At 48.7% G+C, this 57,671-nt stretch carries 50 protein-coding genes, 1 tRNA gene and 2 pseudogenes (2 of these 53 cut by a window edge); 24 read left to right on the top strand and 29 right to left on the bottom strand.

Features of this window, described 5'->3' with window-relative positions; translation table 11 throughout:
- The 9 genes from gltB to MK185_11915 all read right to left on the bottom strand — a co-directional run.
- Positions 1-1,227 carry the start of a glutamate synthase large subunit gene (gltB, locus tag MK185_11955; protein ID MCH2041338.1) on the bottom strand. 3,222 nt of this gene lie to the left of the window's left edge, so 1,227 of the gene's 4,449 nt are visible here — the first part of the coding sequence; the start codon lies at positions 1,225-1,227; its stop codon lies off the left edge, out of view.
- A gap of 165 nt (positions 1,228-1,392) precedes the next feature.
- Complete coding sequence (locus tag MK185_11950; GenBank protein ID MCH2041337.1) at positions 1,393-2,835, bottom strand: AAA family ATPase; 1,443 nt, start codon at positions 2,833-2,835, stop codon at positions 1,393-1,395.
- Positions 2,836-2,859: 24 nt separating this feature from the next.
- On the bottom strand, positions 2,860-3,951 hold the full coding sequence (aroB, locus tag MK185_11945) for a 3-dehydroquinate synthase (protein MCH2041336.1): 1,092 nt from the start codon (positions 3,949-3,951) through the stop codon (positions 2,860-2,862).
- Position 3,952: 1 nt separating this feature from the next.
- Positions 3,953-4,462 (bottom strand): shikimate kinase AroK, encoded by a 510-nt coding sequence (gene aroK / locus MK185_11940; GenBank protein MCH2041335.1) that lies wholly within the window; start codon positions 4,460-4,462, stop codon positions 3,953-3,955.
- An 11-nt stretch (positions 4,463-4,473) separates the two neighbouring features.
- Positions 4,474-6,564: a type IV pilus secretin PilQ gene (locus MK185_11935; protein MCH2041334.1), complete on the bottom strand. Its 2,091-nt coding sequence runs from the start codon at positions 6,562-6,564 to the stop codon at positions 4,474-4,476.
- Between the two features lie 3 nt (positions 6,565-6,567).
- Positions 6,568-7,101, bottom strand: coding sequence for a pilus assembly protein PilP (locus MK185_11930; protein ID MCH2041333.1), 534 nt, complete (start codon positions 7,099-7,101; stop codon positions 6,568-6,570).
- A complete protein-coding gene (gene pilO, locus MK185_11925) occupies positions 7,098-7,739 on the bottom strand; it encodes a type 4a pilus biogenesis protein PilO (protein MCH2041332.1) in 642 nt (213 codons plus the stop codon). The genes MK185_11930 and pilO overlap by 4 nt, the downstream gene beginning before the upstream one ends.
- A gap of 1 nt (position 7,740) precedes the next feature.
- Complete coding sequence (locus MK185_11920) at positions 7,741-8,301, bottom strand: PilN domain-containing protein (GenBank protein ID MCH2041331.1); 561 nt, start codon at positions 8,299-8,301, stop codon at positions 7,741-7,743.
- The gene (locus MK185_11915) at positions 8,301-9,362 is read right to left on the bottom strand and encodes a pilus assembly protein PilM (protein MCH2041330.1); all 1,062 of its coding nucleotides are present in this window, start codon (positions 9,360-9,362) and stop codon (positions 8,301-8,303) included. Before MK185_11915 ends, MK185_11920 begins: the two co-directional genes overlap by 1 nt.
- A gap of 166 nt (positions 9,363-9,528) precedes the next feature.
- On the opposite strand from MK185_11915, the gene MK185_11910 reads away from it, so the two are divergent.
- Positions 9,529-12,093, top strand: a complete 2,565-nt coding sequence (locus MK185_11910) for a penicillin-binding protein 1A (GenBank protein ID MCH2041329.1) — start codon at positions 9,529-9,531, stop codon at positions 12,091-12,093.
- A 29-nt stretch (positions 12,094-12,122) separates the two neighbouring features.
- Here the strand turns inward: MK185_11910 and MK185_11905 are convergent, their stop codons facing one another.
- Together MK185_11905 and MK185_11900 are read right to left on the bottom strand one after the other, a co-directional pair.
- A complete protein-coding gene (locus MK185_11905) occupies positions 12,123-13,262 on the bottom strand; it encodes a PilT/PilU family type 4a pilus ATPase (GenBank protein MCH2041328.1) in 1,140 nt (379 codons plus the stop codon).
- A 107-nt stretch (positions 13,263-13,369) separates the two neighbouring features.
- Positions 13,370-14,773, bottom strand: a complete 1,404-nt coding sequence (locus tag MK185_11900; GenBank protein MCH2041327.1) for an FAD-binding oxidoreductase — start codon at positions 14,771-14,773, stop codon at positions 13,370-13,372.
- A gap of 281 nt (positions 14,774-15,054) precedes the next feature.
- Here MK185_11900 and serA point away from each other — a divergent pair, with 281 nt between their 5' ends.
- A complete protein-coding gene (gene serA / locus MK185_11895; GenBank protein MCH2041326.1) occupies positions 15,055-16,284 on the top strand; it encodes a phosphoglycerate dehydrogenase in 1,230 nt (409 codons plus the stop codon).
- A 90-nt stretch (positions 16,285-16,374) separates the two neighbouring features.
- Here serA and MK185_11890 read toward each other — a convergent pair whose 3' ends face one another.
- The 4 genes from MK185_11890 to hisB all read right to left on the bottom strand — a co-directional run bounded on the left by MK185_11890 (position 16,375) and on the right by hisB (position 20,743).
- A complete protein-coding gene (locus MK185_11890; GenBank protein ID MCH2041325.1) occupies positions 16,375-18,624 on the bottom strand; it encodes a TonB-dependent receptor in 2,250 nt (749 codons plus the stop codon).
- Between the two features lie 64 nt (positions 18,625-18,688).
- Complete coding sequence (hisF, locus tag MK185_11885; GenBank protein ID MCH2041324.1) at positions 18,689-19,477, bottom strand: imidazole glycerol phosphate synthase subunit HisF; 789 nt, start codon at positions 19,475-19,477, stop codon at positions 18,689-18,691.
- Positions 19,478-19,483: 6 nt separating this feature from the next.
- Complete coding sequence (gene hisH / locus MK185_11880; GenBank protein ID MCH2041323.1) at positions 19,484-20,131, bottom strand: imidazole glycerol phosphate synthase subunit HisH; 648 nt, start codon at positions 20,129-20,131, stop codon at positions 19,484-19,486.
- 3 nt (positions 20,132-20,134) lie between these two features.
- A complete protein-coding gene (gene hisB / locus MK185_11875; protein MCH2041322.1) occupies positions 20,135-20,743 on the bottom strand; it encodes an imidazoleglycerol-phosphate dehydratase HisB in 609 nt (202 codons plus the stop codon).
- Positions 20,744-20,840: 97 nt separating this feature from the next.
- On the opposite strand from hisB, the gene MK185_11870 reads away from it, so the two are divergent.
- The 6 genes from MK185_11870 (at position 20,841) to MK185_11845 (ending at position 26,240) form a co-directional block, all read left to right on the top strand.
- Positions 20,841-21,242: a PanM family protein gene (locus MK185_11870; protein MCH2041321.1), complete on the top strand. Its 402-nt coding sequence runs from the start codon at positions 20,841-20,843 to the stop codon at positions 21,240-21,242.
- A gap of 123 nt (positions 21,243-21,365) precedes the next feature.
- The gene (locus MK185_11865) at positions 21,366-21,986 is read left to right on the top strand and encodes an ABC transporter substrate-binding protein (protein ID MCH2041320.1); all 621 of its coding nucleotides are present in this window, start codon (positions 21,366-21,368) and stop codon (positions 21,984-21,986) included.
- Between the two features lie 272 nt (positions 21,987-22,258).
- On the top strand, positions 22,259-24,670 hold the full coding sequence (locus MK185_11860; GenBank protein ID MCH2041319.1) for an EAL domain-containing protein: 2,412 nt from the start codon (positions 22,259-22,261) through the stop codon (positions 24,668-24,670).
- Between the two features lie 72 nt (positions 24,671-24,742).
- Positions 24,743-25,789: an A/G-specific adenine glycosylase gene (gene mutY, locus MK185_11855; GenBank protein MCH2041318.1), complete on the top strand. Its 1,047-nt coding sequence runs from the start codon at positions 24,743-24,745 to the stop codon at positions 25,787-25,789.
- A 12-nt stretch (positions 25,790-25,801) separates the two neighbouring features.
- The gene (locus MK185_11850; protein ID MCH2041317.1) at positions 25,802-26,080 is read left to right on the top strand and encodes an oxidative damage protection protein; all 279 of its coding nucleotides are present in this window, start codon (positions 25,802-25,804) and stop codon (positions 26,078-26,080) included.
- An 84-nt stretch (positions 26,081-26,164) separates the two neighbouring features.
- Positions 26,165-26,240 (top strand) — tRNA-Phe (locus MK185_11845).
- Between the two features lie 69 nt (positions 26,241-26,309).
- On the opposite strand, the gene MK185_11840 is transcribed toward MK185_11845, so the two are convergent.
- The 3 genes from MK185_11840 to MK185_11830 all read right to left on the bottom strand — a co-directional run bounded on the left by MK185_11840 (position 26,310) and on the right by MK185_11830 (position 29,585).
- Positions 26,310-26,477 (bottom strand): hypothetical protein, encoded by a 168-nt coding sequence (locus tag MK185_11840; GenBank protein ID MCH2041316.1) that lies wholly within the window; start codon positions 26,475-26,477, stop codon positions 26,310-26,312.
- 192 nt (positions 26,478-26,669) lie between these two features.
- A complete protein-coding gene (locus MK185_11835; GenBank protein ID MCH2041315.1) occupies positions 26,670-27,542 on the bottom strand; it encodes an alpha/beta hydrolase in 873 nt (290 codons plus the stop codon).
- A 36-nt stretch (positions 27,543-27,578) separates the two neighbouring features.
- Positions 27,579-29,585, bottom strand: a complete 2,007-nt coding sequence (locus MK185_11830) for an ATP-dependent DNA helicase (protein ID MCH2041314.1) — start codon at positions 29,583-29,585, stop codon at positions 27,579-27,581.
- A gap of 189 nt (positions 29,586-29,774) precedes the next feature.
- Between MK185_11830 and MK185_11825 the strand changes: the two genes are divergently transcribed.
- A complete protein-coding gene (locus tag MK185_11825) occupies positions 29,775-30,707 on the top strand; it encodes a hypothetical protein (protein ID MCH2041313.1) in 933 nt (310 codons plus the stop codon).
- Positions 30,708-30,754: 47 nt separating this feature from the next.
- On the opposite strand, the gene MK185_11820 is transcribed toward MK185_11825, so the two are convergent.
- The 4 genes from MK185_11820 to pyrE form a co-directional block, all read right to left on the bottom strand.
- On the bottom strand, positions 30,755-31,291 hold the full coding sequence (locus MK185_11820) for an SPOR domain-containing protein (protein ID MCH2041312.1): 537 nt from the start codon (positions 31,289-31,291) through the stop codon (positions 30,755-30,757).
- A 121-nt stretch (positions 31,292-31,412) separates the two neighbouring features.
- Positions 31,413-33,098 (bottom strand): arginine--tRNA ligase, encoded by a 1,686-nt coding sequence (argS, locus tag MK185_11815; protein MCH2041311.1) that lies wholly within the window; start codon positions 33,096-33,098, stop codon positions 31,413-31,415.
- Between the two features lie 177 nt (positions 33,099-33,275).
- Entirely contained in the window at positions 33,276-33,947 is a 672-nt protein-coding gene (locus MK185_11810) for a hypothetical protein (GenBank protein MCH2041310.1), read from the bottom strand.
- 3 nt (positions 33,948-33,950) lie between these two features.
- Positions 33,951-34,595, bottom strand: coding sequence for an orotate phosphoribosyltransferase (gene pyrE, locus MK185_11805; GenBank protein MCH2041309.1), 645 nt, complete (start codon positions 34,593-34,595; stop codon positions 33,951-33,953).
- 71 nt (positions 34,596-34,666) lie between these two features.
- Here pyrE and MK185_11800 point away from each other — a divergent pair, with 71 nt between their 5' ends.
- The gene (locus tag MK185_11800; GenBank protein ID MCH2041308.1) at positions 34,667-35,440 is read left to right on the top strand and encodes an exodeoxyribonuclease III; all 774 of its coding nucleotides are present in this window, start codon (positions 34,667-34,669) and stop codon (positions 35,438-35,440) included.
- A 117-nt stretch (positions 35,441-35,557) separates the two neighbouring features.
- On the opposite strand, the gene rph is transcribed toward MK185_11800, so the two are convergent.
- Positions 35,558-36,274 carry a ribonuclease PH gene (rph, locus tag MK185_11795; GenBank protein ID MCH2041307.1) on the bottom strand — a complete coding sequence of 239 codons (717 nt, stop codon included), beginning with the start codon at positions 36,272-36,274 and terminating at the stop codon, positions 35,558-35,560.
- 167 nt (positions 36,275-36,441) lie between these two features.
- On the opposite strand from rph, the gene MK185_11790 reads away from it, so the two are divergent.
- The 3 genes from MK185_11790 (at position 36,442) to MK185_11780 (ending at position 38,468) form a co-directional block, all read left to right on the top strand.
- Positions 36,442-37,320 (top strand): YicC family protein, encoded by an 879-nt coding sequence (locus tag MK185_11790; protein MCH2041306.1) that lies wholly within the window; start codon positions 36,442-36,444, stop codon positions 37,318-37,320.
- A 105-nt stretch (positions 37,321-37,425) separates the two neighbouring features.
- Positions 37,426-38,145: an AzlC family ABC transporter permease gene (locus MK185_11785; protein MCH2041305.1), complete on the top strand. Its 720-nt coding sequence runs from the start codon at positions 37,426-37,428 to the stop codon at positions 38,143-38,145.
- Positions 38,142-38,468 carry an AzlD domain-containing protein gene (locus MK185_11780; GenBank protein MCH2041304.1) on the top strand — a complete coding sequence of 109 codons (327 nt, stop codon included), beginning with the start codon at positions 38,142-38,144 and terminating at the stop codon, positions 38,466-38,468. Before MK185_11785 ends, MK185_11780 begins: the two co-directional genes overlap by 4 nt.
- Before the next feature lie 19 nt (positions 38,469-38,487).
- Here MK185_11780 and MK185_11775 read toward each other — a convergent pair.
- From MK185_11775 to MK185_11765, 3 genes and pseudogenes are all read right to left on the bottom strand, one after another.
- Positions 38,488-38,785 (bottom strand): annotated as a pseudogene (locus tag MK185_11775) (helix-turn-helix domain-containing protein).
- A 229-nt stretch (positions 38,786-39,014) separates the two neighbouring features.
- The gene (locus MK185_11770; GenBank protein MCH2041303.1) at positions 39,015-39,947 is read right to left on the bottom strand and encodes a hypothetical protein; all 933 of its coding nucleotides are present in this window, start codon (positions 39,945-39,947) and stop codon (positions 39,015-39,017) included.
- Positions 39,948-40,234: 287 nt separating this feature from the next.
- Positions 40,235-43,153: pseudogene (locus MK185_11765) on the bottom strand (DUF3427 domain-containing protein).
- Positions 43,154-44,038: 885 nt separating this feature from the next.
- On the opposite strand from MK185_11765, the gene ilvD reads away from it, so the two are divergent.
- The 6 genes from ilvD (at position 44,039) to MK185_11735 (ending at position 51,803) form a co-directional block, all read left to right on the top strand.
- Positions 44,039-45,874, top strand: a complete 1,836-nt coding sequence (gene ilvD, locus MK185_11760) for a dihydroxy-acid dehydratase (protein MCH2041302.1) — start codon at positions 44,039-44,041, stop codon at positions 45,872-45,874.
- A gap of 127 nt (positions 45,875-46,001) precedes the next feature.
- Positions 46,002-47,609, top strand: a complete 1,608-nt coding sequence (locus MK185_11755) for a hypothetical protein (protein MCH2041301.1) — start codon at positions 46,002-46,004, stop codon at positions 47,607-47,609.
- A 278-nt stretch (positions 47,610-47,887) separates the two neighbouring features.
- Entirely contained in the window at positions 47,888-49,120 is a 1,233-nt protein-coding gene (locus MK185_11750) for a phosphatidylinositol-specific phospholipase C domain-containing protein (protein MCH2041300.1), read from the top strand.
- Between the two features lie 146 nt (positions 49,121-49,266).
- Entirely contained in the window at positions 49,267-49,512 is a 246-nt protein-coding gene (locus tag MK185_11745) for a TIGR02647 family protein (GenBank protein ID MCH2041299.1), read from the top strand.
- Between the two features lie 168 nt (positions 49,513-49,680).
- Positions 49,681-50,139, top strand: coding sequence for a hypothetical protein (locus MK185_11740; protein MCH2041298.1), 459 nt, complete (start codon positions 49,681-49,683; stop codon positions 50,137-50,139).
- An 8-nt stretch (positions 50,140-50,147) separates the two neighbouring features.
- Positions 50,148-51,803 (top strand): LruC domain-containing protein, encoded by a 1,656-nt coding sequence (locus tag MK185_11735; GenBank protein ID MCH2041297.1) that lies wholly within the window; start codon positions 50,148-50,150, stop codon positions 51,801-51,803.
- Between the two features lie 193 nt (positions 51,804-51,996).
- On the opposite strand, the gene MK185_11730 is transcribed toward MK185_11735, so the two are convergent.
- A complete protein-coding gene (locus MK185_11730; protein MCH2041296.1) occupies positions 51,997-52,932 on the bottom strand; it encodes a metal-dependent hydrolase in 936 nt (311 codons plus the stop codon).
- A 172-nt stretch (positions 52,933-53,104) separates the two neighbouring features.
- On the opposite strand from MK185_11730, the gene MK185_11725 reads away from it, so the two are divergent.
- Entirely contained in the window at positions 53,105-53,554 is a 450-nt protein-coding gene (locus tag MK185_11725) for a YaiI/YqxD family protein (protein MCH2041295.1), read from the top strand.
- A 72-nt stretch (positions 53,555-53,626) separates the two neighbouring features.
- Here MK185_11725 and MK185_11720 read toward each other — a convergent pair whose 3' ends face one another.
- Positions 53,627-54,463, bottom strand: coding sequence for a GGDEF domain-containing protein (locus MK185_11720; GenBank protein ID MCH2041294.1), 837 nt, complete (start codon positions 54,461-54,463; stop codon positions 53,627-53,629).
- A 188-nt stretch (positions 54,464-54,651) separates the two neighbouring features.
- Here MK185_11720 and MK185_11715 point away from each other — a divergent pair, with 188 nt between their 5' ends.
- The 4 genes from MK185_11715 (at position 54,652) to MK185_11700 (ending at position 56,686) form a co-directional block, all read left to right on the top strand.
- Entirely contained in the window at positions 54,652-55,446 is a 795-nt protein-coding gene (locus MK185_11715) for a methyltransferase domain-containing protein (GenBank protein MCH2041293.1), read from the top strand.
- Positions 55,443-55,943, top strand: a complete 501-nt coding sequence (locus tag MK185_11710) for a DUF523 domain-containing protein (protein MCH2041292.1) — start codon at positions 55,443-55,445, stop codon at positions 55,941-55,943. The genes MK185_11715 and MK185_11710 overlap by 4 nt, the downstream gene beginning before the upstream one ends.
- Positions 55,940-56,350, top strand: a complete 411-nt coding sequence (locus tag MK185_11705) for a hypothetical protein (protein ID MCH2041291.1) — start codon at positions 55,940-55,942, stop codon at positions 56,348-56,350. The genes MK185_11710 and MK185_11705 overlap by 4 nt, the downstream gene beginning before the upstream one ends.
- 111 nt (positions 56,351-56,461) lie before the next feature.
- Complete coding sequence (locus tag MK185_11700) at positions 56,462-56,686, top strand: hypothetical protein (GenBank protein ID MCH2041290.1); 225 nt, start codon at positions 56,462-56,464, stop codon at positions 56,684-56,686.
- A gap of 154 nt (positions 56,687-56,840) precedes the next feature.
- Here the strand turns inward: MK185_11700 and pbpC are convergent, their stop codons facing one another.
- Positions 56,841-57,671: the 3' end of a penicillin-binding protein 1C gene (gene pbpC, locus MK185_11695; GenBank protein ID MCH2041289.1), read on the bottom strand. The gene runs 1,575 nt beyond the window's last position; the window shows 831 of its 2,406 coding nt (coding positions 1,576-2,406); its start codon lies off the right edge, out of view; it ends in the stop codon at positions 56,841-56,843.

Genomic DNA, 57,671 nt, shown 5'->3' with positions numbered 1-57,671 from the left:
CAGTTTGCCTTCCTGGGTGTCGATGGCGAGCATCTGCCCTGGACCTACACGGCCTTTAGCAACGACATCTTCAGGCTTGTAATCGTAGGTCCCAATTTCCGAAGCAACTGTAATAAAGTTGTTCTTGGTGATCACCCACCGAGAAGGACGCAGACCGTTACGATCAAGACCACATACGGCGTATCGACCATCGGTTATTACCAGACCAGCCGGACCATCCCACGGCTCCATATGCATGGAGTTGTACTCGTAGAAAGCACGCAAATCGGCATCCATGGTTTCCACATTCTGCCACGCAGGTGGAATCATCATGCGAACCGCACGGAACAGGTTCATACCACCGGTTGCCAGTAACTCCAGCATGTTATCCATGGAAGAAGAATCGGAACCGGTTGTGTTCACGATTGGCGCCAGATCCTGAAGGTTCGGCAGCAGTTCACTGTTGAACTGGCTGGCACGCGCATTGGCCCAGTTACGGTTGCCTTTAATGGTGTTGATTTCACCATTGTGAGCCAACATACGGAATGGCTGAGCAAGCGGCCAGCGTGGCATCGTATTGGTGGAGAAACGTTGGTGGAAAACACAAATCGCGGTTTCCAAACGCTGATCGCCTAAATCCAGATAAAAATTAGGCAGGTCGACAGGCATGGTCAGACCTTTATACGACAGCACTTTATCGGACAGGCTGGCGATATAGAAATCCGGATATTCGCTCAGCGACTTCTCGGCAAAACGACGGGCATAGAACAGTTTAACGGACAGTTCCTGGTCGCTCAGGTCATCACTCGGAGCAACAAAAATCTGTTCAAAACGCGGCAGGCAATCAATCGCCATTGGGCCCAGGCAGTCGTTGCTGGTTGGCACAGTTCGCCAGCCCAGAACATTTAACCCCTGACCTTCAATAGCTTTTTCTACAGCTGCTTTCTGTTTCTCGAAAATGGTCTGATCCAGATCCATAAACAACATACCAACGGCATATTGTGCTGGTAGAGCGATACCCGCTTCCAGGGTCACCGCTCGCAGAAATGAATCCGGTTTTTGCAGCAATAAGCCACAACCATCACCGGTTTTACCGTCGGCAGCGATACCGCCACGGTGTGTCATGCACGTTAAGGATTCAATTGCTGTCGTCAGCAGCTCGTGACTCGGTTGACCTTCTAAATGGGCCAGTAATCCGAATCCGCAGTTGTCCTTAAAGTCGCCTGGGTTATACAGACCAGTTCTCATAGAACAAGCTCTCATCAGTAAAAAAACGATTTAAATCAAGGGCTTAAAAGCCTAGGCGCTCAAAAAATAAGCAACATCGAGATAAAAGGACGCTCATTTTACACATCTCAGCGTCCTCCCACAAATTTGGCTGGTAACAGATCAGAGTTTGACCAGGTAGAACTACTAGCGATCCTTAAGTAGTTTTTGCACGGTTTGGACGTCTTTAATCCAGGGCGTTTGGCTGCGTAACGACTTTGGCATCGCTGCAACCGCTTGATCGGCGGCAGCGCGATTCGGGTATATTCCGGCAACAACCACATGCCAGTCTTTCCCTTTATGCTGCGATTTGTACAGGAATAAATCAGAACCGATCTTCCCTCGCCAGCGTGCGATAAAGCTTTCAGCACCGGCTATATTGTAAAAGCCAGATAACTGAGCAACAAAACCAGTAGCATTCAGCAAGACCTGCTCATTCGCCGAATACTGTACCGATGAATTTTCTGATACCTGAGTTATTTCTGGCTGTTGCGCAAGAATGGCAGGTACCTGCGTTGATTCGGCAGCCTCCGTGACAACATTTTGAGACGGCTGATAGTTGAAATCAGGCTCTTTCTCTGGCGTAACTTCTACAACAGTTGCTGTTGCTAAAGGCGGCTCTGACTCTGAATTAGTCGTGGTACCAATAACGCTGTCGTCGACCACCGTTTCCTCAAAGAAAACAGGCTCCGTTTCAACTTGCGAAGATTCAAGAGTCGCAAGCAAAGCCTCTTCCGCTGACAACTCAGGTTCGGCCTCGCCTTGATACAGAAATGACATCATTAACGCTGCGGCAACCCCACACACAGCAATAATGTGGGTGACAGGGAAGCGTGACTTCGCCTCACCGGAAGCAGCCTCAGTTAACGGGTCTGCATCCAACAATACATCCTCGAGCTCGCGTAAAAACAGTAATGGCAGACCATCGGAGCGCTCATGTGCAGTGCGAATCTGATCATCAGCAAGCGCGTCCGTACCAAAAACCTGAGCAGACAAAAGCTGTGCGTCTTGCTCTGAAAGTGGCTCGAGCTTTACGACGTGAACAGGCGCCAGAGTTGGCGATTCTCTCAGATTATTTTCAAAACCACGCGTACCAAACAAGGCAAAAGACAATGCCTGTGGTGACAGCAGTGCCAGATGAGCAATATCGTTAAGAGTTTCTGAGTCCAGCTGCTCTGCCTGATCAATTACAACCAATGTGGAGCGACCATCTGCATGGCGCCTGTCAGCCGCTTGCTTTACCGCATCTTTGGCTTCGGCGAGGTTGTCTGATAACTGAGGCAGATCCCAGTGACCTGCGAGTGCAGTGAGAATTCCGATCTGGCTCGTCATTAAATCGGCGTTCAGGCTGAGCGTATCTTCCGGTTCTTCCCGCTGAGCAGACAGGGCAGTAGCCAGCGTGGTTTTGCCAATACCTGCAGAGCCAGATACGACCACTAATAACTCACTGTAGGAAGCTAGATGGGAGAGCAGCTCCAGTGTCACCTGTTGTTCTGGTAATAGTTGCACAACGGGTTGGGAGAAGCTTTGCCCAATAACAGAACCACTCAGGGTTACCTCATCCTTCTCAAGATACAGATCGGTTTCCATAACTCTCCCCAATATTATATAGCGTCAGCAGCAGCCTAAGCTCTCTCCTGCAACCAGAGTCTCTGTTAACAGGTCTTTATCGATATCCGAAGTAATATAGGCTTCTCCGATACGCTTCAGCAATACCAGGCGAATACGGCCATCCAAGACTTTTTTATCAACCTGCATACGTGAAGTGTAATCTTCAACGGACATATCATCTGGCCCCACCACAGGCAAACCAGCATCAATCAGCAATTTTCTCAGTGCCAGCACTTGTTCAGCAGTAATATCACCCATGCGACAACCCAGATCAGCGGCCATTAGCATACCGGTACCTACCGCTTCGCCATGCAACCAATTGCCATACCCCTGATGCGTTTCAATCGCATGGCCAAAAGTATGCCCGAGATTAAGTATTGCCCGAATACCCACTTCGGTTTCATCCTGAGCCACAACATCGGCTTTATCCTGGCAAGAACGTTCGATCGCATAAGCCAAAGCTTTGCCATCTTTAGCCATCAAGGCTGCCGTGTTCTGTTCAAGCCACTCATAAAATTCACAATCACAAATCAAGCCGTATTTGATCACTTCTGCAATACCGGCTGATAACTCACGCTCAGGCAAGGTATTTAATGTAGCGGTATCGGCAATAACACATTGCGGCTGGTGAAAGGCACCAATCATGTTTTTGCCCAATGGATGATTCACTGCCGTTTTACCGCCGACCGATGAATCCACCTGTGCCAGCAATGTGGTCGGCACCTGAATAAAGTTCACACCACGTTGGTAGGACGCCGCAGCAAAACCGGTCATATCACCGACAACACCGCCGCCCAGGGCTATCAATGTGGTGGTGCGATTATGCTGCTTTTCTAATAAGGTATCGTAAATACGGTTCAGTATTTCAAGATTTTTGTATTCTTCACCGTCTGGAAGGATGACTTCATCAACTCTGTAATTGGTCAGCGCACTTTTGACTTTATCCAGATAAAGGGGTGCGACTGTTTCGTTGGTGACGATCAGTACCTGATTCCCCTTAATGTAGGGAGTATACAAAGACTCGTCAGTAATCAGATCAGTACCAATAAAAATCGGGTAGCTACGCTCGCCCAGGTCGACAGTCAATGTGTTCATATTACTTCAGACGTTTCTTCAGTTCATGGACAACCCACTTGGGGTTGCGTTGGTCGGTTTCTATAATGACATCTGCTACTTCACGATACAGAGGATCACGCACAGCAAACAGGTCTCGTAAAATCTGTTCCGGATTGTCTTGTTGCAACAGCGGCCGGTTCTTATCTTTAGCGGTGCGTGCCAGCTGCTGCTCAACCGAAGTACAGAGATAAACAACGGTTCCCCTCGCAGCCAGGTGCTGCCGATTCGTATCGCGCATTACAGCACCACCACCGGTTGCCAGCACGATTCCACCCATTTGAGTCAGTTCGTCGATAGCATGCTCTTCACGCTCGCGAAACCCTGCTTCCCCTTCCATATCAAAGATCCAGGGAATATTGGCGCCACAACGTTCTTCAATTACCTTGTCGGAGTCGAAAAATTCAGTATGCAGCTCTGAGGAAAGCAGACGGCCAATGGTGCTTTTACCCGCGCCCATTGGCCCTACAAGAAAGACAGAATGACGTTTCATAAATTACCGGATTACAGGCTCTCATCTACCAGCTTCGGGGTAATAAAAACTAACAACTCTGTTTTCGTGTCACTGATATTGGTATTACGGAACAATGCGCCAATCAATGGCAGGTCCCCAAGGAATGGTGTTTTCGTGATGGTGTTCACCTGCTCCGAACGGAATATCCCGCCTAACACGACGGTATCACCATTATCCACCAAAACCTGAGTATCGACTTCGTTTGTGTTAATTGCAGGGCCAGCGGGGGTGTCACGACCGACAGAGTCCTGATTCACCACCAGATCCATAATAATCCGGTCATCGGGGGTAATCTGAGGGGTAACCTCAAGCCTCAGAACAGCCTTACGGAATTCAATACTGGTGGCACCACTGGAAGCGGCTTTCAGATACGGTAATTCAGTACCAGACTCGATGGCAGCGGTCTGACCATCAGCGGTAATTACGCGAGGCTGAGAAACAATTTCGGCCTTCCCGTCAGTTTCGATGGCTGATAATTCAAGGTTAAGTAAATAGTCTGTCGTCTGATAACCAACGGCAAAAGAAGTGGCTGCAGCATTTGACACCCCCAGGTCCACGATATTAGCAGCGCCCAGGCTGATACCATCGGAGCGGGATTCATCACCGAACAAAATCTGAGTACTTTCGGCAATTGTCTGCTGGCTACCACCAAATGTTTGCAGGTTTGCGCCGTTATTTTTAAAACCAGCACCGCCCCATTTGATACCCATTTCCTCACCGACGTTGGTTTGTGCAACCACAATACGGGCTTCAATTAATACCTGACGCACCGGAACATCCAACATGGTGACGGCCTCACGAACACGCTCCAGATTAATCGCGGTATCTTTCATCAACAGAGTATTTGTGCGCTCGTCAACGACCGCACTACCTCGTGCTGACATCAGCCCTTCTTCATCATTCAAAAGCTTCGCAAGATCTACCGCTTTGGCATACTTCAACTGCACGTATTCGGTCACAAGAGGCGCCAGTTCTTCAACTTGCTTAACCGCTTCCAATTCTATTTTTTCTCGTGCAGCAATTTCTTCAGCAGGAGCGATCAGTAAGACTGACCCCATCTGACGTTTGCCTAAAGCTTTGGTTTTTAACACCAGATCAAGCGCCTGATCCCAGGGTACGTTTTGCAGGCGTAATGTAATACTGCCCTGCACGGTGTCAGAAGCCACCAGATTCAAGCCGGTAAAATCTGCAATCAACTGCAGTACGGCGCGAACTTCGATATTCTGAAAGTTAAGAGACAGTTTTTCGCCGGTAAACGGGAATTTTTGTCTGCGTTCTTCGACTTCTTCCTCTGGCAACTTAGAAACGTTGATCGATAACAGTTTATCGGTCTGATAAGCCAGGTAGTCAAAGTCATCACCCAAAGGCTCGATGATCACACGCGCAGAACCATCTTCCACTTTAGAGTCGATAAATTTAACTTCGGTTGCAAAATCGGTTACATCCAGGCGACGACTCAAAGATGCAGGCAACTTAACACCTTCTAAATCGGCAATAATCTTACGGCCCTCACGACGAATATTGGCCGCTGCCTGGTCGCTATTGAACATAATCTGGACCTGACCATCGCCCAACTCACCGCGACGGAAATCGATGTTAACAACCTGCATAACCGATGAATCAGCACCCAGATCAACCGGAGTATTAGCATCAGGAGTCGGCTGGAACTTCTCATTTCCGCCTTTAGAACCGCCGACCAGCACCACCAGTTTGCGATTGTCAGCACTGGTCGAATAATCAACCAGTCGAGTCATATTAATCACCAGGCGCGTACGGTCTTTGGTTGCCAACACCATCGCGGTACGCGCGTTACCAGAGCCAATAATGTGCTTTTTACTTTTCAGAGTACTCTTGACGCCCATCAGATCGAGAGAGATACGAGCGGGCTTTTCAATGGTATAGCCCTTAATCTGTTCAGGTGCGGGTCCGTCGAATTCCAACTCAATTTCAGTAACGTCGCCCGGCAAGGATGAGAAGCGAATATCATTTAACGTCAGAGCCATCACAGAGCTCGTCAGAGAACTGATGAGGACAACCAGAAAAATCCGCATTATTGAGATACCTTTATTTATATTCTTCATTTATCAGCCCTCTCCCAGCCCTTCAAGCGCCAATGTTCTCGGGCGCTCGAGCCAGCCACCCAATCCGTTTGGAACAATCTCAACCACACTGATGCGGGTGTCAGAAATAGAAACTACTTTACCGTGATTCTGGCCCATAAACTGACCTTCACTGATACGCACAACGCTGCTATTACCGTCTTTAACTAATGCCCACAAAGCGCCATCGCCGCCCTGCATGGTACCCACCATCGATAATTCGCCAAAATTAAACTGCTCCAGGTGCTCTTTTGGTCGGTCGAAGTCAGGTGTTACGTCATCGGCAGTTTCAATTTTCACTTCCGTGTCAACGATCACCGGCAATTCAAACGGAGAGCGCAAACCTGCAGCGCTGTAATTAAATGCCTCGTAAGGCTTGAACACAGGAATGGGCTTAATACGCCCACGCGGCTGGCTTAATACATCATCAACAAATACTTTAAGATCGGAGGTGTCAGACCCCGAACTACACCCTACCGTAAGAGCTGTGACAATGATCAGCAAAATTCTCATACTCATCGATCCTCATCACCGCTGTACTGATAGGTTTTGGCACGAATTGTCATCAACAGCTTACCCGGCTTATCGTCTTTTTTGATATTAAAATCATGCAAAGTAACAATACGTGGCAAAGAAGCGACAGCCGAAACAAAACCACCCATTTCGTGATATCCACCGGATACTTCAATATCAATCGGGAGTTCGTTATAGAACTCCGTTTTATTAATGCTACCAGGATTGATTGCACTCAATGTCAGTCCGGCACCCAATGCCGCCGAGCTGATGTCATCGACTAAGCCGGGTACTTCCGTGTCGCGCGGTAATTGCTGTAACAGAGAGCCAAACGCCTCCTCCATTTCCAGCATCTGATCTTTATACTCTTCCAGGTTGGCACCGCGGAATGCTTTTTTCTCAAAGTCCTGCTTCAGTGTCTGCTCTTTCTGCTCAGCCTGAGCAAGGGAAGCACGCACTGAGTCGATCATTAAAAAGTAACCACCAACCAGCACACCGATAAAACACAGTATCAGGAAGAATACCTTACCAGCCTGCGGCCAGGACCCCATATTCTCCCAATCAATATTATTAATATCATCAGGTTCAAAGTTCTTAACTTTTTCCAGCAGCTCCTGCCAATTAACCTCTTTCAGACTTGCCATGTTATGGCGCCTCCTTATCTGCATCAGCCTTTGGCTCGATGCGTTTCATCGCCACTTCGAATTCATTAACACCCGTATCGGTAGCTTTGACGCGTTTCAATTCCGGTTCATCGAACCATTCTGAGCCATCAAAGTTACGCATCAAAGCAGCAACCCGGTTATTGGATTTTGCAATCCCTTCAATAGTGACCTGATCGCCAACGATGGTAAGTGTTGTCAGGAATAGATCGTCCGGCATCGAACGCGCCACATCATCAAATACCCGGACAATAACCGGGCGGTTACCCTGTAGTTTCTGGATAACCTCCATGCGGTCAATGAGTTCTTTGCGTGTATCTTGCAGCTCGCGAATTTCCGCAATCTTCTCATCAAGAACCTGAGTCTCGCGAGTGACAAAGTTATTGCGATAATTCTGTGCTTGCAGTGCACCCTCGTAGTGGTTGGCGATCAGATAGGTCAGAGCCGCCGCTATAAAAACTACGATACCAATCGCAACATAGAATTCCTGATTGCGTTGTACCCGGAGTTCCTCACGCCACGGCAGTAAATTGATTTTTGCCATTAGTCAAAACTCCTCATTGCCAGACCACATGCAATCATCAGGGCCGGGGCATCGTTCGCCAGCAAATTAGCATTTACCTTTTGCGACAGCGTCATGTTCACAAACGGGTTGGCAATGGCAGTGGCAATACCGAGGTCTTCCTCAACATGCTCTGCAAGCTGCGTAATAGACGAAGTGCCACCAGCGAGAACAATGTAATCGACGTCATTAAACTGACTGGAAGAATAGAAAAATTGCAAAGAACGGCTGACCTGTTGAACTACAGCTTTACGGAAAGGCTCAAGCACCTCACTTTCGTAGTCATCCGGCAATCCGCCTTCTAACTTAGAGCGGGTTGCTTCCTCTTCAGTCAGACCATAACGACGCATAATATCTTCGGTTAATTGGCGCCCACCAAATAACTGCTCGCGGGTGTAAATTGACTTGCCTTCATGCAGCACACTGAGAGTGGTCATGGTTGCACCAATATCCAATACAGCAACCGTTTCAACATCATCGCTGTCCAACTGCGGGCTTAACAATTCAAACGCGCGCTCGGTGCAGAATGCTTCAACGTCAACCACACCCGCTTCAAGATTTGCGTACTCAACAGCATCTTTACGCCGCTCAACGGTTTCAGAACGACAGGCTGCTAACATAACGTCGACCAGTTCCAGGCCCTGTTCAGACCCACCCTGGATTTCCCAGTCCAGTGCAACCTCTTCCAGAGGATAAGGAATATACTGATCGGCTTCAGCGCGTATCTGCATATCCATTTCATCATCGTTAAGCTTGCCGCTCATCTGAACAGTTTTGGTAATTACTGCAGAGCCCGCAACGGCTAACGCAGCGCGCTTTGCTGATGAACGGGAACGACCCAACGCCTTGCGAATGGCTTCTCCAACCGCTTCATCATTACTGATTGCCTGCTCGACAATGGCGTTAGGGGGTAATGGCTCAGTCGCATAGGCTTCGACCTGATATCGGTCGTTATTGCGACTAAGCTCCAGTACTTTGACTGAAGTGGAACTGATATCCACCCCGACCAAAGCCTTGCTTTTCTTATTAAACAGGCTAGCCAGCACGACAAAATCCCCGCAATTTCGCGAACTTGCAGACGCAAGCTCACTCAGATCCTATAGAGTTGGGGTCATTATAAGCACAATCCTATTAAAAGAACAAAAAACCCTTATAATGCTCCAGCCCGCATAATAGCTGGCTTTTTCACGGATTTGGCTTTCATTTTCTATGCGTACGTCACACCCTGCACTAAAAGTTTTATTTTGGCTGATTATGTCCGGTATTTCCGGTACAGGCATCGTCGTTCTCGGGGTCTATCTCTACCTTGCTCCGACCTTACCCAACGCTGACCAGTTAAAAGATATCGATCTGCAGACGCCACTGCGGGTTTATTCCGAAGATGGTCTTCTTATCAGTGAATTCGGTGAAAAGCGCCGCGCGCCAATTGCTTACAATCAAGTACCGCAGCAGTTTATTGATGCCCTACTGTCGTCAGAAGACGATGCTTACTTTCAGCATATCGGTGTCGACTTCAAAGGTCTTGCGCGAGCGGTTGTCGAACTGATCAAAACCGGCCGGAAGAAATCGGGTGGTTCAACCATTACCATGCAGGTTGCCAAAAACTACTACCTCAGCAGTGAAAAGACCTTTACCCGCAAATTCACGGAGATCCTGCTGGCACTGAAAATCGAACAAGCACTCAGCAAAGAAGAAATTCTTGAGCTTTATATCAATAAAATCTACCTTGGCAAGCGTGCTTACGGTATCGAGGCGGCGGCTCAAGTGTACTATGGCAAATCGATTAACGAGCTGAACTTACCTCAGCTTGCAATGGTCGCCGGCTTACCTCAGGCACCCTCAGCTGCCAACCCGATCAACAACCCAAATCGTGCCCGTGACCGCCGTAACTATGTACTGGCCCGCATGAGAACGCTGGGGAAAATTACTCAGGAACAGTTCAACTGGGCAGCACGCGAACCGATTACTGCAAGCTACCATGGTCCGATAAGCGAAATCAGTGCACCTTATGTTGCTGAGATGGTTCGCCTGGAGATGGTAAAACAATACGGTTCCAGCGCTTACACTGCTGGCTACCGGGTAACCACCACCATTAACGCAACCCGACAGCAAGCAGCGAATGATTCATTACAACGTGGCGTACTGAAGTACGACCGAGATCATGGCTGGCGCCAGCTTCCGGAAACGGTCAAAGTCCACACGGTGCAAATGCTGCAGTTAAATACCGAAGAGCTGGTGCTTTTTGATTGGCTACAGCAGGCCGATAACGCTCTGGATATTAACTGGCCAGAAACCCTCGAACAATGGAAACATCAGCTCAAACAACGTAACAGCAATGGTATTATTTTTCCTGCGATTGTCACTGACGTTACTGATAAAGATGCCTGGGTCCTTACGATTGATGGTGAGCAATACCTGCCATTCGCCGGAATAGAGTGGGCGAAGGCCTATAAAGACGTTAATACCATTGGTAATCCCATCAAATCTGCCAAAGACGTGTTACAACGAGGCCAGGAGATCTGGATCGAGCGCAGTCGCTCTGGCTTGAGATTGGCACAACAACCGGAGGTAGAAGGATCATTAGTTTCCCTGCGTCCGACAGATGGGGCCATTCAGGCACTGGTCGGAGGCTTCTCAGCAGGCAGCAATGCGTTCAACCGTGCGATTCAGGCCGATCGTCAACCCGGCTCTGCGTTCAAACCGTTTGTTTACAGCTCAGCGCTGAACTATGGCTTTACCCCAGCCAGCATCATTAATGATGCACCTGTCGTTTTTGAGGATGCCAGTCTCGAGAATACCTGGCGGCCACAAAACCACAGCGGGAAGTTTTACGGCCCGACACGATTGCGTGAAGCACTTTATAAGTCACAGAATCTGGTGTCGATCCGAATCCTGAAGCAGGTCGGACCGCGCAAGGCAGTCCGTTACATCGCGCCATTCGGTTTCCCTCCAAATAAACTGAACCAGGATTTGTCGCTGGCACTGGGTGCATCAGCGGTGACACCTCTGGAACTGGCAACAGGCTATGCCGTGCTGGCCAACGGTGGCTTTGCAGTCAAACCTTATCTGATCAACCGGATCGAAGATAACAATGGTAATACGTTGTTTGAAGCCGATCCCGCCGTCGCTTGCCGGGAATGCCTGGAAATAAAAAAACGCGAAGCCAGTCAACAAGAGTCTGAAGAATCGGAACTGGAACGCCAACTGCAGGCTTCTCTGGGACTGAATCTTGGTGTCGATACCACACAAAATGAGCAGCCTGAGAATCTCGCCACGGAAGTAATGGATGCAAGAACCCACTACCTGATGGTCAGCATGCTTCAGGACGTAGTGCGTCGTGGCACCGGCAAGCGCGCACTGGCGCTGAAGCGCAATGACCTGGCTGGCAAAACCGGCACCACCAACGATCAGAAGGATGCCTGGTTTTCAGGCTTCAGTCCGGATCTGGTCACCACCGTCTGGGTTGGCTTTGATCAACCAAAAACCATGGGCCGCTGGGCCTATGGCAGCAACACCGCTCTGCCAATCTGGGTCGATTATATGAAGATCGCCTTACAAGGTGTGCCCGAACAACCCTTCAATCAACCGGAGGGGGTGGTTAGCGTGAGAATTGATGCTGAGACCGGTCTGCTGGCCGCACCAGGACAAAACAACACCTTGTTTGAGTATTTCCGTGAAGAAAATGTGCCGAAGCAATTGGTCAAAGCAGCTCCGGCCGTCGATGAGTTTGGTGCAGAAGACGATGAAGAGATCACACCGGAACAGATGTTCTGATCCGGTTGCCCCGCAGCGCTGAGGACGTGTTACTCCGGTAGCTCCTCCTCACCGTCCTCTTTGTCATTCTCCAGTTCCAGCACCATACCCGCAGCATCATTGCTTGTCTTATTCTCGCCACCCAGCTTAATCCGCAGGCGCAGATTATTCTCCGAGTCGGCATTACGTAATGCCTCGTCCATTGAAATCCGACCGGCCTGCTGCAACTTGAATAACGCCGCATCGAATGTCTGCATTCCGAGATTTTCTGACTTGGCCATGATCTCTTTTATACCAGCGGTATCACCTTTAAGAATCATCTCAGCAATGGTCTTATTGCCCAGCAATACTTCAACCGCAGCTACACGCTTATTGTCGATGGTTGGCACCAAGCGTTGAGAAACAATTGCCTGTAAGTTCAAACCCAGATCCTGGCGCAATTGTGGACGACGTTCTTCCGGAAAGAAGTTCATAATCCGATCCAGCGCCTGATTCGCACTATTGGCATGAAGGGTTGAAATCGCCAGATGGCCGGTCTCAGCAAACGCCAGTGCATGCTCCATCGTTTCACGATCGCGAATCTCGCCAATCAGAATCACGTCAGGGGCCTGGCGCAACGTGTTTTTTAACGCGGCATGAAATGACTTGGTATCGGTTCCGACCTCGCGCTGATTAACAATCGATTTTTTATGTGGGTGAACGTACTCAACCGGATCCTCGATAGTAATAATATGACCAGCCGAGTTGCTGTTACGATAATCAATCAGCGACGCCAGCGAAGTCGATTTACCAGACCCTGTGCCGCCCACAAAAAGAACCAGACCGCGCTTAGCCATGATCACTTTTTTCAGAATGTCCGGAAGGCCAAGATCTTCAAATCTAGGAATCTCAGCGACAATGTTACGCGCTACTACAGAGACTTCATGTCGCTGGCGAAAGATATTGAGACGGAAACGACCGCCCGGAATGCTAATTGCCAGGTTTAATTCATGCTCTTGCTCAAATTCCTGCTGTTGCTCGGCATCGAGTACCTCATAAACCATGCTCTCAACCTGGCCCGGCTTCAGCACATCCTTAGTCAGGGGTTTCAGCGTTCCCTGAAACTTGGCACTGGGGGCTGCGCCTGTACTCAGATATAAATCCGAACCACCGTGTTTTGCCAGAACCTGTAGTAATTTTGTGATTGTCATGAAGAAGAAATTTCCTGATTTAGCGACGTCCGAGTCCGTATTGTATTTATTTCAGGACAAAAAAAAGGCCACTAATTCTCATTAATGGCCTTACGTTGCGTTACTTTTTATACATCAAGTAACTTGCCCGGGTTCATAACGTTATTCGGGTCAAATGCTAACTTCACCGCTCTCATGTACGCCATTTCCGCAGCAGAGCGAGTGTATTCCAGATACGGCTTTTTGGTCATACCAACACCGTGTTCGGCGGATACCGACCCCTGATATTTTTCAACAATTTCAAACACCCAAGTGGAAACCTTGGCGCATTTTTCGAAGAACTCTTCTTTTGCCAGACCTTCTGGTTTCAGAATGTTCAGGTGCAGGTTACCGTCACCGATATGGCCAAACCAGATAATCTCGAAGTCTGGGTATTCACGGGTAACGACTTCATCGATATCGCGCAGAAATGGAGGCACTTTTGATACCACGACCGAGATGTCATTTTTATAAGGCGTCCATTCAGCAATGGTTTCTGAAATGTCTTCACGCAAGCGCCACAAGTTCGCTGCCTGAGTTTCAGATTGACTGATCACACCATCAACCACCCACCCCTGCTCAACGCATTGTTCGAACATGGTCATTGCCTGATCCAAATCGGCATCCGTCAGAGATTCGAATTCAATTAATGCATAAAAATCCGTGCTGGTCTCAAAAGGAGCCGGGACATCACCTCGCGCCAGCACCTTCTGCATGGCTTTATCAGAGAAGAATTCGAACGCCGTCAGGTCCATACTTGACTGGAACTGACTGAGCACATTCATCACGTTATCCAGCTCAGGAATACCCAACACCAATACCGTCAGATTCTTTGGCTGACGGGTCAGGCGCATGGTCGCCTCGGTTACAAAACCCAGTGTACCTTCGCCACCGATAAACAGCTGACGCATGTCATAACCGGTGTTGTTCTTCATCAGATCTTTGTTCAGCTCAAGGATGTCACCTTGACCGGTGACAACCGTCAGGCCCGCCACCCAATCGCGGGTCATACCCCACTTAATAACTTTAATACCACCGGCATTAGTAGATATATTACCGCCAATCTGACTGGAACCTGCGGAGGCAAAATCCACCGGGTAAAACAGATCATTGTCTTCGGCGAAGGTTTGTAATTGCTCGGTGATCACACCCGCGCCGCACTTCACAGTGCGGTCGGTCGCATTGAAGTGACTGATCTGATTCATATAGTCGAAAGCCACGACTATCTCGCCGTTAGCCGCAACAGCACCAGCACTTAAACCGGTACGACCACCAGACGGAACCAGCGCGAGCTGATGCTCATTGGCCAACTTAACAACTTGTTGAACCTGCTCTGTGGTTTTCGGAAACACAATGGCAGTCGGTTTCGGCGGATAAATCTTGGTCCAGTCTTTACCAAAGGTCTCGAGCGAATCGGCGTCGATACGCACTTTGTCATCACCAACGATGGCAGATAATTGTTCTATCAGGGCTTCCTGGGTCAGAGTGGTCATGATTTCGTCCGGCTAAATGAATCAAATTCACCTCAAATTGAAGAATCTTCGCGACTATTTCGCCGCCAGCAACGACTTTGAGGCTCACTTTATGAGCAGCATATGCTAGCATACGCGCCTTATTTTTCAGAGTGATTTCCACTTTGAAGCCTGAAGCAAAACTGACCAGTTAGACAATTTTAACTGATTGCTTCCGACCACTGGTGTGACGTCGTTATCCGAATTTCCACACCAGGCAAACGACTGAATTCGTTTATTACTGACTGTAAGTAGGTACCACCATGACTCAAACGTCTCTCGACAAAAGCAAGATCAAGCTTCTCTTGTTAGAAGGTGTTCACCAGTCCGCGTTAGATACCCTGAACGCTGCCGGTTACACCAACATCGAGTACCTGAAAACCTCGCTGCCGGACGATGAACTGAAAGAGCGCATCAAAGACGCACACTTCATCGGTATTCGCTCCCGCACCCAGCTGACCGAGGAAATCTTTGCGGCTGCTGAGAAGCTGATTGCGGTGGGTTGTTTCTGTATTGGCACCAATCAGGTTGACCTGAAAGCTGCGACCAAACGTGGTATCGCGGTATTTAACGCACCATATTCCAATACTCGTTCCGTTGCGGAACTGTCTATCGCTGAAATCATCATGCTGATGCGCGGTGTACCAGCGAAGAATGCCGAGTGTCACCGCGGCGGCTGGAGCAAGTCTGCTGTTAACTCTTACGAAATCCGTGGTAAAAAACTGGGCATCGTAGGTTACGGCAGCATTGGTACTCAGCTGTCTGTGATGGCAGAAAGCATGGGTATGGAAGTGTACTTCTACGACGTTGTCACCAAACTGCCAATCGGCAACGCCACCCAGGTAGGTAGCCTGAACGAACTGCTGAACATTGCTGATGTTGTATCTCTGCACGTGCCTGAAACCGAAGCCACTAAGTGGATGATAGGCCCGGAACAGTTCGAACAAATGAAACAAGGCTCTATCCTGCTGAATGCGTCTCGCGGAACCGTGGTTGATATCGACGCTCTGGCCGATGCGGTCCGCAGCAAAAAATTACTGGGAGCCGCTATCGACGTATTCCCGGTTGAACCTCGCTCTAACGATGAAGAGTTCGTTTCACCATTGCGCGAGTTTGATAATGTTATCCTGACACCTCATGTTGGTGGCTCCACCATGGAAGCTCAGGAAAACATCGGCAAAGAAGTGGGTGAGAAGCTGGCTCAGTACAGCGACAACGGTACAACAACATCTTCTGTGAACTTCCCGGAGGTGGCTCTGCCATCAAACCGCGACGTTCACCGTATCCTGCACATCCATAAAAACGTGCCTGGCGTAATGAATGCGATTAACAGCATCTTCGCTGAGAACAACATCAATATTTCAGGCCAGTATCTGCAGACTGTTGAAGACGTGGGCTACGTTGTTATTGATGTGGCCGCGGACGCATCAGAACTGGCGTTGGAAAAAATCAAAACAGTTGAAGGTACTATCCGCGCTCGCGTTCTGTACTGATTCATCTGATGATTTTCAGCCAATAAAAAGCCGCGTATTGTTGTTTGCAAGACGCGGCTTTTTTTTATTAGCTTAGGCTGCAGAATATCGTCACCAATTGAAACGATATTCTCCCCAGACAAGCCATTTCGGGTCACGTTCAGTTCTCAGATTCTCTGACAACAGATCGTATTCAGAAGTCACAGACCAGTCTCCCCAGCCAGTCTTCCACCCAAGACGGGCTAATAAAATCTGATTACGCAGTCGAAACTCCGGGTCTTTTCGGGCATCGGAATCCTCATCCAGAATAAAACCCAGACTGGACTCTGATAAAGCACCATTGTGGCTCCAGATAAAACGCACACTTTGATCTGCACCGACGTACAACTCTTTCTCATTGTCGGCATTACGCCGCTGATTAAGAAAGGTCAGCCATAACGCATGACCACTCACCGGTCGCCAATGCAACTGTGCCTCTATGCCCTTGTTTACAGCATTGCCGGAATTGCGTAAGTCGGTATTGGCCAGCGATACCTGGCTGCTGAGCAAACGCTTCAGTTGCTCGCGGAAGATCTTTATATCCCACTGCAAACGATAACGACTGAGGTTGGCAAAATACCCGAATTCCCAGGCATCAACTTCCTCATTTTTTAAATTATCGCTCCAGCCTTCTGCACTGGCACGCAAAAATAATCGCCCGCTGGTAATATCGAGATAATTGGGCTGCGAGATATTATCCACTGCCGAAGTCGCGTCCAGATAACGTTCAGCCAGATCCGGAGAGCGGTGACTTTTGGCGTACTGTAGTCGCACACTTTGCTCGGTCGATAACAAGTAATTCAGAGCCAAGCGTGGCGAGTAAGATGAGCCATGGTCTTTCTCATGGGTATATTGCAACGATGCCGACCACAACCAGGCAGGCCCACTGCGATATTCACTGTTGATAAATGCCATCCACTGCTCGGCAGTCAGACGCCGTCCGAAATAGGTTTCCGAGTCGACCTCATCGCGGCGATAACTGATGCCCTGGACCGAACGCCAATGTTCGTTCCAGCGCACCGTGTCCTGCAATTCGATATCGGTACGCTGCTGGTCAACATCCACCCAACCGTTACCACAACTGATTTCCGTTAGCGCATTACTGGCCACCAACCGCGCAACCATCTGCTGCGCTCTATCGAACTGACTCTGCGTAACCGTAGCGATTTTGTTGCCACCAGCCGCCTCTATCGCGCCCTGCAATGTCTCTGGCGTCAACTGCCCCGCAGCGAGTAACTGATAAACCTGGACGATTTGCTGTTTATTTGTGGTCGAAACCTGGTCATCCAGCAACGGCAGAATGCCATAAGCGAGCCCTTCAGCCAGATCCCGATTTTCACGATGTAAGGCGCCCAGCTGAGGATCAAAACCAAATGTTGGCGAACAGGTACGGAACGTTTCTTCTCGCTCATCATTCTGCCAATACGCTTGCAAACGCAGCTGATGATCTGCCGAAGCACTGAAATCCCAACGCCCCCAGGCAACATCATTGGTATTCACCGTGCGCGGTGAGCTGACCTGATAATTAGAATCGCCTAATGACTCCCCCTGAATTTGTTGTCGGCTTAGTTGCCAGGAGAATTCATGGCGATCATCCACATTCAGCACAGACGACCAGTTAATTCCTTTCACCTGGCTTAAATCCGGTAAGCCGCCGACTCTGCCTGAGTCGGCGTGAAATCCACCAAACTCGCCTTCACGATCAGCAAATACCGATACTCGGTTATACCACTGCTGCGCACTGTTCAGTGTCAACGATGCGTATCCATGACGACGTTGCTGGCTACCATAGGCGGCAACAACAGCCGCATCAGCACTATCCGCAGGATGACGGGTGATAATATGAATGACACCCTGAAATGCATTGAGTCCATAACTGGCAGCACTGGGACCGCGAGTAATTTCGATACGTTCGATATCTTCCAATGCAATGTTAAGGCGCTGCCAATCAACGGTCGCAAACGCAGCCTGATACACCGAGCGACCATCTACCAACACCTCTAAGCGGCGAGCAAGTGACGAGGCACCGGAGTGATAAACAACGTTCGATGAGTTGGTATACAGACTTGTCGATACGAACATGCCGGGCACCATACGTAACACGGCAGCAATATCTTTCATGCCCCAAAGGCGAATTTGTTCAGCGGTAATTACCGTGACGCTGGCAGGCACCTCGACCTGAGGCTGCTGCAAACGCACAGGCGTCAGCACCTGAGGGACATCGGGTTCAAATTCATTAAAGCCCGACTCAAATGCCTGCACGGAAAGAGTCCCTGCCAAAACCAAAGTGGTTATCAAACAGCCGGACGCCAAGTTATCCATAATCCCTATCCAACCTACTAATAAAAAGCCCCGCTGAAACGGGGCTTTAAATGCCGCAACAGATTCAGTCGAGGCGCATCTCAATTCCGGCATCCGCCATGTGCTGCTTGGCTTCCTGCACGGTGTATTCACCAAAGTGGAAGATACTTGCCGCCAATACCGCGTCAGCATGACCCAACGTAACGCCGTCGGCCAGATGTTCCAGATTGCCAACACCTCCGGACGCAATGACCGGTATATTCACCGCATCACTGATGGCACGGGTGACACCCAGGTCAAAACCGGTTTTTACACCGTCGCGATCCATACTGGTCAGCAAGATTTCACCGGCGCCATAATCGGCCATTTTGATCGCCCACTCGACGGCATCGATGCCAGTCGGCTTGCGACCACCATGGGTAAAAATCTCCCATTTATTCTCTGAATCACCCAACTCGCCCGAACCAGCAACACGCTTTGCGTCAATCGCAACAACGATACACTGAGCACCAAATTTTTCCGACGCCTGGCGAACAAATTCAGGGTTATAAACCGCAGCCGAGTTGATCGACACTTTGTCGGCTCCGGCATTCAACATCCGGCGAATATCGTCAACTTCGCGAATGCCACCGCCAACCGTTAGTGGAATAAATACGTGCTCAGCAATGGCTTCAACCATCTGCACAGTGGTACCGCGATCTTCATGGGTCGCAGTAATATCCAGAAAAGTAATTTCGTCAGCGCCTTGCTCATCGTAACGTTTGGCAACTTCAACCGGATCTCCGGCATCACGAATACCAACAAAGTTTACGCCTTTGACAACGCGACCCTGATCAACATCCAGACATGGAATAATACGCTTTGCTAATGCCATTTGTTGTTACGCCTGCCCGTCCCAGTTTATAAAGTTCTGCAGCAATTGCAGTCCGTTTTTATGACTTTTTTCCGGGTGAAATTGCACGGCAAAGACATTGTCCTGAGCCAGTGCGGCATCAAACGACTTACCATAAAAACCGCGGCCTTTAACCTGATCTTTATTTTTTGCATCCACATAATAAGAATGTACGAAGTAAAAACGGCTGCCGTCAGCAATGTCTGCCCACAGTGGATGATCAAGCGTTTCAACCTGATTCCAGCCCATGTGGGGAACTTTCAGGCGCTCATCGTTTTCGGTCAGATCATCACCGAAATATCTCACCTCACCTTCAAACAGATTCAGACAATCAACACCGCCATTTTCTTCTGAGTGGGTCATCATCGCCTGCAAGCCAACACAAATGCCTAACAGTGGCTTGCTTTGCATCACTTCAGCAACAATCTGGTCGATACCCTGAGCTTTAATTTCACCCACACAATCACGAATGGCGCCAACGCCCGGCAATACAACATGGTCCGCAGCCAGAATTTCCTCCGGCTTCGAGGTCACCAATACCTGAGTCTCAGGAGCCACTTTCTGTAACGCACCATGGGCGGAGTGCAGGTTGCCCATGCCGTAGTCGATGACGGCACATACTTTACTCGCAGCCATCAGTTACAGCGTTCCTTTGGTCGAAGGCATAACACCTGCCATACGAGGATCTTGCTCAACCGCCATCCGTAATGCGCGGCCGAACGCTTTAAAAATCGTTTCAGCCTGGTGATGCGCATTAAAACCCTTGAGATTATCAATGTGCAGGCTGACCTTAGAGTGATTCACAAAACCGTAGAAAAACTCCCAGAACAGCTGAGTATCAAAGCGACCGATATTTCCGCGGGTAAATTTCACCTTCATATCAAGGTGTGGGCGGCCAGAAAAGTCGATCACGACACGAGATAATGCTTCGTCTAATGGCACATATGAGTGGCCATAACGGACGATGCCTTTCTTATCACCGATGGCTTCAGCAAACGCCTGACCCAGCGTAATACCAATGTCTTCGACTGTGTGGTGATCATCAATATGAGTGTCCCCATCGCAGTAGATATCGAGATCAATCAAACCATGTCGGGCAATCTGATCCATCATGTGTTCCAGAAAAGGCACACCGGTATCAAATTTGGCTTTGCCAGTACCATCCAGATTGATACTGACACGGATTTTCGTTTCCAGCGTATTACGCTCGACGGTCGCACTGCGCCCAGAACTTGCAGTCGTGGCCATGAACTCAACTCTCGCAAAATTTTTAAAAACGCATTATAAAGCAGCCAGATAAAAAACTCCTGCTTTTAGGTAAGTCATCAGATCAGAGGTAACCGTTATGCCAGTGCGTTTAGAACACATTCACCAACCAACCGATGCAGACTGGCAAGACATTGGCAAAATCCATCAGGAGACGGTTGATTCTGGCCTGACAGACAATATTGAGACTCTGACAGAACGGTTGAACAACGGCAGCTGGATTCTGGCGGGCCGGTTTAACGATAGAATCGTCGGTTTAATCATTGCCACTGAAACTGAACAGAGCGTTCAGCTTGAGCAGGCCGCAGTAAGACAGATAACTCAGCGTCGCGGAGTAATGCATCAGCTGCTGCACCACACCCTAAAGTGGGCAGACGAATACGAAAAAACCCTTATTATTCAATCCATTCCAACGGAATTACAAACACCGGTTGAACGTCGTGGGTTCACCCCAAAAGACAACATTTGGCAACATAATTAGTTAACACTTCCTTAACACGTTCCATTTCTGGAACAATCAATTAACTATTTCCTGTCTAATCATTAGCCAGATTCACGACCATACTTTCCATCAGTTACACAATTACTGATGGAGAGCGTTGTTATGAAAATTGCTATACAGTCTGTGGTTTCGTTTTTTATCTTTCTGGCATTTCTGACAGCAGGCAGCGCGAATGCATCGCAACCTAACGAAGTAGTCGAAACCGCAACCCTGGGCGTAATCAGTGAGCTGAAGAAACTGAATCAGGAAGATCGTACAGACGAACAGATTCGTCGTCTGGTAATGACCTACATCGTTCCGGCTATTGATCAGAAAAAGATTGCCAAAGGGGCACTCGGCAAACATTGGCGTCGTGCCAGCAAAGAGCAGCAAGCTGCTTTCATCGACAGCTTCCGAGATCTACAGATTCGCACTTACACCGGTGCCTTTAAAGCCTTTAACGGCGAACAGTTCACATTTGAAAACGCGAAATTCAATAACCGTGGCGACCGTGCATTGGTAAAAGGTAATCTGATTCAGAACAACGGCAGCACAGTACCCATCGATTTCCGCCTGTACCGCAATAAAAAAACACAACAATGGCAGATCTATGATGCCATTGTTGCAGGCCTGGGCATGGTGAAAACCTACCGCCAACAACTGAGTGACCGCTTGCAGAACGTCTCTATCGCAGAGCTGTTGAAAGAGCTGCAGCAGTCTGAAATCCAGCAAGCGCAGCGCTAACCATCTTCTCTCCAATCCCCGTTTGATAAAACGGATTTAGCAGCTTTTGTAACAAAGCTGCTTTTTTTTGTCTCAACGATTGCCAGACATCGAAGCCTGTCCGATACTCATCGCTCAGTAGTTCACCTCTGACATTGCCTGTTTAGTATATTCAACTAACGTTAAACTAATCATTCATTAATGCAGACGGGTTGAAACGCATTCGGTAATAGGTGCAGGGAGCGCATTAGCACCCATAATGCATAACACCATGGACATGAGTTGTAGGTTACATGCGGGCACTTCAGACACAGTCACTCAGACGCAAGTTGGTTATTATTTCATTGATAACAACCGGCCTGACCCTGCTGTTATCCAATCTGGCATACATGTCATTAGAATATTACCTCAGCCGCCAGGATACTCAGAACAAGTTATCCGTTCTCGGTGAGGTGATTGCCAATCGCGCCACAACAGCACTGACCTTCAACGATTTTGACCTGCTGAAAACCAATCTCGATACACTCAAAGCCGACAGTAACGTCGTGCGTGGCTGTATCTACGATGAATATCAAAAACTGGCTGCGCAATACACCAGTAATTCAGATATCAACAGCTGTCCGACCATACTGGCGCAGTTACAGGCCGCTAAAAATAACAACTTCAGTCAGTACTTTATTATCCGGCTTGACCAACAACATATAGGCACTCTCTATATAGAAAACAGTCGTGATGACTTATTGCAGCGCTTCAACCAGTTTCTGGTTTTTTCTTTACTGATTCTTGCCGTGGCGGTCGTGCTTGCGGTCTTCCTGGCGAATCAGCTGCAAGACGTGGTGGTCCGGCCAATGCGGGAACTCAGCAATACGCTGCAGAGCATTATGAGCAACAAGGACTATTCCATTCGTGCTGCAAAAGAAAACAACGATGAACTGGGCGACCTGGTTGATCTGTTTAATGGCCTGCTGGGTACGATCGAAGAAGAAAACAGCTCACTGAAAACCAGTGAGGAGCGCTTCCGGAAATTAACCGCCTTGTCACCTGTAGGTATTTTTCAGGTAGATACCAATCAAAAACTGCAGTACGTCAACCAACGCTGGCGAGACATTCATGGCCTGCTGAAAGATGACCCCACCCTGCAGGAGTGGTTCGAACTGGTGCATCCAGCAGACCTTATATTGGTGCAACAAGCCTGGAATCGCCTGGTCTGTGATCAGGAAAGTATTGCGCTGGAACTTCGCCTTGCAACCCGCGAAGGCGGTCATACCTGGATTCATCTGTTGGCCGGCGCCCTGCACGACCGCAATGGCGGATTATTAGGATACCTTGGAGCCATCTCCGATATCTCGGAGCTGAAAGCGGCGCAGATTCAGATGGAAAATCTGGCTTTTTACGACCCGCTTACCGGACTGGCCAACCGCCGACTGTTCAAGAATCGCCTTGAGAAAGCAGTAAAAAGTGTGATGCGCTCCGGTAGCTCGATGGCACTGATGTTTCTCGATATGGATCAGTTCAAGCGCATCAACGATACCTTAGGCCATGATGCCGGCGATATTCTCCTGAAAGAAGTCGCCGCCCGGCTGAACGCCACCGTTCGCGAAAATGATACCGTGTCGCGCATTGGTGGCGACGAGTTCACGATTCTGCTCACGGATGTTCATCAGACAGCAGACGTCCTCATTGTTGCAGAAAAACTGCTGCACGCGCTGGCAAAGCCTATCCGCATCAAAGGTCAGGACATTGTCACTACGGTCAGTATTGGCATAACCATGACGCCAGAGGACTCCAGCAACGTAAATACCCTGATGAAAAACGCTGACCTGGCGATGTATCGTGCCAAGGAACTTGGTCGCAACAACTTCCAGTTCTTCTCTGAAGATATGAACCATTCCATCCTTGAACACCTGGCCATGGAAAAAGAGCTGAAAGACGCCATTCAGCGCGACCAGTTTACACTCATGTTTCAGCCTAAAGTCAGCCTGTTTGATTACAGCGTAACCGGCGTCGAAACTCTGATTCGCTGGGTCCATCCGGAAAAAGGCATGGTAACCCCCGACCGGTTTATTCCGGTCGCGGAGGAAACCGGTCAGATTCTGGCAATCGGAAGTTGGGTACTGGAGCAGAGCTGTCGTCAGATCAGTACACTGATACGCACCGGTATATTACCGGAAACCGCTAAGGTTGCCGTAAACCTGTCAGCCAAGCAGTTTGCAGACCCACACCTGGTGAAACAGATCCGCAATGTCATTGAAGTAAGCCAGATTCCGGCTCAATGCCTGGAGCTTGAGATCACCGAAAGTACACTGATGGATGATGTCGAAAGCGCCATCCACACCATGCAGGAAATCAAAAAAACCGGCGTATCAATTGCGATTGATGACTTTGGCACCGGTTATTCATCGCTGGCCTACATCAAGCGTTTTCCAATCGACGTACTAAAAGTCGATCGCTCCTTTGTTATGGATATTCCTGAAGACCAGAACGATATGGCAATCACAGCAGCAGTCATCGCAATGGCTCACAAGCTCAGTCTGGAAGTGGTTGCCGAGGGTGTAGAAACACAGGAGCAGCTGCACTTCCTGCGTCGTAATAATTGCGACGAGGGACAGGGCTATCTGTTCAGCAGGCCATTATCACTCGGCCAGCTGCATCAGTTCCTGCATGAAAACGAACGCCAGCGACAAGCCAATCACTCCGAAGTCTGATCATTACGGCTATTAGTCCGAACGCCACACTCAGGTATACTGCGGCGGATAAAAAGCAGTGATAAAAAACAGATGAGTGAGCAGTTCCAATTCAGCGACGTGGTACTTGCCTGGTACCACAAACACGGCCGCAAACACCTGCCGTGGCAGCAGAGCATCAACCCATATCGGGTCTGGGTGTCTGAGATTATGCTGCAACAAACCCAGGTCGCCACAGTAATTCCCTACTTTGAACGATTTATGCAACGCTTTCCGGATGTCCTCAGTCTGGCAAAGGCTGAACAGGACGAAGTGCTGCACCTTTGGACCGGACTGGGCTACTACGCCCGCGGCCGTAATCTGCACGCCTGCGCCCAGCGCGTCGTGCAACATTACAATGGCGAATTCCCACAATCCGTCGAGCAACTGACGGAGCTGCCCGGTATCGGCCGCTCTACCGCAGGTGCCATTGCGTCAATTAGCATGGGCATCCGTGCTCCGATTCTGGATGGCAACGTCAAGCGGGTACTAACCCGTTTTTACGCCGTGGAGGGCTGGCCAGGAACCACCGCTGTGCAAAAACAGCTGTGGGATGTGGCAGAACAGCTCACCCCTGCTCACAGTCACCGTGAATACACACAGACCATGATGGATCTGGGAGCAACCCTGTGTACCCGCAGTAAACCAGCCTGCGGCATCTGCCCGTTGCAGCCACAATGCGAAGGCTACAAGACCGGTAAACCGACTCAGTTCCCCAATTCAAAACCCAAAAAAGAAAAACCGGAAAAGCACACCATTCTGCTAATGATCGAAAAACCAGACGGCGAACTGTATCTGCAACAGCGGCCGCAATCCGGCATCTGGGGTGGCTTGTGGAGCTTTCCGGAAGTCAGCAGTGAAGCCGAGGCTCATAGCTGGTTAAAGCAACACCTGGGCTGTGAAGGACAGGCTGAATGGTTGGATAACTTTCGTCATACCTTCAGCCATTACCATCTTCAGATTCAGCCGCTGAAATTTTCATTACCAACCTCGCCACAGCCAATAGGTGAACACAGCAGCCACTGGTACAATCCCGCTAACCCCAGCGAACTGGGCCTGGCTGCACCGGTTAAAAAACTGCTGCACCTGAGTGAAATCTGACGAGGACCCCTTATGAGTCGCACCGTATTCTGCCAAAAATACCAACAGGAACTGGAGGGGCTGGAGACCATCCCGTTTCCGGGTCCGAAAGGTGAGGAAGTATTTAACAACACGTCGAAGCAAGCGTGGAACGAATGGACCGAGCATCAGACCCGGCTCATTAACGAAAAACACCTTAATATGATGGACATGCAGGCGCGTAAATACATTACCGAACAACGCGATAAGTTCCTAAGTGGTCAGGAGTTTGATCTGGCCGAAGGCTATGTGCCTGAAAATAAAGACAAATAAAGTAAAAACAAGTGTTGACAGCTGGTCAGACAAAGGGTTTAATACGCGCCACTTGAGAGGCAAGCAGCAACGCTTCTCTGAAGTGCCCAGATAGCTCAGTCGGTAGAGCAGGGGATTGAAAATCCCCGTGTCGGTGGTTCGATTCCGCCTCTGGGCACCACTTATTTCATAAAAAAACCGCATCATTGAATGCGGTTTTTTTATGCCTAAAAATTGTCCAGCAATACAGTCAGATAAGCCAAACCAACAAGACCAATACCGTGGCCGCCAGCGCAGCGTACATATGCACATGCAACACTTCGCTTTCGCTGGGTACGTCCTCGGTGTAGCCAACGTCGGAAAAAACGAATTCACGCGAACCAACGGCGTTACGTCGATTTATCAGGTATTTGTTCACTGCCCTGTCCAGAAGAATCTGTTGAACACTTTATGATAGGACGGACTACGCCAGCGCTCCTTGTAGTTATTGCTGCAATTTGTTTCCTGTTTGTAATTATTTGAACCACTTCACAGATAGTGTCTTTCCAAAAAGGAACAACCGAAGGCCAAAATTGCAAAGCGACATCATTCGCTTATAAAAACCAACCTATCACGCAATAAAATGCTTAACGGTATTTATCTGCTCTGCGTCCATAAACATTGGAGCATGACCAACGCCTTCAAACTCGACCAGCGTAACGTTGTCCTGTTCAGCCATACTGATGGCAGTCTGTGCCAATAATAAATCTGACTCCTGACCTCGCACTAACAACACCGCTTGCTGAACCTGAGACCAAATGGGTGATAAATCGATGTCGCCGTTTACGTTGTTAAAGGCCGTCGCAATTGCTGTGTCGTAACGTAATGTCAGTTGGTCACCGGACGCTTGGGTGCCATGTTTTGCCAAATGCTGCCATTGCTCATCCGACAATAAGCCAAACGTTTTAGCAATATGACGCAGATACAGCTCAGCTTCAGTCAGCGAATCGAAGGCTTTTTTTCTGCCAACGTACATAGCGATGCGCAGCAGTGCCTTGTGCGGAATAAAATACCCCACATCGTTTAACACCAGCCGGTCGATAGTGAGTGGCAACTGATCTGCAGGAGTGGCACACAGCATCATTCCAATTAACCCTCCCATGGAAGTGCCAACCCAATCGCATTGTTGTGGTGCATATTCCTGCTGAATAAATCCCAGGAGCTGAGTCATTTGTTGCAGATAAAGCGGGTAGCCATAGTGACCAGAATCATCCATGTAATCACTATCACCGCGCCCCAATACATCGGGACAGATCACAAGCGCATCAATCGCCAACTCGCGGGCCAGAAAATCAAAGTCCCGACTGTTGCGGGTAAGCCCATGAACGCAGATCACCACGCGTTTGGGTTGCTGCGCTATTGGTTGCCATAGCTGATAGACCATTTGCTTTTCCCCTTCCGGGGTCGTGATCATCAGTGAATGTTCGCTATGCAAAACCGCCATGTCTTTTTCCTTAAATACCGGGCCGATTACCTGAGCTTACAGGGTTTTAGTTAACCAGTCTTTGACCTGTGCATAGGGGTACTGCTCCAGCAGCCCCATATTGCCCATTTGGCGGGCTTTCGTTTTGGTTAACCACGGCGCACTGATACCGGTCAGATATCGGGTTAACAAATCCACTGATGGCGCTACAGCAAACTGCTGCTGTATCGCCTGCTGCAACGGCTGACACAATGCCTGCGGCTGATACTGAGATAAATCGGCCAACGCTGTTGCTGGTGGCCAGCTCTGATGCTTACCGATGCACACGGAACAATGACCACAGCCCTGGTGTCCCGCAGCGCTATTAAAGATCTGATCGTTAAAATACTGTGCCAGCGACTGGCTGAGACAGCTTGGCTGCTGCAGCAGCTGCAACATTGCCTGAATCCGCTGAATTTCACTGCGCTCTTTTTCAGCGAAGTGATGGGCAAGCTGTTGCGCCAGCTGTGGTTGATTCAGTTTACTCGCATCGACACGATACACATCGGTCATTTGCTTGCTTTGTAATTCCAGCCAGCCCTGCTCCTGACAATACTCAAGCGCCGCAATCGCTCGACGGCGGGAATCGGCATCACCACTGTGCTTTACCAGCTCATCGGTGTCGAGCGTAATCCAACTGCGTGCTTTTTGACTGGTGCTTAATACCTGCTGCAAAAACTGCTGGCGTTGTGGATCAAACCTGGCCAGCAACTCAGCTTCACTGATATGCAGCTTGTATTTGTATTCAGCAAAATAACTGAATTGTGCGGTTAAGATGCCGCGCATTTCCAGATTCACCAACAGCGTTTTTAATGGCAGTAAACGGATATTACTGAGCGCCGATAGCGGCGTCATTAATACTTCCCAGCGCTGATCATTAAAATGTGTGGTGAGATTATTGCGGATCTGCTGCAGTACAATTTCAATACCAGTCAACTCCGGTGTATCACCGTAAACGAAATTCTCCAACACCTGAAAACCAGAGCTGTCGGCCAACATGATACAATCGGACGCTTTACCATCCCGCCCTGCGCGACCAATTTCCTGGCTGTAATTTTCGATGGATTTTGGTAAGTCATAATGCATAACCTGACGGATATTGCTTTTATCAACGCCCATCCCGAAGGCAATGGTAGCAACAATACAAGGGGTGTCTCCGGCCATAAACTCGCGCTGAATCCGCTCTCGTTCTTCACTGCTTAAGCCTGCGTGATAGGCCTTAACGGCAAACGGTAAATTCGGTGCAAGAAAATCAGCAACTTCGTGAGCCGTTTGCTGCAGCGTGACATAAATAATGGCGCCAAACGACTCTGATTTTTGCGACTGTTTATTGTGAAGATGCTGCAGCCATTGCAGGCATTTATGCTTGCGTTCGGTTTCCGCTGTCGGTTGCACTAACAAGCGTAAATTTGAACGGTAAAAACCAGTGGTGACAACATCCTGCGGCCGAATCTGAAAACGACCACACATATCCTCAATCACTGCTTGAGTGGCCGTTGCAGTTAATAACAGCACCTGCGGAATGTTAAAGTCAGCGCAGTAATCCGGCAGTTTTAGATAATCCGGACGAAAGTTATGGCCCCATTCGGAAATACAATGGGCTTCGTCGACCACCAGCAGAGAGATCGGAATCTGTTCAATAAACTGACGGAAGCGCTCGTTCTTCAGGCGCTCAACGGACACCATCAGAATTTTAATTTTACCACTGCGCACATCAGCCTGAATCTGTTGTGATTCCTCACGGCTCTGGCTGGAATCAATACTGGCGGCCGCAACCCCCTTACGCTTCAGAAACGCCACCTGATCCTGCATCAAAGCTAACAGTGGCGACACCACTAAAGTGAGATTCGGAAGCATTAACGCGGGCAGCTGATAACACAGCGATTTACCGGAACCGGTAGGAAAAATCGCCGCAGCGCTGCGACCCGCCAATAGTGCTTCAACAACTGGCTGCTGGCCGGGACGAAGGCCGTCAAAACCGAAGGTTTGTTGCAGTACTGGCTGCCAGAGAAGAGATGTCGTCATATCGGTAAATGTGATGCTGGTGAATGAGCATCATACCTAAGAGGCGTCACACCTGATAATAAAACTCTTGGTTATAAGGAGAAACACGATAAGGCTGGCCGCCAATACCTTATGTCTTATCATTTTGACTATTAAACGATTCCTTTAATAGTTAAAATGATAAAATACTTAACAAAAAGCGATATGGATATGAAGAAGCTTCTTTTGATATCAACGGTGCTGCTTGCATCATGCAGCAATAAGATGATTCTGTTCTCCGATGACATACAGGGATACACACTTGGACGGAATCAGCTTCCGGACACCTCACAATGCCAGATCATTGATACGGAATTTAGACTCGGCAGGCCTGTTGGCGTGAAAGAGGATATTCGCTGGATCGATCCTTCACGACCAAACTCAAACTTGTACAAGTGCCCACCGAATACATCTGATTGCCGGATGCGAATGGGAAAAATCACCAACTTGGATGAGAGTCAGAGTTATTTATTGGATCACTGCAAAGAAGCAGCAAAATCACAAAAAAATCAGTTTACATCTAAAAAAAACAGCCCAATTACTTCGGCCATAAAAAAATCAAAAGTATCTATTCCTGAGTCTGAAATAGTAAAACCACAAAAGATCGCTGGCGACACCAAACGCGCTCTTGTCATAGACAACCTGATTTCAATTCTGAAGAAAAGATCTGTCATTAAATTCGATAACGAACAGCGGCTATATATGAACTTTAATTTTTTCATGCGCATGCTTGTCGGAGAAGCAGATGTAACAGATATCGAAGGCACTGTGATCACAGGAACCAGAAAGCCAATCAAAGAGTCGTTATACCCTCAGAAGTACCCTTATCAGGTTCAGCAAGTACTGCCGGACATGGTAATTCTCGAATGCGGTCGCTGTAACTTACCCCCAATAGGAGTCAAGAGAGTTAACCAAAGACCATCTCCTATTGAAGGGCAAGTATTCAATGACACCAGAGCAATATACAAATTCATTGGTACGCATCACTACAGAACAATACTGAATGAGCGTCGCCAAGTTGTTTTATTTGAGCGTATATCAATGAAGTCTTTAGACTTACCAAGCAACTATCTTCACGGCGCTATTCCTAAAGAAATGCTGTAAATAAAAACGCCTCGTGAGAGGCGCTTCTTATTTAATGTTATGGCTGTTTACTGAGCCAGTTTAGTCTTGTGGACCAGTGGGCTGATATTATTAGAAACCAGAATGTCCTGCGCTTTATTCAGCTTGGAACGATTGGTAAACGGCCCAACCAGAATACGGTGCCAAACAGTGCCATCGACTTCCTTTTCTTCCCGATAAGCCACCAACCCCTGCAAAATCAAGTCACCGCGTAAGCGCTCAGCATCGTCTTCTGAGCGGAAAGAGCCAGCTTGCAGGCGGTACTCATATTGCGTCGCCGCATCTTTCGGGGTCGATTTGTATTCTTCCACCTCCGGTACTTCTACCGTTTGATTTTCCAGCAGCTTGTAGAATTCATAACTCGGTTTCGGTAACTCTTCAGCGGCTTTTTTCTTTGCCTGCTCAATGCCTAACTGCAGTGCTTTTTTAGCATCACCTTTTACAGCATTGAGTTCATCACCCGTGGGAAGCGTGGATAAGAACAGGATAAATGCCACAAAAGCGACCGCTAGGGTCGGCGTGGTAATCCACACCCACTTTGGGATTTTACTCGCGCCTTCAGACATTTTAATTCCTGTTATTAATTTATGATGGCTGTTTCGTACTGCAAAAGCGTTGGTCGTACACTAGGCGCCAACAAGACGAGGTCAGTAGTAACACCGTATTGTCAGCCACCGCAAGCAAACCTTACATTTCTGTAGGCGCAGAAACACCCAGCAAATCCAGACCGTTTGCGATCACCTGACGTACTGCTTCCGCCAGTGTCAAACGGGCGTTACGAATATCATCGTCTTCTACCAGTGTTTTTTCTGAGTTGTAATAGGTGTGGAACTCAGCCGCCAGTTCTTTCAGGTAGTTAGCAATCTGATGTGGCTCGCGGTTATTCGCCGCGTTTTTAACCACTTCCGGGTAACGGCCCAGTTTTACAATCAAATCTTTTTCGTTATCCAGTGTAAGCGCACTCAGTGACTCGACACCCTGCTCCATCGTCCAGCTCTGACCCGCTTCTGCCAACTTACGGAAAATCGAACATACCCGTGCATGGGCGTATTGGATGTAATAAACCGGATTATCAGACGACTGCGAACGTGCCAGGTCAATATCGAAGGTCAGCTGGCTGTCGGCTTTACGCGCCGCCAGGAAGTAACGGGTGGCGTCACGGCCTACTTCATCAATCAGATCACGCAGTGTCACGTAACTACCAGCACGCTTGGAGATTTTCACCTCCTCGCCGCCACGCATGACAGTTACCATCTGGTGCAGTACGTAGTCTGGCCAGCCTTTTGGAATGCCAGCATCCAAACCCTGCAGACCCGCGCGAACACGGGTGATCGTGCTGTGGTGGTCAGCGCCCTGTTCGTTAATAACCATTTCAAAACCGCGCTGCCACTTGTCCAGGTGGTACGCCACGTCTGGAACGAAGTAGGTATAACCCCCGTCTTTTTTACGCATCACACGGTCTTTGTCGTCACCAAAGTCGGTGGTACGTAACCACAACGCGCCGCCATCTTCGTAGGTGTGACCATTAGCGATCAGCGCCTGAACCGCTTCTTCAACTTTGCCTTCAGAATACAAAGATGACTCCAGGAAGTAGACATCAAAATCCACCGCAAAGGCTTTTAAATCCAGATCTTGCTCTCGACGCAGATAGGCCACGGCAAAGTGGCGAATGGCTTCCAGGTCATCAGCATCTTTGGTGCCGGTGAAGCTCTGGTCTTCGGATATCACGGTGTCACCCGCCATAAAACTGTCTGCCAGATCTTTAATGTAGTCACCACGGTAACCATCTTCTGGCCAGCTGGCGTCGTCTGGTGTTAAGCCTTTACAACGAGCCTGAACAGACAGTGCCAGGTTGTTAATCTGCGCACCGGCATCGTTGTAATAAAACTCACGCGTTACATCCCAGCCATTGGCATCCAACAGGCGACATAAACAGTCACCCACAGCCGCACCACGACCGTGACCAATATGCAGAGGGCCAGTTGGGTTGGCAGAAACAAACTCCACCTGAACCTTACGACCGGCACCCTCATCGGAACGACCGTATTGCTCTTTCTGCTCCAGCACCGCCTTAATCAGACTGTTGGTCGAAGCATCAGACAGATAAAAGTTGATAAAACCCGGACCCGCGATTTCGACTTTTTCCACCAGCTCACTTTCCGGCAGCGCATCAACAATCAGTTGTGCCAGTTCGCGAGGATTTTTCTTTGCGGGTTTGGCCAGCATCATTGCCAGGTTGGTGGCCAGATCGCCGTGTGCTTTATCGCGGGTATTCTCCACATTGATGCGTGGCTCCAGCTCAGCAGGAATCACATCCTGAGACTTCAGGGTGGCAACAACGGTGGATAACAACTCGGCAATTTGCGGTTTCATAGAATCTGGCCTCAGCGGCAAAGTTTGGTCGTGAATTTCGAAATACAGAAAAGCGCGCGATTATCGCAAAAAGGCCGCAGCGGGTGAAGCCGCTGCGGCCTTGTTTTCATCGAATAACGCTATTTTGACAGCCATCAAAGGCGACCGGTGTTTAACCGGCCATACGGTCACGGCTGATCAGAGACTGCCCAGCTCGCGATCGACCTTATTCAGATCAATATCTTCCGTCAGTACACCCGGCTTATAAACCTGCAGAATACGCACCCGCTCATACTGCACCGCGTACTCTTTAGTGCTGTCAATCAGCTCTTGCTGACGACTTTTGATGTTGGCATGGCTCTCACGAATTCGATTCTGTAACTGGGCAATCTCAAGGCGCAGATCCACCGGCACCTCAACACCCCGGCGCTCTATATCGGCAGCGTCTCCTTGCGACTGCTCCAGTTTGATTTCCAGATCAGAGATACGGCGACGTTGCAGCTCGATATAAGATTCGATCTCATCGGCTTTGCGCTTGCGCGCACGCTCAACGTCGCCCGGTTTCGCGTACAACCGCAGCAGATCCATATCCTGCTTGCGCTTGGCCCGGATTCGCTCCAGGCGCTCTTTTTTTGCCTTCTCAATGGCGCGGCGTTCAGCCAGCTCAGCCGCGGTTGGCGCAGGCTTCACCTTTTTGATCACCAGACCCGAACTGTTGAGAACTTCATAACCCAGATGAGAATATTGCGCCGGAACGTGGTCTTTCACCACCACCCGACCATCGATGGTAAAACGATACAACTTGCTTGCATGGCTAACACTTGTAAGCAACAGACAACAAACGGCTGCTGACCAGACAAACAACTTCATAAATTAAACCCCGTATTGATCGCGATATGCACTGACGGCATCCGCGTATTGCTGCAACTCTGGTTTTTCAGACACATAATCCAGCACCTGGTTCAGGCCAACAATGCTGATCACCGGCATACCGAAATCGCGCTCAACTTCCTGAATGGCGGATAATTCACCATTGCCTTTTTCCTGACGGTTCAGCGCAATCAATGCCGCCGCAGGCGTTGCCCCCTCTGCGGCTTGAATCATCGCCATCACTTCACGGATAGCAGTACCCGCCGTGATCACGTCGTCAACAATCAGTACCCGGCCGGTTAATGGCGAACCAACCAGGTTGCCACCTTCACCGTGGGTTTTGGCTTCCTTACGGTTAAACACGTAAGGCATATCTTTATTGTATTGATCCGCAAGAGCTACAGTAATAGTAGTCGCCAACGGAATGCCTTTATAGGCCGGACCGAATACCACGTCGTATTCCACGCCGGAAGCTTCCAGCGCCGCCGCATAAAAGCGACCTAACTTCGCCAGCGCAGAGCCGGTATTAAATAAACCCGCATTAAAAAAGTAGGGGCTGACTCGACCAGATTTGAGGGTGAATTCGCCAAACTTCAGTACGCCTTGCTCGATGGCAAATTCAATAAACTCTTTCTGATACGCTTGCATAGTCAACTCTGGTGATACCTGCTTTGAAAAGTATGCGGTATGATACACGCTTCAATAGTCGGGAACCATGTATGAGGATTATCAGTTTACACCTTGATGGCATTGAGCAGGCCGTAGAAAAAGGTCTGTACGACTGGCTGCAAACCGCCGATGCCGACGTTGTCGCGCTTCAGAACCTGAAGGCCAAAGAATACCAGTTGCCGGATAGCGTGATTTATCCAGACGGTTACAACGCGTATTTCTTTGATGCAGAAGCCGACGGTTACTCGGGTGTCGCCATCCTGACCAAAGACATGCCGAAGGCCATCATGACAGGGCTGGCGTTTCATCAGTGTGACATTCAGGGGCGCTTTATTCAGGCCGACTTCGACCACGTGAGCGTTGGTTCTATCCTGTTCCCGGCGATCGACGAACACAACACACTGGAAGACAAACTGGCATTTCAGCAATCTTTCTTAGACCATCTGAACAAGACCCGACGCAAACGTCGCGACTTTATCTTTTGCGGTAACTTTGAAGCAGCACACAAAACCTTCGACCTGTCCGACTGGCAAGCGCATCAGGAAACACCCGGGTTTTTACCGCAGGAACGCGCCTGGTTTGATCAGATGTTTGGTCCCGCAGGCTATGTGGATGCTTTTCGCGAAGCCAATTTTGGTGAAAACCAATTCAGCTGGTGGCCGGATGAAGAAAGCGCTCGCCGCAACCAGAATGGCTGGCGCAAGGATTACCAGATCTGTACGCCCAACGTGCGCCAGTTCGTTGTCGAAGCCAAGCTGGATACCAACCTGAGGTTTGGTGACCACGCCGCTGTGATGGTCGAATACGAATTCGACGAAGACTAACCGCCAGCCAGCGTCCGGTCTCTGAGAACAACAGCCATAAGAAAGCCGCTGACCGATGCCCTGTTTACACAGAGCACAAGCAGCGGCTTTTTTGTTTCAGCGAAACAGCGGCAGCGATTAGCTCGCCAGCGCTGCCTGCTGAATTTCACACAGCTCAGCAATACCTTTTTTCGCCAGAGCTAACATGCTGGCCAGCTCATCATCCGAGAACGCTTCCTGCTCGGCAGTACCCTGAATCTCAACAAAACCACCTTTAGCCGTCATGATGACGTTCAGATCGGTTTCTGCAACAGAGTCTTCCGGGTAATCCAGATCCAGCACCGGCTGACCTTCGTAAATACCCACAGATACCGCACCCACCATGCTCTTGATCGGGTTTTCTTTGATACGGCCCTGCTCCAGCAGACCGTTAATAGCATCCGCCAGAGCAACACAAGCGCCGGTGATGGACGCAGTACGAGTACCACCGTCGGCCTGAATCACGTCACAATCCAGCTGGATGGTGTGTTCGCCCAGTTTTTCCATATCAACAGCCGCGCGCAGACAGCGACCGATCAAACGACTGATTTCAACCGTACGACCACCCTGCTTACCTTTAGCGGCTTCACGAATCATGCGTGAACCGGTAGAACGCGGCAGCATACCGTATTCGGCGGTTACCCAGCCTCGGCCTTCTCCACGCATAAAACGTGGGACACCGTTATCCACACTGGCAGTACAAATTACTTTGGTGTCGCCAAACTCCACCAGCACCGAACCCTCGGCGTGCTTGGTAAAATTGCGGGTAATTTTAACGTCACGTAGCTGATCCAGCGCGCGGCCACTTGGTCTCATAGAGATAAGTCCTTCCGTTTTCTTAAATACAATCAAATAAAGGCGGCAGTATACTCCCCGCATCAGCCGATAGATAGCAAGCCGATGACGCATAGCGGGCGGAGGTGACACGCCGTACAATACGGCCAACTATTTATTCAACAATCAATTACTTTCGGGATTTATCTATGAGCAACGCCGCCGTGGTTTACAGCATGACCGCCTTCGCCCGTAACTCCAGTGAATGTGAGCATGGCCGTTTTACCTGGGAGATCCGCTCCGTTAACCACCGCTATCTGGAGCCCCATTTCCGGTTACCTGAGGCGTTTCGTGATCTCGAACCCCACCTGCGTGAGCGTCTGAAAAAACAACTGGGACGCGGTAAGATCGAATGTGCACTACGCTTTCAGCCAATACAGGGCAATGCTCAGTTAAGCGTTAACAGCGAACTGGTGGAACAGCTGAATCATGCGGCCGATCAGGTGCATGCCATTATTGGTCCTGGCAATGCCTTAGATGCCCTGCAGGTGCTGCAATGGCCAGGTGTGCTAGCCAGCGAAGAAGTGGATGGCAAAGCATTACAGGCAGCGGCGCTGCAAGCGTTTGATGCCAGCCTGGCGACATTAAAAGATACCCGCGGCCGTGAAGGGGCTGATCTGGCTGAAATGATTACCAGCCGTCTGGATAAAATGAACGACATCGTTGCCATCGTAGCCGAACAGATGCCAGAAGCATTAGCGGCCCAGCGTCAGCAGCTGCAAACCAAGCTGGATGAGCTGAGTGGCAATCTGGACAACGACCGGCTGGAACAGGAAATGGTGATGCTGGCACAAAAAGCCGACGTCGCTGAAGAACTGGACCGGTTAAACACCCACATCAACGAAGTGAAGCGCATTTTAACCAGCCGTGAACCCATTGGCCGTCGTCTCGACTTTATGATGCAGGAGCTGAATCGTGAGGCGAATACCCTGTCGTCAAAATCGCTGACAGCACTGATCACCCAGCACGCGGTGGACTTAAAAGTTCTGATCGAACAGATGCGTGAACAGGTACAAAACATCGAATAACCAACTGTTACAATATAAGGGCCTGAATCAACTCTGGCCCACTTGCCCTCTGACCATCTGGACAACTAATATCCTGCTCCTGGTTATTACCCTGATACACTGCCCATGTTCTCTTTTCTGTCTCCGTTAAATGCACTGGTAGTAAGATCATCGCTGCCGGTGATGTTTGGTTATTTACCGTTAGGCGCTGCTTTTGGCGTGTTATTCAGTGAGCTGGGGTATCACTGGCTGTATGCCACCGCCATGAGCGTTTTTATTTTTGCCGGTGCCGCTCAGTTTCTGGTGGTGGGTTTACTGGCCAACCAGGCTTCGCTGACCGAGATGGCGGTTGCCATTTTGCTGCTGAATTCGCGTCATATCTTCTATGGCTTATCGGTCATGAGTCATGTGAAGAGCACCGGCTGGCGCCGTCTTTATCAGATCTTCGGTCTGACTGATGAAACCTTTTCTCTGATCACATCCACGGCCTTACCTAAAGGCATCGATGCGGCTCAGTTTCAGATAAGAATAACGGCGGTAAATCAGTGTTACTGGATTATCGGATCAACTCTGGGTGCCTGGCTCGGCAGCCAGCTGGCATTTTCTACCGACGGCATCGCCTTTGTGTTACCGGCGTTATTTATGGTGTTAACCATCGAGCAGTTTAAGCACCTGAAAGATGTTCGTCCGTTTCTGGTGGCACTGCTGATTGGTGTTGGCACTCTGGTGTTGATCAGTCGCGAACACATGTTGCTGATCGCTATTCTGCTCAGCCTCAGCGTATTAATGATGCAATACGCTGCGCGTGCCCGGTCCGGCTCCGCCCGCGTGGAGGTGGAATCATGAACGAATTCTGGTATCTCACCAGCGTGATTGCTGTGTTAGCTGGCGTGACCTTCTTCACCCGGGTGTTGCCCTTTGTGTTGCTGTATAAAGTGGCCGACCATCCACTCCTGACTCATTTGGGCCGCTTTTTACCCGCCATGGTGATGGTGTTATTGGTGGTGTATTCGTTTAAAAACGACGCGGCTATTTCGCTGGAATTCGCCCCAGAGGTGGGTTGCTTATTGTTGGTTGCCGCGTTGCATCTGGCGTTCCGCCAATCGCTGTTAAGCATTGTTGGCGGTACGGCGGTTTATATGGTGTTGGTGCAGATGGGGTTGGGTTAAATGAGAGAAGGTGAGAAGCTTAGAACCTATCCTTTAACACCTCTTCAATCGATGTTGGCATACGTTCTTGCGATATCCCCCCCTGCCTGCGTTAGTTCAAACAATCGCTTCAGATCATCTAGCGACTGCCATAACAGCAGCAACTGGAGAGAAGAAATTTGCCCGGTCAGCTCGAACTTTTTAATGGTTGCAGCAGGAACGCTACTGCGCTGTACCAGCGCTTCCCGAGATAACTTCTCAGCTTCACGCAAACCGCGCAAATGGCTGGCAAAAGCACGCTGAACATCAGTGTCATCGAGTAGTAAGAGTTTATTCATCAGACATCCAAAATGGATACAGTAATATCAACTGTAGAGAATATATAGGCATTATGGATACAATTATATCCATATAAGCTTACCCCTTCTTGCAACTTAGATAGAGTTTTCTTCGGAGATAGGCTGATTAGTGTTCCGCCAACATTGCTGACGAAACAGCTGTTTATAAGATGTTGATGCGAGGGGCTTATGCTATTAAGGCAGATCCATCTGCCTACTGTACATGCATTTAGTGAAGATCATCCAACAGGGGATTGTACTTCTCTGGCAATATCGCAAACTCGCCCCAGGATAATTCTTTAAAGCACAACCCTGAACCATTGTCAGTTACTGCTCCATAAATTAGTACATACTTCCCAATAGATGTTTCTGAGATACCATGTGCGTCTTGCTCTCCAATCGTTGTCTTAAGACAAAAATCTGGCAATCCCCATCTTCGCTCGTATTCAAAAAAAGTCATTCTTATGTTGGAGCTACTAGGTGGGTTACCATGATCGACTACTCTCACAACTTTCCCAAAATATAATTTTGGCTCGGAATCTGTGCTCGTTACTTTTCTGACATCATGAAGTAAATCGATCAGCTTGTGTGGATACTGGCTATTCGGTAGATAAAAGTACTTGACCATATTTTTATCGAAGTTTCGGCATATTCCTTTAACGGTAGAAATTTTGCTCGGAACAGCTATTTTCTCTCCATTATGCCGACCAACTGGTAAATCAACATTAGGGCCATCAATATCTTCAACAATAGTTTCCTTATATTCATCGTCAACATTATCTGTAATCTGAGGTTGCGCAGATAAGAACTCCGAAATGATAGCCAACTTTTCGTTCTCTATAGACTTTACTACCTCTTCATAGCTGTTGTAGTTCTTTCCTTCGGGTTTAGATGACTTTAAAGAGCACTCAACACTTTGATACTTTCGAGAATGCAAGAAATACGGATCTCGCCCATCTTTTGTAACTTGTTTCTTTCTGGGTGTTCTACCAATAGGTGTGTAGCAATTAGGGCAAAATATCTTACCGTAGTGAATATCGTCATCATACTCTGAAGGAGTAACTACCACACCTTCACTTTTTAGATATCCGGCATCTCCATCCTCGAAGTTCCAACTATCTAAGTAATACACATAAGGTATACGTCTTTGCTTATTCTGCATTTATCTTAATACTCCATATTATTGACACGATATTATATTATAAGAATATCATCAGTGTTTTCTACTATGTGAAGTCAATTAATTAAGGCTTTCTGCCATAAATATCTGATATCTATTTAGATCGATATATCGCTGCCTGTGCATTCGTGATCAGTTACAACCTTTGTTTTGAGATCATGAGGGACGCCGGCTCTCTTAGCTTGGCAATCTAATAGACTTCTGCCATGACTTTCAGCCTGAAAAGAATAGTAGCCTGAAAGTTCCGACTATGATCAATCCAAAAAAAGTTACCCCATCGCCAATTTAGCAGCTTGCTGCCACATAAAGTGTGGCATCGGTGTGCGAAGCCTCCAAGTAATACTCATTGGCTGTGAGCCAGCATGCTCGACGTACTCTACCTCACCGTAATTAACAAACCCCATGGTTCGGCCATATTCATCTTTGCTTTGTTCTCGTACGAACAAAAATAATCGTTTACCAGTATCTCGATGCTGGATATAGCTCAACCCTTTACCCATATCAGGCCTAGCGCTGTTTTGAGTTTACCAGTGAAATAGCTCTTCATTAATCGCATAGTCGTGGTACATGGTTGTTGGCGAAAACTGTTTTTCGTTTTTATCTAGGGTGACGAATAACAATTCTATATTCTGATCTTTTATTGTATACAGCCCTTCTCTAGATTGAGGCTGATAATCAAACGTCGTGGCACCAAACCCAACTAGAATTTGCTCACGTGCATATCTCGCATGTAGCCGTAACGGAACATCTCGCAAACCTGGCATTATTAATTGTTCGTGTTTTATCTGTGCTAACTGCCAATCCAAAACGGATACTAGTTCTTCAGAAACATCTATTTGCCTCAATCTATTTAAGCTCTGAGATAGAGTATCAAAGCCGGATTTACTGCCAGTTTTCTGCCAAAAATCGAAGTGGCACATCAAGGCTTGTCTGTTATTTTCACTATCTAGTTTGAACTTTTTTTCATAGAGTGTTTTGAGGAATTGTAAGTAACTATGATCGTCACACGTGAGAATACGATTGCGTATACCAGTCTGAATCATCGCTAATGCACTTTCATCGCTGTTCCACTCTTTCACCTCATCTTTCGATTTAGAAACCAGCTCTGTCCAGCTGCCAATCTTATACATTTTATGTAAATCAATATGAGAGTTGTGTCGAATAAAGTTAGCTAAAGTTAATGGCTCAGTGGTGTGCTGGGGGTATTGGCGGATTAACGAGACAATTCGATTTAGATTTAGTGATGCCTTTCTAATATTACTCAGCACCATCTCTTGCGTGCGCTTAGTCATCTCAATTCGACAACCTAGAGGGACATGGGGGAAGCCTTGATTTATTTCATCGCTAATCGAGCGGCTGCTCTTACCTACCAAAGATCTAAATTTGTTAGAAAAATCATATTCAGGGCGAGAATTGCCAACAAAATCCAATACCGTGCAGCAGTCCTTTCCTTCTGACAATCTGAGGCCTCGGCCAAGCTGCTGCAAAAAAATAGTTAAGCTTTCTGTTGGGCGTAAGAACAGTAAAGTATCAACCTCTGGGATATCCACGCCTTCATTGAAAATATCGACAACACAAAGCACATTGATTTCACCAGACCGAATTGCCTGTTGCTTTTGCTGTCGCTCGTGACTGTTGTCGCTCGTTAGAACATCGGCCTTAACGCCTTTTAGCAAGAACTGTTTTGCCATGAACTGAGCATGTTCTCGACTAACACAGAAAGCTAACGCTTTCATATTGTTTAAGTCAGTAACAATTTCACTCAAGCTTCTCAATATTCTGTCCACACGATTTTGATTGTGCGTATAAAGGTTGGTTAGCTGTGCAATATCATATCGTCCTCGACTCCAAGACACTCCGGTTAAGTCAGTATCATCATCAATTCCAAAATACTGAAATGGACATAAGTGACGACGATTGATTGCTTCTGGCAATCTTATTTCGGCAGCAACTACACCACCAAAATCTTCTAAGATATCTCCCCCATCATGGCGTTCAGGTGTTGCGGTCAAACCTAATAGAATAGCCGGCTGAAATTTTTCAAGAATTGATCGATAGCTATTTGCAGCAATATGATGCACCTCATCAATGACGATAAAGTCGTAGTAGTCTGAGGTTAAATGTATCTGCTCAATCTGATTATTAAGTGTTTGAACCGAAGCAAACAATTGTTCATAACGATCTGGGGTATGACCACCGACCCACAATTCTCCGAAGTTCGAGTTTCGCAGTACCCCGCGATACGCAGAACGTGCCTGCTTTAGGATCTCCTCTCGATGGGCGACAAACAAGAACGATGCGTTAGGATTTTCTTTATAAAATCGAGCAAAGTCGAAAGCCGATATTAAAGTTTTTCCGGTACCCGTAGCCGCAACTACAAGGTTACGAAATCGCTTATGAACATCGCGTTCGACATAGAGCTGTTCTAGGATCTCATTTTGATGAGGAAAGGGTTTGATTTCGAAGAAATGTGAATCGTTACCGCTATCTCCGCGCTGCTGTTTAAGGGAACTCCTTAACTTCTCAACACTCACAATATCACCACTGAATGTTTCGAATTCACTAGATGCCCAGTAAGTCTCAAATGTACTCAACGACTTGTTAATAATATGGGGGATTTCTTGAGAAGTAATTTTTAGATTCCATTCAAGACCATTAGTAAGGGCTGATCGAGATAAATTAGACGACCCTATATAACCGGTATGAAAGCCTGTATCCCGCAAAAATAGATAACTTTTAGCATGAAGCCTTTCTCGTTCTGTGTTGTAGCTAAGCTTTACTTCGGTATTCGGTAAACTTGCTAAATACTCGACTGCTTTAGCATCCGTTGCCCCCATATAGGAGGTGGTGATGATTTTTAGCTCCCGCCCACTACGAGTAAATTCCTCTAGTTCTTTGCGAAAGATGCGAATCCCAGCCCATTTAATAAACGACACCAGCCAGTAAATTTTATCTGCGGATAATATTTCTCGCTTGAGCTCAGATTCGAGAGATAAACCAGCATTGCTGCCACAGAATAATTCGCTTTGAGTTAAGCCCGTAAGAGGGAACACATTTTCGACATATTGCCTAAGATCTCCAGAAACAGGGTTTTCTAGATCGTATAAGGCGGTGAGAATTTTACCTTGGCTATCCAGTAAGTTTTCTTCAAAAAAATCTTTATCCTGAAGCCGTTCCTTCAACCACATCAATAATTGATTCGACAGCTCGATTTGTTGCTGCAGACGATCCTCACAAGAAGGAATCGAGCTGATGGCATATTCAAGAACATTAGATAAGAAACGAGACAACCAAACAGACGCTTCATTGGCATTAAGCTGACGTTCTCCAATATAAAAGCGGTCACGATCTAATCGGCTTTCAACAAGTTGAGTGATTAGCTGCTCGTAAATGCCTGCCTGTTGCATATCATCCCTAATATTTTGATGGTTTTGCCAATAGTAACACTGAGAAGCTCCTCAGCTTAACATCCATAGAAAACAGCAAAATACTCACTTCAATTTTTGCTCCAAAACCAGATCTAGAGCCATTATTCCCAACTTCCCCTCATCTTACCCACAAAGTTTTCCACAACACTGTTAAAATCCACAGTGCTTTTCCCTCTTGACTTATACCCTCGGACCTCTTCCTCCAAGCCACTGAAAAATTTGAAGAAAACCCTTGCCACTACTGGCTTTTTATGGATTTTAGCGGCGTTCAAACAAACGTTTATTTTTTCACCAATTTAACAATCAGGCGCTTACCGTCTGGGCTAGCGCCGTTTGCCCCAAAGTTACTCCCAATTTTATCCACAGAAATATGGGATAACTGGGATAGTTTTGCCTGTCTGTTGGTAACCGGGTTGTTCAAAACAGCGACAGCACCGCGTCTGCGCTGATACAATACGCCGCATAATTTTCAGCTAACGATTAGCAAGCGGTTCGAAAAACACATGTCGAAACCGTCGCACTAGCCGCAAGTCCAGCGAAAGCACGCAGTTTATGAGTCATAAATGAGCATCCGAGCTGGTTTTTAACGCAGTGGTGACAACATAATTAGTTTTTCTGCTGCTTGTCAGATAACGAGAGAGTTCTATGCCTGAGTATCGTTCCAAGACTTCTACCGGCGGTCGTAATATGGCCGGTGCCCGTGCGCTGTGGCGTGCAACCGGAATGAAAGATGATGACTTTTCCAAGCCGATTATTGCCGTTGCTAACTCCTTCACCCAGTTTGTTCCGGGTCACGTTCACCTAAAGGATATGGGCCAGTTGGTTGCCCGTGAGATTGAAAAAGCCGGTGGTGTAGCCAAAGAATTCAATACCATTGCCGTGGATGATGGCATCGCGATGGGCCACGACGGCATGCTGTACAGCCTGCCAAGCCGTGAAGTCATTGCCGATTCGGTTGAGTACATGGTGAACGCACATTGTGCCGATGCCATTGTGTGTATCTCTAACTGCGACAAGATCACCCCGGGAATGCTGCTGGCGTCATTACGCCTGAACATCCCTGTGATCTTCGTTTCCGGTGGCCCGATGGAAGCCGGTAAAACCAAGCTGTCTGAGCACAAGCTGGATCTGGTTGATGCCATGGTCATCGCCGCAGACGATGATGCGTCTGACGAGAAAGTCGCCGAATACGAGCGTAGCGCCTGCCCTACCTGTGGTTCTTGCTCCGGTATGTTCACCGCCAACTCGATGAACTGTTTAACCGAAGCGTTAGGTCTGGCATTGCCGGGTAACGGTTCGACTCTGGCGACACACGCCGATCGTGAAAACCTGTTCTTAGAAGCCGGTCGTCGCATCGTTGAAAACGCCAAGCGTTACTACGAGCAAGATGATGAATCGGTTCTGCCACGCTCTATCGCCAGCTTCAAAGCATTCGAAAACGCCATGACGCTGGATATCGTGATGGGTGGTTCCACCAACACCATCCTGCACTTATTGGCAGCCGCTCAGGAAGCGGAACTGGATTTCGACCTAAAAGACATCGACCGTCTGTCTCGTGTTGTGCCTCAGTTATGTAAAGTGGCGCCAAACTCGCCGCTGTACCACATGGAAGACGTTCACCGCGCCGGTGGCATCATGGGTATTCTGGGTGAAATCGATCGCGCCGGTTTATTGCACAATGAACTGCCAACGGTTCACTCCAAAACCATGAAGGAAGCACTGGATAAGTGGGACATCATGCGTAACCCGTCACCCGAGGTGATCGAGTTCTTCCGTGCTGGTCCTGCGGGTATTCCAACCCAAACCGCATTCAGCCAGAGCACCCGTTACCCAACGGTTGATGGCGACCGTGAAAATGGTTGTATCCGTTCTATCGAACACGCCTATTCGAAAGAAGGTGGCCTGGCGGTTCTGTACGGCAACATCGCGTTAGACGGCTGTGTGGTTAAAACCGCCGGTGTGGATGAGTCCATTCTGGTATTCCACGGTAAAGCCAGAATCTTCGAATCTCAGGACAGCGCCGTAGCCGGCATCCTGGCCGATGAGGTGAAAGAAGGCGATATCGTGATTATCCGTTACGAAGGCCCGAAAGGTGGCCCGGGCATGCAGGAAATGCTGTACCCAACGTCTTACCTGAAATCCAAAGGCCTGGGTAAAGCCTGTGCACTGTTAACCGACGGTCGTTTCTCCGGTGGTACTTCCGGTCTGTCGATTGGTCACTGTTCTCCGGAAGCCGCCTCCGGTGGTGCCATTGGTCTGCTGGAAGAAGGTGATGACATCATCATCGATATCCCGAACCGCAGCATCAATGTGCAGCTGAGTGATGAAGAGCTGGCGACCCGTCGTACTGCCCGTGATGCTATCGGCTGGAAGCCAGCCGAAGAGCGTCCACGTAAGGTCAGCACGGCGCTGAAGGTATACGCCAAATTTGCCACTTCGGCGGATAAGGGTGCGGTTCGCGACAAGTCTTTGCTGGATTAATAACGCCACATTGCTAAAATAGCCGCTCCAATTTCTGCAATTGGCGCGGCTTTATTTTATCAGGGAGATGAGTGTGCCGTTTCCTCCCATAGCCCCCGCCTTTCATCACTCAATTCAGGGTTTCAATATGTTTCGCCACAATGTTTTACTCGTAGCGATGTTTGCTGCGACACTGGCAACCTCCGGCTGCGCCAATAAAAAGCTCGCTAATCAGGATGCCTTTGATTCACTGGCGAGCGCCAAAGCCGAGCAGTTTGCCGGTGACAGCGAAAGAGCGTTAGATAATGCTGAAAACGCCTATAAAAACGCCAAAAAGGCTGAGCTGGATTTTTACGCACCGCTGCATATGGAACAGCTGCGCGACGCATTAAGACAAGCCCGTGGATTCGATCTGGAGGGAAAAACCATTGAGACCGTTAAGGTATCTGCCAAAGTGGTTACCCTGTACGAAGGTGGCTTGCAGAATAAAGAAAAAGCCGAAGCTCAGCTACCGGCGCTGATTCAGCAAAAAGCGGTACTCGATGAGATTAAAGCCAACAACGTATTGCCTGGCGAATACAAGGCTGGGATGGAAGACTTTAAAGAGTTGATCAGCCTGATTGAAACCGGTGACGACGCCAAAGCAGCCAAAGACTCGGAAGCCGTATTAACCGATCTGAAGGCAATCGAACTGGATGTGATGCTGACCCTGCACTGGCAGCCCGCCAAAAAGACGCTGGATAAAGCCGAAAAAGAAGATGCCGACTCAAACGCCACTAAAACGTTTGAATACGCTGAAAATCTGGTACAAAACGCCGAACGCATTATTCGCCAAAGCTACACTGACCGCGATCTGGTCGCAAAAACCGGTAACGGCGCCTTACGTGCCGCGCAGCATGCACTGTTCGTCGGACGAGAAGTCGCCAACCTGGTCAACATGAATAAGGCCCAGGCAGAAACAGTCGCGCTGCAGTTTGAAGATTATCTAGGCCAGATAGGCAGTGCTCTGAAAGCCGATGATGTCCGCCATATGTCATTGCATGATCAGACCCTGGCACTGAAACAGTTTGCCGAAGAGCAAAGCGCCCGCATTGCGGCAAAGTACCAACAGCAGATCGCCAATCTGAAGGCTGAGATTGAAAAGATCAACAACGCTCAGGCTGGCGCCAATAAAAAAGCAGCAGCCGAAAAAGCTCAACTGGAACTTGAAAAACAGGCCGCCCAACAACCGGCCAATATCTCGATTACCGTCAACCAGCCAACACAAACTGCACCGAATACTCAGGATGCTGCCGCAGCATCCGCGCAACAACCGGCCGATGTTGCGTCTCAGTCAGCGATACAGCCAGCAATACAACCAGCAGTGCCGCCACTGACTCAGCCTCAGTCAGCTCCGGAGGTGCAAAGCGAGCAAAAAACCGCTCCGCTCCCCCAACCTGAAGCAACTCAACCCCTCGCGATTGAGCCTGCTCAGCAGCCAGTGACAACACAAACAGACACCTCACAGCCTGCAACTTCTCAAGCTGAGGTACAGCAGCCAGTTGAAGAACAGCAGCAAGTTGAAGAACAGCAGCAAGTTGAAGAACAGCAGCAAGTTGAAGAACAGCAGCCGCAAGAGCAAACAGCACCGCCAGCTCTCCCTGCTACGACCCAGGCACCTGCTATTGAGGCTGCTCCGCAGCCGCAACCGGTGATACAGAATCCGCCCGAAGTTTCTGACACGGTTGCAGATCAAACCACTGCTGAAACCAACTGATTCCATTCTGGTACACACAAAAAGCCTGCTGTTGCAGGCTTTTTCGTTTGTCACCCAGTCAAATCACAATGTGTGGCAATTTTCGTGGTTTGCTCGTCATTGCGTCCGATTTTGAATCAATTGATGAACTTTTCGTGCCAATACCAAAGTACGGCTTTACTGATATTCGCTGCATCGTGTAGAACGAACGTGCAATTACCTTAATACGCACCAATAAACTAATAACAAGAAAAATAATAATAAGCCGATCAACGGCATAGCCACTACAGGATAATTTCATGAATCTGACTAAGTCCATCGCAATTGCGGTAGGCCTGCTGGCCTCTGCTTCCGGTTTCGCCATGAGCTCCAAGCCTTCTGCACCACCACCGGATCCGATTAAAGATTTCCAGAATAGCTGGGCCGGTAAAGCGCTGGCGCATCAGCGTAATCTGGATGTGAACAGCCCAATGATCGACAACAACATTCTCGGTTCTCACAACACCTATAACTCGGAAGCATACCGCAACGCTACGCGTTATCTCGATCCACAACAGAAACATTCGATCTACGATCAGCTGCGTTTAGGTGCGCGTTTTATCGAACTGGATGCTCACTGGACAGCGCAAACCCATGGCGCCAAGTTCTGGAAATGGGGCCCTGACCTGCTGCTGTGTCACTCTGGTATCGGCCAATCCGTTGGCGATCTGCACGTCGGTTGCAGCCTGACAGATCGCCTGGTTAAGGACGGTTTGCAAGAAGTCCGCAATTGGCTGAACGAAAACCCGAATGAAGTGATTATTCTGTATTTTGAAGATCACACCGATGGCCGTCATCAAGAGCTGTTAGACATTGTTAACGAAAAACTGTCTGGCAAGATTTACGCGTCAAACGGGTGTAAGAGCATTCCGGACAGCCTCACCAAAGCGCAGGTTCGAGCGGCGGGCAAACAGATTGTACTGTGGAAAGACGGCGGCTGTTCCGGCAACACTGGCATGAAAAACCTGGCTTTCACCGGCTTGGGAAACATTAACCGTATCTGGGAAGATCGCACAGCGGTTGGCGCAATCGGCGCCTTTTTCACCGGCGGTAAAGTCAAAAAGATTGAAGCAGCTGACGTCGCTCAGGCCTTTAAAAATGGCGGCAACATCGTCAACCTCGATAATATGACACACAACGATGGTCGTATTGAGGCTGCTATCTGGTCGTGGGACCGAAATGAGCCAAATAACTGGGGCGGCAATCAGGACTGCGCAGTTCAATGGGGGAATGGTCGCTGGGATGATGCCGGGTGTAACTCAAGTCATCACTTCGCTTGTCAGAATAACGCTGATGGCAGCTGGAATATCTCTACCTATAAGGGTCAGTGGACTGGCGGCGCACAGGCTTGTGCGCAGCTGGGTAACTATAAGTTCGCGGCGCCTACCAACAGCAAAGACAATGAAGCACTTAAAGCCGTTAAAGGCGGTGTCAGCCACGTTTGGTTGAATGCTTCTGACCGTAATACTGAGGGTTCTTGGGTCGTTCATTAAACGATAACCCATAAAAACCTGAATAAAAAAGCCGATTATGATGTGCATCATGGTCGGCTTTTTTATTGTGTACTGGCCCGCTTTTTCGTTGCCGCGTGGCAGATGCCGGGGTAGTCTGAATGTTCCCACCAAAAAAGGAAGTTGCTATGCCCTATCGCGCTGACATTGTTGATGAGCTGAACCTGCTGGTGAAGTTTGATCGTCACTCCAGTATTCAAACCGGTATAAAAGTGCATCATGATGCCGCTCCGGAGATGGTGGCCGCGGCCAAACGTTTATTTGATAAAGGTCTGACCAGCCAGACCGATGGCGGCTATTTAACCGACCGCGGCTTAGAACTGGCAGAACGCGCACACGAGCTGGTCAGTGCGCTGGATATTAACCCCACCTGATTTCTTCTTTGCATTCTGCAGACAGCATCGCTGGAATTGCAGAATGCAAATCTCAAAGTTGCAATAAAACGCCTGAAAATATCTCCTCCTCTATATAAATCAACCACTTATAAAGCTGGTACAAAGTCTGCAGAACAAAGCAACAAAATCCCTCGTCGGAGATTGCTTGTGAAAAACGTAAATGCTCCTCTCTTGATGTGCTGTGCCGCTTTAATGGTCGGTGGTTGCGGTGAAGACTCCGCGGAGGCAGACGCCGCCGACAGTAATGAGGCTCAGGAAACCAAACCTTTGTCCGTTCCTGATGGCTTTGATTACAACATGAATCGGGATATCACTCTGCGCGTTCAGGTACTTGACCATAATGGGAATCCAGGTAAGCAAGTGGGTGTCCAGATTTATAAGCCTGATCATTTTGAATTATCGGATGCCCGGCAAGCTGTTCCAGCCACCGCACCACTTCCAGATTTAATCAGTCGTGGTCAAACCGATAGTCAGGGCTATTTTGAACAAGAAGTTCGCATACCAGGCCACTTGACTCATATTAAAGTGCAAGTGTCTCAGATAGGAATTCATAACGTCGCTGAGCTGGAAATCAACACCGACACCATTTTCCACGAATTCAAGTGAGGTTGGCCATGACCATGTTCAAATCATCTGCAAAGCAATTAAGCACTGCATTATTTGCGGCAGGCCTGTCTCTCTCCGCCGCCAACAGTAATGCCTGGACCTATGCACTGGGTGACTACAACAGTAATTACAGCTATAGCGGTATTCCGTTGAGTATGGCGGATGACGTTGCAGTGTCTTCGGAATTACTCAATAAAATTGGTACTGCACTGCCTAACGGCCGTAATGTCACACTGACCAATCCGGATTACATCACCAACGATGCTGGCGCTAATATTACCGTGAAAGAAACGGGTGAAGTCTTCATCACATTTTTGCATGAAGGGGCGGGTTATCGTAATGGCTTTGGTTATTTCACATACACTGGAGACGAGCCAACAAGCCGCGACGACATTAACGAAATTGTATTAATGCCAAATGCATCTTTCTTCAACAGTGGCGGTGACAGCAATGGTATGCGTGTTGGCGATACCATCAGTTTGGGTACGCATACGGCTGGAACCAAAATTGGTTTCTTCGTTGTGGCTAACGGTTTCTATCCTAATTATGGAATTAAACCCTGGCAGAATGAGGATTGGATATTTTACACCGTTAAAGATCTTAATGCGGAAACTGACGACGAGTTGAAAGCACATACGGTCATGCTGTTCGACGATGAAAGTGGCAATATTGTGTTAGGGCTGGAAGATATTCTGCGCACCACTTCGGGTTGCGATCACGATTTTAATGACGTGATCTTTATGGTGTCATCGAATCCTGAAACGGCCATTGATAAATCAACCATCACCGTACTTCCTGAGAATGAAGACACAGACGGCGACGGAGTATTAGACGGCAACGACGATTATCCCAACGATAGCGAGCGGGCATTCGATGTGTATTACCCGAGTGCCGACGGTCTTGGAACACTGGCTTTCGAGGACAATTGGCCTGTGGAAGGGGATTATGATCTGAACGATCTGGTTGTCGCCTACCGCTATAAAGAAACACGCAACAGCTTAGGCCGAATAAAAGATATTCACGTCGACTATACCTTCACTGCACGTGGAGCATCCCGGTCTAATGGTTTCGCCCTGGCGCTGAATAATATTCTCGCGACGACCACTTACACCGCCAGTCGCACGGTTAATGGTGGTGATAGTGAGACCATCGTCAGTGACGAGCAAAGCTCTCATCTTAACTTTGTAGTAGTGCAGAATACTGAAACGCTGATGCCGACACCGCCGGGGTGCCAGTTCTACAATACCGATGCAGATTGCCCGATTAGCCCTGAAATCCCCGCGTCTCTGAGTATCACTTTTGATGTTGCTAAAACACGCAGTCAGACCGGTAACGCGCCTTACAACCCTTATATTTTCGCCACCTTCGACCGCGGCCGTGAGGTACATCTGCCAAACCATCGCCCATCGGCTCGGGCAGATCAGAATCGTTTCGGCAGTGGCGACGATGATTCCAACTTGTTTGACTTCAGTAAGACCTATGAAACTGCCACTAACCTGCCTTGGGCGCTGAATATGCCATACAGCTGGCTGCATCCAACCTCTGGTGACAATATTGTTGATGTTTATAACGATTATCGCCAGTGGGCTGAAAGTGGGGGTTTAACCTCTACCGACTGGTATACCAAAAACTACAATTCGAATCGGGTATATATCGGGGAATAAGGAACAGAGTCATACATTAGAACTGCACCCTCTGGTTCACCGCCGGCTTCCGGGAAGGAAGCATTAAGGCGGTGTTTTTTTACACGCATCGCGTAGTAAAAACGCAGACTTCAGATACAAAAAAGCCGGGATGAATCCCGGCAAATGTGGCATAGCACTCTAACTCATTCCTATAAGATCCGGACTATCAAGGTCAGGCCAATGCACCTTTCAAATCACCGTCTTGCTGATTATCGCTACCTTGATTATTACCAGTAGTGGTTTTTTCCTGAGATGTCTGGGCACCTAAATCATGCTCCGGACGATATATTTCATTTTTCCATTTATCCACCAGCTCCTGATTAGCATGATCCCAAGGGTGAAAACCGTCTTTAAAATAATCGCGGTAAGGTTTACGAATGCTGGTCACAACACCCTTTTTGCCCCACAGGAAACGATAGAAACCTTTTAACTCCTGCCAACTGGGCATCGTACGGGACCACCACAACAAGGCCGTCATATAGAAAAAGATCCGGATACTGAATAACGCTGTGACTAACCGTAAAACCCGTCGCAGGTATTTCTGATCGTTTTCGCACAGCATAAAGACATCAAACGCCACGGCTTTGTGTTCAATCTCCTCCACCGCATGCCAGTACAACAGTTCACGTGCCGATTCTTCCATCGGTTCCAACACTTCCGGATTATTCAGTATGAACTCCGCCATAATCGCAGTGATATGTTCCATACCGACCGTCATGGCGAGACGAAATTTTGGTGTTACGTGCTTGCGTCCGATGTATTTTTTAATGTCTTTTTCAAGGTGTTTTTCCAGGCGAACTGCATCCAGACCTAAATCAGACAATATCTGATTGGCTCGCTTATGCTGATGACTGTGGTGTCCTTCCTGACCAATAAAACCGCGAATCTGTTGCAGCAATTGGTCGTCTTTTACTTTGTCACGGTACAAGCGCACCGAAGCAATAAACTCAGCTTCACCTGGCGGGAAGGTAGAAGACAAAGCAGCACCAAACACAGAGATAACCGAATTTCCTTTGTAGAAAAAACGATCATGCATATTTTTAAATGGGAACGACATACGACGTGGTTTAATGTCGACTTTACCACCCAGTTCAGATGTGTGAGCCATAGTTACGCCCTCGGTTTTATTGTTCTTTAATTGTTGCGCACTATGCTCCCGACGCCAGTAAATGCACAGGTGGTATCAGGACAAAAATTTCGGGTGCATTTGCGCCAGATTGTGACAGCCTCGCCGCTGTCAGGTACATTGCTGCATCCGCTAAATTGAAACAGGCACTATTATGACCACCATCTGGGTTGATGCAGATGCTACTCCGAAAGCCGTCAGAGAAATTATCTGTCGTGCTGCTATCCGTACCGAAATCACTACCCGTTTTGTTGCCAACCATACGATTCCGCTGCCACCGTCGCCCTTTATTCAATGCATACAGGTCGAAGCAGGGTTCGATGTCGCCGATAATTTTATTGTGCAGCAAGCTCGCCAGTCAGATCTGGTCATCACCCAGGATATTCCCTTGGCAGCCGAGGTTATGGAAAACCAGGTAGAGGCTATTAATAACCGCGGTGAAGCCTATTCACCAGAAACTATTCGGCAAAAACTGAACATGCGTGATTTTATGGAGACGATGCGTTCCAGCGGTATTCAAAGTGGTGGCCCGGCGCCGTTTTCAGATCGGGATAAGCAAAGTTTTGCCAACTCACTGGATCGCTGGCTGGCAAAACAGAAATAGCAGAGGGCTATTTAATGGTCGGGGGATGGCTCTGCTGAACGGTCAGATACCGCGTCACTGATCTGCCGCTGGCTATTGCATCCACTGCTCGCCATCATCATCAGCAATAAAATCGTCCTCATGATCATCACTTTCGATGCCGGAAAAACCGGCATTAATCATTTCGCTCTCAGCCCACACCTGAGAAGCAGTATCATCAGAACTGCCGGTTTCTTCGTGGCCACCAAACATAGACCCCAAGGCGTCTTTTTCGTCACCGGAAACTTGTGTTTCCGGCACCTCCACCCGTGGGTAACACACCCGGTTACGCCCCTGCTCTTTCGCCCGATACAGCTGTTCATCGGCAATATTGATTAATTCAGTCGCGCTCAGCGGTGCATCAGCGCTGTGCAGCGCCAGGCCGATACTGGCTGTTACGCTGATGTAATCATCATCGGCGAGAAATACCGGTGTTGTCTCAATACTCTCGCGCAGTCGCTCAGCGACATGGGCTGCCAGCATCAATTCGGTGGTGGGTAAAATCACTACAAATTCTTCGCCACCGTAACGGCACTGAATATCGAGCTTGCGGGTGGAGTCACGAATCAATCTGGCGGTTTGTTTTAACACCAGATTGCCAACTTCATGTCCGTGGGTATCGTTTATCTGCTTAAAGTGATCGAGGTCGATCATCATAATGGCACTGGATATCAGTGTGCGTCGGGTTCGTTCCAGCTCCTGCTCCAGCGCCTGTCGAAAGTAGCGAACATTATAGAGTCCGGTAAGCGGATCTGAGATAACTTCAGTTCGTAAACTGATTACTTCCTCGTAGTAAGCACAATTGTCACCGGCCGGACACTGGTTACCGTGCGGGCGTTTATTATCAGCTTGTTGCTTATCGGAAGGCTGCGATGAAAGCGCTTCGCTCATAAACTGACGAATTCCTTTGGCCGAAAGATAGCCTTGAGTCTAGCAGTTCCCTAATGATTCGCGCGTAAATTTGTTTAACTTTGTGTTATATCAGTTGAGTGACGGCACATGGATGGCATTACCCTGGCGCTTTTTGCCGAATGTCCTCTGATACAATGGTATCTATAAGCAAATAAGATCCGGGCAATATGGCAAAATATCAGGCACCACCCGCCAACAATAAGTTAATGCAAGATCGTAATTTCGATGATCTGGCGCAGCGCTTCAACCGCACCATTTACGCAACGCCCAGAGGCCAGTTGCGCCTGGCGGCGTTACGTCAGGATTTTTCCGACCTGAACATCGCGTTACAGAACAGTCAGGTGCTGGATATTGGCGGAGGTCAGGGGCAGTTCAGCTTGCACCTGGCGCAGCGACAGGCACACGTCAGCCTGTGTGATATTTCGGCAGAAATGCTGGCATTGGCCCGTGATCAGTTTGCCGCAGAGCAATTACCGTTGATCAGCAAACAGTGCGGTCTCCAGCAGTGCGCTCATGAATTCCCGCAGCAATACGATATCGTGTTAAATCACGCGGTACTGGAATGGCTGGAACAACCATTTGCAGCACTGCGATTGCTGGCCGACCGTGTTAAATCCGGTGGCTGGTTATCGCTGATGTTTTATAACCTGCATGGCCATCAATGGCGCCAGCTGATGAATGGCCGTACCCATGCCCCAGCATCAGCCAACCAGCACCTGCGCCAGTCAGGGAATGCTCCTCAACACCCTCTCGATCCGGACGACATCCAGCAACACCTGCAGCAACTAGGCTTCGAGCTTAAACGCTGGCGTGGCATTCGGTGTGTCCACGATCACATGCACCAGAAGATCCGCGAACGTATTGGCCAGGACAAGGTCAATCAGAGTGATCTGGAGTTTGGTCTGCAAGAACCCTATCGTCGTCTGGGCCGTTACGTTCATTTTATGGCGCAGAAACAATGAGCTGGAAAATTCTGATCAGTGCCTGCTTGTTGGGACAGCCGGTACGCTATGACGGCAAGGCCAACGACAGCAAGGTACGGACCTTTCAGCAACAACTGCTTCAATGGCAGCAGCAAGGTCGCGTGATTGGTGCTTGTCCGGAAGTCGCTGGCGGATTACCGACCCCACGCCCCGCCGCAGAAATCCGTGATGGTCGGGTGATTACCTGTGACGGTGACGACGTCAGCGAGGCCTTTTATCAGGGCGCAAAGAAGACGCTGGCACTGGCACTGGCACAGCAGCATCGTGTTGTAGCGGCTCTGATGGCAGCACGGTCACCATCTTGCGGCTCGCAGCAGATTTACAACGGCGAGTTTAACGGTACTCTGATCGCAGGTATGGGCGTCACGGTGGAGTTATTGGAAGCCAACCAGATTCGCTGCTTTAGTCCGGAAACGTTTCCTCAATTAATGGATTACCTGCGTCACGTTGCAGATCACGATGGAACACCACCATGACCAGAGCTAAAACGGTATCAGCATTATTATTCGGTTTAAGTCTCAGCATCCCGACAGAAGCGTTTTATTTTGCGCAGGGTTTTAACCATTCATTACGCCAACAGGATGGTTTCCGCGTGGGCTACCACAATGAAGACCCGGATCTGTTCTGGCGCAGCTACCTCAGTTACAGCCCGTCACTGGGGAAATCATCACTGCCGGACGATTACACTAAAACCGATCTCAGCCTCGACTGGGTACTGCCACTGGCAGGCAGTTATTCCAGCGCATTTGTGGGTGGTTCGATTAACCTGTCAGGCCATCGCTCGGTACAGGCAGGGGTTACCTGGCTTAGGTACCTGGAAACCGGCTGGCAATGGCGTGAAGGCGAAAACAGCAGTTACCTCGGGCTGAATCTGAGCTTCTGATTGACTATCTCAGTCGGAATTTCTGGCATGATCACAAACCGCTGCTGCAATAAAAATGACATATAACTGTCTTATTCTCATGGTCAACCTTATTCCACTCGGGAAAAAATGATGACAAAAGCTGCAATCGTCCGCAGTCTGGCGGCTTACATCATGATGACCATTGCCTGTGTTGCAGTTATTCAGTGGCAACATCTGTGGTTGTTACTACCAGCAACGCTGGTACTGAACTGGTTATATGAACAAAAATGTCAGACAGAAACTAACTTTCGACTGATCTATCCTACTGCCGGTTCACTGTTAACCTCAGCGCTGCTAAGCACTCAGGGTATCTGAGAAAGTGCAGCGGATACCGCAACAAATTCCGTTCAATAATCATCGATATTGCTATTACCTAATCAGTTAAAGTCTTAAAAATCAGAGTTTCATTAGCGATATCGAGTAATTCCAGAAATAAAATAACCCAGGGAAATGCATAGCAACGGACAAATTATTGTAATGCCCGTACCGACAGTATTTGTTCATCCGTTAATCCACGATCATCTGTCACGGTTAAACGATATTGACCTGGGCGAGCATCCCAGAATAAGGTTTCGTTATCCTTGCTCTGGCCAATAAATTCATTGTCAGCAAACCAATAAGCATGGGATGCATCAGCATCCAGCGTGACCTGCAAAGGGATTACCTGCTCACCACGTGTATTCAGACGAAGTTGATATTCAAGCCCGGCAACTGGCGATGTGATTTGTGGAGCAACACCGATATACGCCGAGGTTAATGCACATTCAGCCGGAGCCGCCGGAGGCTGACGTCGCTGAATCCCCGCCATGGAAAATATCTGACGAATATCCGAAGGCCAGAATTCATAAATCTCAAGCCGGGTTTTCCCATGAGTGTGATAACAGGCGCGCTTACCCGTGCGAATATCAATGGGTACTGCCCGGAAAACATCTGATGTGGCAATGGGTGAGACGCCAGGGATAAACCACCCGGATTTTTGCCTGGGGCAGTATGTTTCTGGCAGCTTACCGGTTGGTTCGCAAATATTCACCTGCTGTAAGTTCAGATCGATACTGTGATAGCGCTTTTCAGAATCCGAAACCGGCGACAAGGTGCGCATTATATTAAAAAATAATGGCCCCGCAGCGGAGCGCCCAATAAAGTTCGGGTTGCCTTTTCCATCAAAATTACCCACCCAGACAATGAGAGTATAATCCTCATTGGCCCCAGCGGCCCAGGCATCACGAAAGGCGTATGAGGTACCGGTTTTCCAGCCAATTTTTGCACGGTTGCGGACAACCATTTGTTGCGCCAGGTTGTA

This window comes from Saccharospirillaceae bacterium (genome assembly GCA_022448365.1).
GTDB lineage: Bacteria > Pseudomonadota > Gammaproteobacteria > Pseudomonadales > Oceanobacteraceae > Bacterioplanoides.
The sequence above is the reverse complement of the archived record's forward strand: the minus strand, read 5'-3'. Positions and strand labels throughout refer to the sequence as shown.

What these genes read in the sequence shown, in the direction of transcription:
- MK185_11950 (MCH2041337.1), bottom strand. Translation starts at nt 2,835, where the DNA reads ATGGAAACCGATCTGTATCTTGAGAAGGATGAGGTAACCCTGAGTGGT.
- aroB (MCH2041336.1), bottom strand. Translation starts at nt 3,951, where the DNA reads ATGAACACATTGACTGTCGACCTGGGCGAGCGTAGCTACCCGATTTTT.
- aroK (MCH2041335.1), bottom strand. Translation starts at nt 4,462, where the DNA reads ATGAAACGTCATTCTGTCTTTCTTGTAGGGCCAATGGGCGCGGGTAAA.
- MK185_11935 (MCH2041334.1), bottom strand. Translation starts at nt 6,564, where the DNA reads ATGAAGAATATAAATAAAGGTATCTCAATAATGCGGATTTTTCTGGTT.
- MK185_11930 (MCH2041333.1), bottom strand. Translation starts at nt 7,101, where the DNA reads ATGAGTATGAGAATTTTGCTGATCATTGTCACAGCTCTTACGGTAGGG.
- pilO (MCH2041332.1), bottom strand. Translation starts at nt 7,739, where the DNA reads ATGGCAAGTCTGAAAGAGGTTAATTGGCAGGAGCTGCTGGAAAAAGTT.
- MK185_11920 (MCH2041331.1), bottom strand. Translation starts at nt 8,301, where the DNA reads ATGGCAAAAATCAATTTACTGCCGTGGCGTGAGGAACTCCGGGTACAA.
- MK185_11910 (MCH2041329.1), top strand. Translation starts at nt 9,529, where the DNA reads ATGCGTACGTCACACCCTGCACTAAAAGTTTTATTTTGGCTGATTATG.
- MK185_11905 (MCH2041328.1), bottom strand. Translation starts at nt 13,262, where the DNA reads ATGACAATCACAAAATTACTACAGGTTCTGGCAAAACACGGTGGTTCG.
- MK185_11900 (MCH2041327.1), bottom strand. Translation starts at nt 14,773, where the DNA reads ATGACCACTCTGACCCAGGAAGCCCTGATAGAACAATTATCTGCCATC.
- serA (MCH2041326.1), top strand. Translation starts at nt 15,055, where the DNA reads ATGACTCAAACGTCTCTCGACAAAAGCAAGATCAAGCTTCTCTTGTTA.
- MK185_11890 (MCH2041325.1), bottom strand. Translation starts at nt 18,624, where the DNA reads ATGGATAACTTGGCGTCCGGCTGTTTGATAACCACTTTGGTTTTGGCA.
- hisF (MCH2041324.1), bottom strand. Translation starts at nt 19,477, where the DNA reads ATGGCATTAGCAAAGCGTATTATTCCATGTCTGGATGTTGATCAGGGT.
- hisH (MCH2041323.1), bottom strand. Translation starts at nt 20,131, where the DNA reads ATGGCTGCGAGTAAAGTATGTGCCGTCATCGACTACGGCATGGGCAAC.
- hisB (MCH2041322.1), bottom strand. Translation starts at nt 20,743, where the DNA reads ATGGCCACGACTGCAAGTTCTGGGCGCAGTGCGACCGTCGAGCGTAAT.
- MK185_11870 (MCH2041321.1), top strand. Translation starts at nt 20,841, where the DNA reads ATGCCAGTGCGTTTAGAACACATTCACCAACCAACCGATGCAGACTGG.
- MK185_11865 (MCH2041320.1), top strand. Translation starts at nt 21,366, where the DNA reads ATGAAAATTGCTATACAGTCTGTGGTTTCGTTTTTTATCTTTCTGGCA.
- MK185_11860 (MCH2041319.1), top strand. Translation starts at nt 22,259, where the DNA reads ATGCGGGCACTTCAGACACAGTCACTCAGACGCAAGTTGGTTATTATT.
- mutY (MCH2041318.1), top strand. Translation starts at nt 24,743, where the DNA reads ATGAGTGAGCAGTTCCAATTCAGCGACGTGGTACTTGCCTGGTACCAC.
- MK185_11850 (MCH2041317.1), top strand. Translation starts at nt 25,802, where the DNA reads ATGAGTCGCACCGTATTCTGCCAAAAATACCAACAGGAACTGGAGGGG.
- MK185_11835 (MCH2041315.1), bottom strand. Translation starts at nt 27,542, where the DNA reads ATGGCGGTTTTGCATAGCGAACATTCACTGATGATCACGACCCCGGAA.
- MK185_11830 (MCH2041314.1), bottom strand. Translation starts at nt 29,585, where the DNA reads ATGACGACATCTCTTCTCTGGCAGCCAGTACTGCAACAAACCTTCGGT.
- MK185_11825 (MCH2041313.1), top strand. Translation starts at nt 29,775, where the DNA reads ATGAAGAAGCTTCTTTTGATATCAACGGTGCTGCTTGCATCATGCAGC.
- MK185_11820 (MCH2041312.1), bottom strand. Translation starts at nt 31,291, where the DNA reads ATGTCTGAAGGCGCGAGTAAAATCCCAAAGTGGGTGTGGATTACCACG.
- argS (MCH2041311.1), bottom strand. Translation starts at nt 33,098, where the DNA reads ATGAAACCGCAAATTGCCGAGTTGTTATCCACCGTTGTTGCCACCCTG.
- MK185_11810 (MCH2041310.1), bottom strand. Translation starts at nt 33,947, where the DNA reads ATGAAGTTGTTTGTCTGGTCAGCAGCCGTTTGTTGTCTGTTGCTTACA.
- pyrE (MCH2041309.1), bottom strand. Translation starts at nt 34,595, where the DNA reads ATGCAAGCGTATCAGAAAGAGTTTATTGAATTTGCCATCGAGCAAGGC.
- MK185_11800 (MCH2041308.1), top strand. Translation starts at nt 34,667, where the DNA reads ATGAGGATTATCAGTTTACACCTTGATGGCATTGAGCAGGCCGTAGAA.
- rph (MCH2041307.1), bottom strand. Translation starts at nt 36,274, where the DNA reads ATGAGACCAAGTGGCCGCGCGCTGGATCAGCTACGTGACGTTAAAATT.
- MK185_11790 (MCH2041306.1), top strand. Translation starts at nt 36,442, where the DNA reads ATGAGCAACGCCGCCGTGGTTTACAGCATGACCGCCTTCGCCCGTAAC.
- MK185_11785 (MCH2041305.1), top strand. Translation starts at nt 37,426, where the DNA reads ATGTTCTCTTTTCTGTCTCCGTTAAATGCACTGGTAGTAAGATCATCG.
- MK185_11780 (MCH2041304.1), top strand. Translation starts at nt 38,142, where the DNA reads ATGAACGAATTCTGGTATCTCACCAGCGTGATTGCTGTGTTAGCTGGC.
- MK185_11770 (MCH2041303.1), bottom strand. Translation starts at nt 39,947, where the DNA reads ATGCAGAATAAGCAAAGACGTATACCTTATGTGTATTACTTAGATAGT.
- ilvD (MCH2041302.1), top strand. Translation starts at nt 44,039, where the DNA reads ATGCCTGAGTATCGTTCCAAGACTTCTACCGGCGGTCGTAATATGGCC.
- MK185_11755 (MCH2041301.1), top strand. Translation starts at nt 46,002, where the DNA reads ATGTTTCGCCACAATGTTTTACTCGTAGCGATGTTTGCTGCGACACTG.
- MK185_11750 (MCH2041300.1), top strand. Translation starts at nt 47,888, where the DNA reads ATGAATCTGACTAAGTCCATCGCAATTGCGGTAGGCCTGCTGGCCTCT.
- MK185_11745 (MCH2041299.1), top strand. Translation starts at nt 49,267, where the DNA reads ATGCCCTATCGCGCTGACATTGTTGATGAGCTGAACCTGCTGGTGAAG.
- MK185_11735 (MCH2041297.1), top strand. Translation starts at nt 50,148, where the DNA reads ATGACCATGTTCAAATCATCTGCAAAGCAATTAAGCACTGCATTATTT.
- MK185_11730 (MCH2041296.1), bottom strand. Translation starts at nt 52,932, where the DNA reads ATGGCTCACACATCTGAACTGGGTGGTAAAGTCGACATTAAACCACGT.
- MK185_11725 (MCH2041295.1), top strand. Translation starts at nt 53,105, where the DNA reads ATGACCACCATCTGGGTTGATGCAGATGCTACTCCGAAAGCCGTCAGA.
- MK185_11720 (MCH2041294.1), bottom strand. Translation starts at nt 54,463, where the DNA reads ATGAGCGAAGCGCTTTCATCGCAGCCTTCCGATAAGCAACAAGCTGAT.
- MK185_11715 (MCH2041293.1), top strand. Translation starts at nt 54,652, where the DNA reads ATGGCAAAATATCAGGCACCACCCGCCAACAATAAGTTAATGCAAGAT.
- MK185_11710 (MCH2041292.1), top strand. Translation starts at nt 55,443, where the DNA reads ATGAGCTGGAAAATTCTGATCAGTGCCTGCTTGTTGGGACAGCCGGTA.
- MK185_11705 (MCH2041291.1), top strand. Translation starts at nt 55,940, where the DNA reads ATGACCAGAGCTAAAACGGTATCAGCATTATTATTCGGTTTAAGTCTC.
- MK185_11700 (MCH2041290.1), top strand. Translation starts at nt 56,462, where the DNA reads ATGACAAAAGCTGCAATCGTCCGCAGTCTGGCGGCTTACATCATGATG.